This window comes from Brachybacterium sp. AOP3-A1-3, assembly GCF_052378285.1.
Classification (GTDB): Bacteria; Actinomycetota; Actinomycetes; order Actinomycetales; family Dermabacteraceae; genus Brachybacterium.
In genome coordinates, this window is sequence record NZ_JBQSXM010000001.1 from 513967 (window position 1) to 569656 (window position 55690).

Annotated in this window: 53 protein-coding genes (1 of these 53 cut by a window edge); 22 read left to right on the forward strand and 31 right to left on the reverse strand. The window is 70.8% G+C overall.

Annotated features, from left to right (window positions below; translation table 11 throughout):
• The first annotated feature begins 36 nt into the window (after window positions 1-36).
• Complete coding sequence (locus tag ACT3T5_RS02260; protein ID WP_444593485.1) at window positions 37-702, forward strand: helix-turn-helix transcriptional regulator; 666 nt, start codon at window positions 37-39, stop codon at window positions 700-702.
• A gap of 18 nt (window positions 703-720) precedes the next feature.
• On the opposite strand, the gene ACT3T5_RS02265 is transcribed toward ACT3T5_RS02260, so the two are convergent.
• Together ACT3T5_RS02265 and ACT3T5_RS02270 are read right to left on the reverse strand one after the other, a co-directional pair.
• On the reverse strand, window positions 721-1713 hold the full coding sequence (locus tag ACT3T5_RS02265) for a LacI family DNA-binding transcriptional regulator (protein ID WP_444593486.1): 993 nt from the start codon (window positions 1711-1713) through the stop codon (window positions 721-723).
• Between the two features lie 28 nt (window positions 1714-1741).
• A complete protein-coding gene (locus ACT3T5_RS02270) occupies window positions 1742-2875 on the reverse strand; it encodes a glycoside hydrolase family 172 protein (protein ID WP_444593487.1) in 1134 nt (377 codons plus the stop codon).
• Between the two features lie 352 nt (window positions 2876-3227).
• Between ACT3T5_RS02270 and ACT3T5_RS02275 the strand changes: the two genes are divergently transcribed.
• The 4 genes from ACT3T5_RS02275 to ACT3T5_RS02290 all read left to right on the forward strand — a co-directional run bounded on the left by ACT3T5_RS02275 (window position 3228) and on the right by ACT3T5_RS02290 (window position 8012).
• Window positions 3228-4577, forward strand: coding sequence for an ABC transporter substrate-binding protein (locus tag ACT3T5_RS02275; protein ID WP_444593488.1), 1350 nt, complete (start codon window positions 3228-3230; stop codon window positions 4575-4577).
• 3 nt (window positions 4578-4580) lie between these two features.
• On the forward strand, window positions 4581-5522 hold the full coding sequence (locus ACT3T5_RS02280; RefSeq protein WP_444593489.1) for a carbohydrate ABC transporter permease: 942 nt from the start codon (window positions 4581-4583) through the stop codon (window positions 5520-5522).
• A complete protein-coding gene (locus ACT3T5_RS02285) occupies window positions 5522-6424 on the forward strand; it encodes a carbohydrate ABC transporter permease (RefSeq protein ID WP_444593490.1) in 903 nt (300 codons plus the stop codon). Before ACT3T5_RS02280 ends, ACT3T5_RS02285 begins: the two co-directional genes overlap by 1 nt.
• Before the next feature lie 193 nt (window positions 6425-6617).
• Window positions 6618-8012, forward strand: coding sequence for an extracellular solute-binding protein (locus ACT3T5_RS02290; RefSeq protein WP_444578665.1), 1395 nt, complete (start codon window positions 6618-6620; stop codon window positions 8010-8012).
• Between the two features lie 23 nt (window positions 8013-8035).
• On the opposite strand, the gene ACT3T5_RS02295 is transcribed toward ACT3T5_RS02290, so the two are convergent.
• On the reverse strand, window positions 8036-8806 hold the full coding sequence (locus ACT3T5_RS02295) for an SDR family oxidoreductase (RefSeq protein ID WP_444593491.1): 771 nt from the start codon (window positions 8804-8806) through the stop codon (window positions 8036-8038).
• 87 nt (window positions 8807-8893) lie between these two features.
• Complete coding sequence (locus tag ACT3T5_RS02300) at window positions 8894-9817, reverse strand: phosphotransferase family protein (protein ID WP_444593492.1); 924 nt, start codon at window positions 9815-9817, stop codon at window positions 8894-8896.
• A gap of 62 nt (window positions 9818-9879) precedes the next feature.
• On the opposite strand from ACT3T5_RS02300, the gene ACT3T5_RS02305 reads away from it, so the two are divergent.
• On the forward strand, window positions 9880-10278 hold the full coding sequence (locus tag ACT3T5_RS02305; protein ID WP_444593493.1) for an NUDIX domain-containing protein: 399 nt from the start codon (window positions 9880-9882) through the stop codon (window positions 10276-10278).
• 70 nt (window positions 10279-10348) lie between these two features.
• Here the strand turns inward: ACT3T5_RS02305 and ACT3T5_RS02310 are convergent, their stop codons facing one another.
• Window positions 10349-11467: a mandelate racemase/muconate lactonizing enzyme family protein gene (locus ACT3T5_RS02310; RefSeq protein WP_444593494.1), complete on the reverse strand. Its 1119-nt coding sequence runs from the start codon at window positions 11465-11467 to the stop codon at window positions 10349-10351.
• A gap of 180 nt (window positions 11468-11647) precedes the next feature.
• On the opposite strand from ACT3T5_RS02310, the gene ACT3T5_RS02315 reads away from it, so the two are divergent.
• The gene (locus ACT3T5_RS02315; protein WP_444578660.1) at window positions 11648-12364 is read left to right on the forward strand and encodes a hypothetical protein; all 717 of its coding nucleotides are present in this window, start codon (window positions 11648-11650) and stop codon (window positions 12362-12364) included.
• A 50-nt stretch (window positions 12365-12414) separates the two neighbouring features.
• Here the strand turns inward: ACT3T5_RS02315 and ACT3T5_RS02320 are convergent, their stop codons facing one another.
• From ACT3T5_RS02320 to ACT3T5_RS02330, 3 genes are all read right to left on the reverse strand, one after another.
• Window positions 12415-12939, reverse strand: a complete 525-nt coding sequence (locus tag ACT3T5_RS02320) for an AAA family ATPase (RefSeq protein WP_444593495.1) — start codon at window positions 12937-12939, stop codon at window positions 12415-12417.
• 176 nt (window positions 12940-13115) lie between these two features.
• Window positions 13116-14003, reverse strand: a complete 888-nt coding sequence (locus ACT3T5_RS02325; protein ID WP_444578658.1) for a family 43 glycosylhydrolase — start codon at window positions 14001-14003, stop codon at window positions 13116-13118.
• 62 nt (window positions 14004-14065) lie between these two features.
• A complete protein-coding gene (locus ACT3T5_RS02330; protein WP_444578657.1) occupies window positions 14066-14629 on the reverse strand; it encodes a helix-turn-helix domain-containing protein in 564 nt (187 codons plus the stop codon).
• Between the two features lie 117 nt (window positions 14630-14746).
• Between ACT3T5_RS02330 and ACT3T5_RS02335 the strand changes: the two genes are divergently transcribed.
• Complete coding sequence (locus ACT3T5_RS02335; RefSeq protein ID WP_444593496.1) at window positions 14747-16036, forward strand: MFS transporter; 1290 nt, start codon at window positions 14747-14749, stop codon at window positions 16034-16036.
• 35 nt (window positions 16037-16071) lie between these two features.
• Here the strand turns inward: ACT3T5_RS02335 and ACT3T5_RS02340 are convergent, their stop codons facing one another.
• The 3 genes from ACT3T5_RS02340 to ACT3T5_RS02350 form a co-directional block, all read right to left on the reverse strand.
• On the reverse strand, window positions 16072-17877 hold the full coding sequence (locus ACT3T5_RS02340) for a glycoside hydrolase family 3 protein (protein WP_444593497.1): 1806 nt from the start codon (window positions 17875-17877) through the stop codon (window positions 16072-16074).
• A 14-nt stretch (window positions 17878-17891) separates the two neighbouring features.
• Window positions 17892-19271 carry an exo-beta-N-acetylmuramidase NamZ family protein gene (locus tag ACT3T5_RS02345; RefSeq protein WP_444593498.1) on the reverse strand — a complete coding sequence of 460 codons (1380 nt, stop codon included), beginning with the start codon at window positions 19269-19271 and terminating at the stop codon, window positions 17892-17894.
• A gap of 155 nt (window positions 19272-19426) precedes the next feature.
• Entirely contained in the window at window positions 19427-19849 is a 423-nt protein-coding gene (locus tag ACT3T5_RS02350) for an RbsD/FucU family protein (RefSeq protein WP_444578653.1), read from the reverse strand.
• A gap of 242 nt (window positions 19850-20091) precedes the next feature.
• Here ACT3T5_RS02350 and ACT3T5_RS02355 point away from each other — a divergent pair, with 242 nt between their 5' ends.
• Complete coding sequence (locus ACT3T5_RS02355) at window positions 20092-21036, forward strand: formylglycine-generating enzyme family protein (RefSeq protein ID WP_444593499.1); 945 nt, start codon at window positions 20092-20094, stop codon at window positions 21034-21036.
• Window positions 21037-21053: 17 nt separating this feature from the next.
• Here ACT3T5_RS02355 and ACT3T5_RS02360 read toward each other — a convergent pair whose 3' ends face one another.
• The 5 genes from ACT3T5_RS02360 to ACT3T5_RS02380 all read right to left on the reverse strand — a co-directional run bounded on the left by ACT3T5_RS02360 (window position 21054) and on the right by ACT3T5_RS02380 (window position 26707).
• Window positions 21054-21695 (reverse strand): TetR/AcrR family transcriptional regulator, encoded by a 642-nt coding sequence (locus ACT3T5_RS02360; protein WP_444593500.1) that lies wholly within the window; start codon window positions 21693-21695, stop codon window positions 21054-21056.
• Window positions 21696-21778: 83 nt separating this feature from the next.
• Entirely contained in the window at window positions 21779-23119 is a 1341-nt protein-coding gene (locus tag ACT3T5_RS02365; RefSeq protein ID WP_444578650.1) for an MFS transporter, read from the reverse strand.
• A 400-nt stretch (window positions 23120-23519) separates the two neighbouring features.
• A complete protein-coding gene (locus ACT3T5_RS02370; RefSeq protein WP_444593501.1) occupies window positions 23520-24806 on the reverse strand; it encodes an alpha/beta fold hydrolase in 1287 nt (428 codons plus the stop codon).
• Between the two features lie 5 nt (window positions 24807-24811).
• Window positions 24812-25858, reverse strand: coding sequence for a LacI family DNA-binding transcriptional regulator (locus ACT3T5_RS02375; RefSeq protein WP_444593502.1), 1047 nt, complete (start codon window positions 25856-25858; stop codon window positions 24812-24814).
• Between the two features lie 225 nt (window positions 25859-26083).
• Window positions 26084-26707 (reverse strand): TetR/AcrR family transcriptional regulator, encoded by a 624-nt coding sequence (locus ACT3T5_RS02380; protein ID WP_444578647.1) that lies wholly within the window; start codon window positions 26705-26707, stop codon window positions 26084-26086.
• 124 nt (window positions 26708-26831) lie between these two features.
• On the opposite strand from ACT3T5_RS02380, the gene ACT3T5_RS02385 reads away from it, so the two are divergent.
• Entirely contained in the window at window positions 26832-27473 is a 642-nt protein-coding gene (locus ACT3T5_RS02385) for a hypothetical protein (protein WP_444578646.1), read from the forward strand.
• Between the two features lie 41 nt (window positions 27474-27514).
• Here ACT3T5_RS02385 and ACT3T5_RS02390 read toward each other — a convergent pair whose 3' ends face one another.
• Entirely contained in the window at window positions 27515-28264 is a 750-nt protein-coding gene (locus ACT3T5_RS02390; RefSeq protein WP_444593503.1) for a GAP family protein, read from the reverse strand.
• A 102-nt stretch (window positions 28265-28366) separates the two neighbouring features.
• Between ACT3T5_RS02390 and ACT3T5_RS02395 the strand changes: the two genes are divergently transcribed.
• The 3 genes from ACT3T5_RS02395 (at window position 28367) to ACT3T5_RS02405 (ending at window position 32542) form a co-directional block, all read left to right on the forward strand.
• Window positions 28367-29713 (forward strand): sensor histidine kinase, encoded by a 1347-nt coding sequence (locus ACT3T5_RS02395; protein WP_444593504.1) that lies wholly within the window; start codon window positions 28367-28369, stop codon window positions 29711-29713.
• A complete protein-coding gene (locus ACT3T5_RS02400) occupies window positions 29710-30432 on the forward strand; it encodes a response regulator (RefSeq protein WP_444593505.1) in 723 nt (240 codons plus the stop codon). Before ACT3T5_RS02395 ends, ACT3T5_RS02400 begins: the two co-directional genes overlap by 4 nt.
• A 523-nt stretch (window positions 30433-30955) precedes the next feature.
• Window positions 30956-32542 carry an MDR family MFS transporter gene (locus tag ACT3T5_RS02405; RefSeq protein WP_444593506.1) on the forward strand — a complete coding sequence of 529 codons (1587 nt, stop codon included), beginning with the start codon at window positions 30956-30958 and terminating at the stop codon, window positions 32540-32542.
• Between the two features lie 123 nt (window positions 32543-32665).
• Here the strand turns inward: ACT3T5_RS02405 and ACT3T5_RS02410 are convergent, their stop codons facing one another.
• Window positions 32666-33034, reverse strand: a complete 369-nt coding sequence (locus tag ACT3T5_RS02410) for a VOC family protein (RefSeq protein ID WP_444593507.1) — start codon at window positions 33032-33034, stop codon at window positions 32666-32668.
• A 123-nt stretch (window positions 33035-33157) separates the two neighbouring features.
• Here ACT3T5_RS02410 and ACT3T5_RS02415 point away from each other — a divergent pair, with 123 nt between their 5' ends.
• The 4 genes from ACT3T5_RS02415 to ACT3T5_RS02430 all read left to right on the forward strand — a co-directional run bounded on the left by ACT3T5_RS02415 (window position 33158) and on the right by ACT3T5_RS02430 (window position 35567).
• Window positions 33158-33859 (forward strand): helix-turn-helix transcriptional regulator, encoded by a 702-nt coding sequence (locus ACT3T5_RS02415; RefSeq protein ID WP_444593508.1) that lies wholly within the window; start codon window positions 33158-33160, stop codon window positions 33857-33859.
• A gap of 25 nt (window positions 33860-33884) precedes the next feature.
• Window positions 33885-34352 carry an AAA family ATPase gene (locus tag ACT3T5_RS02420; RefSeq protein WP_444593509.1) on the forward strand — a complete coding sequence of 156 codons (468 nt, stop codon included), beginning with the start codon at window positions 33885-33887 and terminating at the stop codon, window positions 34350-34352.
• Between the two features lie 119 nt (window positions 34353-34471).
• Entirely contained in the window at window positions 34472-34663 is a 192-nt protein-coding gene (locus tag ACT3T5_RS02425; protein WP_444593510.1) for a hypothetical protein, read from the forward strand.
• Between the two features lie 136 nt (window positions 34664-34799).
• Window positions 34800-35567: an SDR family NAD(P)-dependent oxidoreductase gene (locus ACT3T5_RS02430; RefSeq protein WP_444593511.1), complete on the forward strand. Its 768-nt coding sequence runs from the start codon at window positions 34800-34802 to the stop codon at window positions 35565-35567.
• 64 nt (window positions 35568-35631) lie between these two features.
• Here ACT3T5_RS02430 and ACT3T5_RS02435 read toward each other — a convergent pair whose 3' ends face one another.
• From ACT3T5_RS02435 to ACT3T5_RS02445, 3 genes are all read right to left on the reverse strand, one after another.
• Window positions 35632-36525: a dihydrodipicolinate synthase family protein gene (locus ACT3T5_RS02435; RefSeq protein ID WP_444593512.1), complete on the reverse strand. Its 894-nt coding sequence runs from the start codon at window positions 36523-36525 to the stop codon at window positions 35632-35634.
• Window positions 36526-36625: 100 nt separating this feature from the next.
• Complete coding sequence (locus ACT3T5_RS02440) at window positions 36626-38092, reverse strand: DUF1990 domain-containing protein (RefSeq protein ID WP_444593513.1); 1467 nt, start codon at window positions 38090-38092, stop codon at window positions 36626-36628.
• 347 nt (window positions 38093-38439) lie between these two features.
• Complete coding sequence (locus tag ACT3T5_RS02445) at window positions 38440-39114, reverse strand: DUF5701 family protein (protein ID WP_444593514.1); 675 nt, start codon at window positions 39112-39114, stop codon at window positions 38440-38442.
• 358 nt (window positions 39115-39472) lie between these two features.
• Between ACT3T5_RS02445 and ACT3T5_RS02450 the strand changes: the two genes are divergently transcribed.
• Both ACT3T5_RS02450 and ACT3T5_RS02455 read left to right on the forward strand, forming a co-directional pair.
• Window positions 39473-40408: a phosphotransferase family protein gene (locus ACT3T5_RS02450; RefSeq protein ID WP_444593515.1), complete on the forward strand. Its 936-nt coding sequence runs from the start codon at window positions 39473-39475 to the stop codon at window positions 40406-40408.
• A gap of 146 nt (window positions 40409-40554) precedes the next feature.
• Window positions 40555-42498 carry an aconitate hydratase gene (locus ACT3T5_RS02455; RefSeq protein WP_444593516.1) on the forward strand — a complete coding sequence of 648 codons (1944 nt, stop codon included), beginning with the start codon at window positions 40555-40557 and terminating at the stop codon, window positions 42496-42498.
• Window positions 42499-42579: 81 nt separating this feature from the next.
• Here the strand turns inward: ACT3T5_RS02455 and ACT3T5_RS02460 are convergent, their stop codons facing one another.
• A complete protein-coding gene (locus ACT3T5_RS02460; RefSeq protein WP_444593517.1) occupies window positions 42580-43803 on the reverse strand; it encodes a 3-deoxy-7-phosphoheptulonate synthase in 1224 nt (407 codons plus the stop codon).
• Window positions 43804-44036: 233 nt separating this feature from the next.
• Window positions 44037-45164 carry a methyltransferase gene (locus ACT3T5_RS02465; RefSeq protein ID WP_443416072.1) on the reverse strand — a complete coding sequence of 376 codons (1128 nt, stop codon included), beginning with the start codon at window positions 45162-45164 and terminating at the stop codon, window positions 44037-44039.
• 274 nt (window positions 45165-45438) lie between these two features.
• Here ACT3T5_RS02465 and ACT3T5_RS02470 point away from each other — a divergent pair, with 274 nt between their 5' ends.
• On the forward strand, window positions 45439-45651 hold the full coding sequence (locus tag ACT3T5_RS02470) for a CsbD family protein (RefSeq protein ID WP_193116467.1): 213 nt from the start codon (window positions 45439-45441) through the stop codon (window positions 45649-45651).
• A 194-nt stretch (window positions 45652-45845) separates the two neighbouring features.
• Window positions 45846-46520, forward strand: a complete 675-nt coding sequence (locus ACT3T5_RS02475; protein WP_444578631.1) for a dihydrofolate reductase family protein — start codon at window positions 45846-45848, stop codon at window positions 46518-46520.
• Between the two features lie 72 nt (window positions 46521-46592).
• Here the strand turns inward: ACT3T5_RS02475 and ACT3T5_RS02480 are convergent, their stop codons facing one another.
• The 8 genes from ACT3T5_RS02480 to ACT3T5_RS02515 all read right to left on the reverse strand — a co-directional run bounded on the left by ACT3T5_RS02480 (window position 46593) and on the right by ACT3T5_RS02515 (window position 54934).
• Complete coding sequence (locus tag ACT3T5_RS02480; RefSeq protein ID WP_444578630.1) at window positions 46593-47696, reverse strand: ROK family protein; 1104 nt, start codon at window positions 47694-47696, stop codon at window positions 46593-46595.
• Between the two features lie 237 nt (window positions 47697-47933).
• Entirely contained in the window at window positions 47934-48887 is a 954-nt protein-coding gene (locus tag ACT3T5_RS02485) for a sugar-binding transcriptional regulator (protein ID WP_444578629.1), read from the reverse strand.
• Between the two features lie 142 nt (window positions 48888-49029).
• Window positions 49030-49773 (reverse strand): glycerophosphodiester phosphodiesterase, encoded by a 744-nt coding sequence (locus ACT3T5_RS02490; protein ID WP_444593518.1) that lies wholly within the window; start codon window positions 49771-49773, stop codon window positions 49030-49032.
• A gap of 8 nt (window positions 49774-49781) precedes the next feature.
• Window positions 49782-51161: an ABC transporter substrate-binding protein gene (locus ACT3T5_RS02495; RefSeq protein ID WP_444593519.1), complete on the reverse strand. Its 1380-nt coding sequence runs from the start codon at window positions 51159-51161 to the stop codon at window positions 49782-49784.
• A gap of 29 nt (window positions 51162-51190) precedes the next feature.
• Complete coding sequence (locus ACT3T5_RS02500) at window positions 51191-52126, reverse strand: carbohydrate ABC transporter permease (protein ID WP_444593520.1); 936 nt, start codon at window positions 52124-52126, stop codon at window positions 51191-51193.
• Window positions 52126-53100 (reverse strand): carbohydrate ABC transporter permease, encoded by a 975-nt coding sequence (locus ACT3T5_RS02505; RefSeq protein ID WP_444593521.1) that lies wholly within the window; start codon window positions 53098-53100, stop codon window positions 52126-52128. Before ACT3T5_RS02505 ends, ACT3T5_RS02500 begins: the two co-directional genes overlap by 1 nt.
• The gene (locus ACT3T5_RS02510; protein ID WP_444578625.1) at window positions 53097-54149 is read right to left on the reverse strand and encodes an NAD(P)-dependent alcohol dehydrogenase; all 1053 of its coding nucleotides are present in this window, start codon (window positions 54147-54149) and stop codon (window positions 53097-53099) included. The genes ACT3T5_RS02505 and ACT3T5_RS02510 overlap by 4 nt, the downstream gene beginning before the upstream one ends.
• A 191-nt stretch (window positions 54150-54340) precedes the next feature.
• Window positions 54341-54934, reverse strand: coding sequence for a hypothetical protein (locus tag ACT3T5_RS02515; RefSeq protein ID WP_444578624.1), 594 nt, complete (start codon window positions 54932-54934; stop codon window positions 54341-54343).
• Between the two features lie 214 nt (window positions 54935-55148).
• On the opposite strand from ACT3T5_RS02515, the gene ACT3T5_RS02520 reads away from it, so the two are divergent.
• Window positions 55149-55690 carry the 5' portion of an SDR family NAD(P)-dependent oxidoreductase gene (locus ACT3T5_RS02520; protein WP_444578623.1) on the forward strand. Its footprint extends 220 nt past the window's final position, so the window shows 542 of its 762 coding nt (coding positions 1-542); it begins with the start codon at window positions 55149-55151; its stop codon lies off the right edge, out of view.

A 55690-nucleotide genomic window follows, 5' to 3' on the forward strand; every position in this document is an offset into this window, starting at 1 on the left:
TATTTGTCAAGAGTCGTTGGTGTTAGAGTCGTGGGCATGGATCGCAGCCGACTTCCCACCCCGGAGGACCTCGACGGGCTCAGCGCCCTGACGGACCCGGTGCGTCGCCGCCTGTACCAGGCGGTCTCCGCCCATGACGACCCCGTCGCCCGCGAGGACGCCGCGAGCACCGTCGGCATCAGCCGCACCCTGGCCGCCTATCACCTCGACCGGCTCGTCGACGCCGGCCTGCTCGAGACCACCTACTCCCGCCCCGTCGGCGTCGGCGGCCCCGGGGCCGGTCGCCCCGCCAAGCGCTATGTGCGCACCCGGGGCGAGCGCACCGTCTCGGTCCCACCCCGGGACTACGAGCTGCTGGCGGATCTGATGGCGGCCGCCCTCGAGGCGGACGACGACGGCACCGTGCAGCGCGCGCTGCTGCGGGTCGCCGAGTCGGAGGGACAGACGGCCGGGGTCGCGCACGCGGAGCTGCTGGACGTGCTCCGGGCCCGCGGCTACGAGCCTACGCTCGAGCTGAACGGGGACATCGACCTGCGCAACTGCCCGTTCCACCGCCTCAGCCGCACCCATACGGACCTGGTGTGCGGGCTGAACCACGCGATGATCGGCGGGATGCTCGACGCCCGCGGCGAGAACCGCGACCGGGCGGAGCTGTGCCCGCGCAAGGGTCGCTGCTGCGTGGTCGTCCGCGCGGCAGGCTGACCTCGCACCCTCTGCCCGTCAGCGCCTGCGGGTCGACTCCCGCTCGATGATCCGGGAGCGCAGCAGGGTCGTCGAGGGCTCTTCCTCGGGATCGGTCACGCGCTGGCCGAGCATGCGCGCCGCAGCCCGGGCGGTCGCGCCCACCGGCTGGTGCACCACGGAGACCGTCGGGGTGACCAGGCGGGTCCACAGGTCGTCGTCGGTGGCGAGCAGGGCCGGAGGACCCTCCACGCCGCGCATCGACTCGAACGCCCCGGCGGACATCCGGTTGTTGGTCACGTAGACGCAATCGGCCTCGCCGGCCGCGAGGATCTGCGCCATCAGGTCGCGTCCCGACTCCAGATGCAGATCGCCCCGGGCGATCACGGAGTCCGGGGCCGGCACCCCGAGCTCCCGCCAGGCGGCGAGGTGGCCGACGACGCGCTCCTCGGTGGTGCGCAGGTCGGCGGGACCGGCGATCACGGCCGGCGCCCGGAAGCCGCGCTCGTGGAGGTGCAGGGCGGCCTGTCGGCCGGCATCGAGGTTGTCGGTCGCGACCAGGTCGGTCGACGCCCCCTCGATCCAGCGGTCCACCAGCACCACGGGGATCCCCGCCTCGGTGAGCGGCGAGAGGTCGGTGCGGGCTCCGTGCACCGGGACCAGCAGCACGCCGGCGACGTGGCGGCCCACCAGCTGGGCCAGGCACTCCCGCTCGAGGTCCAGATCGTCCTCGGTATGGGCGACCGTGACCGAGTAGTGGTCGGCGCGCACGATCCGCTCCACCTCGCTGATGATCTGCGTGAAGTACGGGTTCTCCGCATCGGGCGTCACCACGGCGATCTGTGCGGTCCCGCCGCGGCGCAGGGAGCGGCCCAGCGCATTGGGGACGTACCCGGTGGTGCGCACCGCGGCACGCACTCGTCGGGCGAGGTCCCGGTCGACGGAGGCGACGCCGTTGACGACCCGGGACACCGTCGCCGAGGACACGCCGGCGGCGGCGGCCACATCCATGATCGTGGGTCTCTGAGACACCGCGGTCCTCCCTGCTGCTGGGCGCCGATCAGGCGCGTGCGGGACCTGCGGGGCTGTGCGGGCCGGCGGCGGATCCGAGGTGGACCTCCATGCCGTCGAAGGTCGGCGGCTCGGGACGGGTGGTCACCGGGCGGTCGAGGTAGAAGATCGCGGTGGAGGCGATGTCATCGCGCAGCGGCAGGTACCGGCCGGCGCTCTTCCAGCCCAGGGCCTGGATGTCCACGCGGGGCAGACCGGTGGTGAAGTGGATCGGGTCGGCCACGTGCCAGCGGTACATGCCGAAGCGCTGCTGGGCGATGTAGAGCCCGTCGGGCCGGATCACCTGCGGCATGCCCAGGTACGGGGTGGAGAAGGCGGTGTAGCCCTCGCCGGGGACGTCGAAGTTCCAGGCACCGCCGAAGTAGTCCTCGGTGCCGGTTCCGGCGATGGTCGGGAAGCCGCCGTCGGGCTGGTCAGCGAGGTCATCGTCCAGGTAGAACTTGATCTCGCCCTCCCCCCACCAGCCGTTGGAGTGCACGCCCCAGGCGATGTAGGTGCCCACGTACTGGCCCTGGCCCTCGACGCCCTCGAGCAGCACGTGCTCGGTGGCCTCCGGGAGCGGATTCGAGCGGCGCCACTGCGCGTGGAAGTAGGCGTCCTCGCGGTGGTCGCCGCCGAGCTCGTAGGTCACCTGGTAGTAGACCCGGGCGTCCTGGTCAGAGGTGTTCTCCAGCGTGAGCCGAGCACCCTCCCGGAACGGCATCGGCCAGTAGGAGTTGAAGCCGCCGTGCGGGTTCGCAGCGACCACCTGCGAGTCGACCTGCGCGAACACGCCCCAGCCGTTGGCGAAGAAGTCGCCATAGGGCACCTCGACCGCGGGCTCCTCGGCGCCGTCCCAGTAGGCGCGCACCACCAGCTGGCGCCAGTGGTCGGTGTGGGTGGTGATCCAGATATGGGTGATCACCCCGGCGGAGTCGATGTCGGCGAGGGTGAAGGTCTCCCCCGCCTTCACGTCGACGCTCGGCGACACCTTCCAGCCCTGGCCGAGGTCGCGGGCCGCCTCGGCACCGGTGCCCTCGACGGCGCGACCGCCGCCGCCGACGGAGCCGTCGACGTTCTCGGGGCTGATCGAACGGGTCTGCACGGGTCGCAGCGCGGCGAGGTCTCGGGCGGGGTGGGTCACGGGGTACTCCCAGGAGATCGACGATGATCAGGAAACGTTTACCGGCACGATACGGAGCTGGGCGACCGGCGTCAACGGCTCGCCACCAGCCCTAGGTCGTTGACACCTCCCGCACCCCGGACTACGTTGGCGCGCAAACGATTACCGACCGAGGCGACGAGGCGTCGAGACGGGATCGATCGGCACGACGGGCACGCTCGACAACGTCGCTGAGCGGTGGTCCGGAATCCGGTCCGATGTGGTCCCGAGCCCAGCACCTCCCCACATCCAGCACTCCCAGCCAGCAACGGAGCTGACCTGCCCGACGCAGCTCCTCCCCCGAAATGGCAGCACCGACACAAGGAGCAGCACCATGAAACGACGCACCCTCCTCTCCGCAGCTGCGGTCTCCGGGGCCGCCGCCTCCCTCGCCGCCTGCGGCAGCGGCACGCCCGGCGAGTCCAAGGACGATGCCGACGCGGCCGACGGGCGCACCACGATCGAGTTCTGGCACCGCACGTTCACCCCGTTCGAGAACGAGTGGTACGCGGGGATCGTGTCCTCGTACAACGACGCCCAGGAGGAGTTCTTCGTCAAGGACGTCGAGGTCCCGGCGGACGCCTGGGACCAGCGGGTGAAGTCCGCTCAGGCGGCCGGCACGATGCCGGACGTCTACACCGACCCCTCCACGATGGACGAGGGCGCACGGCTGGGACAGTTCCTCGCCCTCGACGATCTGCTGGACGCCGAGCAGCTCGAGAACCTCACCGACCAGGCCAAGGAGCTCGTGACCGTCGACGGGAAGATCTACGGCTACCCGTTGCTGCTCGAGCCGCAGTCCGCACTGTTCTGGAACAAGGACATGTTCGAGGCGGCAGGGCTGGACCCCGAGAAGCCGCCGACGTCGTGGGACGAGCTCTACTCGACCTGCGAGTCGCTGCTGCCCACCCTGCCCGACGGGGCGTTCGCCCTGACCACGGCCGGCGACCAGGACACCTTCGCCTGGGCGACGGTCGGCCAGCAGTTCCAGGTGGCGGGTCACTTCCCGATCACCGACGACTGGTCGGAGGCCGACGCCGAGGATCCGAAGTACGAGGATCTGCTGGGCTTCTACAAGACGCTGCGGGAGAAGGGCTACATCCCCAAGCAGCCCCTCGGCGCCTATGTCGAGGCGAAGGCGTACGGCGAGCAGAAGTGCGCCATGATGACCTCCGGCTCCTGGGCGTTCAGCGAGATCGCCTCGGACTACGACGACCTCCTGGGCGTCACCGGCATCGCGCCCTTCCCCACGAGCGACGGCGACCTCTCGACCTCCGTGGCGACGCTGGGCAACTTCAAGTGGGTCATCGACGCGAAGACCGATCAGCCGGACGGCGCGGCGGATTTCCTGTCCTGGTGCCTCGCCGGGGACGTCGAGAACCTGGTGCCCTTCTTCGTGGGCACCCAGTTCACCAAGGCGCCGGCCCGACCCGACGTCGCCGAGGCCGTGCAGGCCGCTCCCGAAGCGGCTGACGCCCCGTGGTCCGCCGTGGTCAGCGAGGACATCGCGCCGGCGTCGGTCCCCTCCCCGTCCTATCCCTGGGACATCCTGCTCGCCATGGGCAAGGCTCTGGAGAAGGGCATGAACGGCGAGGACCCCGCGAAGGCGCTGAGCGGCGCGAACGGCGAGATCCAGAAGGTCATCGACCGCGAGGAGCTCGCGGGCAAGGCTCCCAAGGACTGACCGGTGGCGACGAGCTCCCCGACCACGCAGGGCTCCCCCGCGCCCCTGCACTCCCCCGTCCCGCTGCGCTCCCATCCGCCCCGCGACAATCGCATCGCCCTGCTGATGCTGGCACCGGTGCTGATCCTGCTGACGATCTTCGTCATCGTGCCCACGATCTCCGCGATCTACCTGAGCTTCTTCAACTGGAGCTTCTACCAGGCCTCGGAGTTCGTGGGACTGCGGAACTTCGTCAATGTCCTCACCGATCCGGAGTTCCGGGCGGCGATCCGGCGCGGCCTCCTCTTCGTGCTCATGACCCTTCCCGTCCAGCTGCTGCTGTCCTTCCTCATCGCGAGCTTCGTGACCGGGGTGGGGCGGCGCCTGGCCACGACCTTGAAGATCGCCGTCTACATCCCCACGATCATCTCCGCCGTGATCACCTCGATCACCTTCGCCCTGATCTACGAGTACTCCGGCGGACTGCTCAACGCGGTCGTCGGACTGGTGGGGATCGAGGACCAGGCGTGGATCGGCGACGTGCGGCTCGCGCTGCCGGCGATCGCGGTGCCGGCGATCTGGATGGGGCTGGGACTGATGACCCTGATCATGATCGCGGCGATGCTCGACGTGCCGGAGAGCTTCTACGAGGCCGCGCAGCTCGAGGGGGCGAACTGGTGGCAGCGCACCCGGTACATCACGATCCCCCAGATGAAGAACGTGCTGCTGTACCTGCTGATCACCGGCTTCGTGGCGGCGATCCAGCAGTACGAGCTGCCCCTGGTGATGACCGGTGGCGGGCCGCTGGACTCCACCACGCTGCCCAACCTCTTCATCTTCAACCACTTCCGCGGGGATGCCTATCAGGGCTATTCGATCGCGGCGGCCCTGCTGCTGTTCCTCGTGCTGGGAGCGGTCTCCGCCCTGATCTTCCGGGTGCTGAACTCCGAGAAGCTGGTGGACTGATGAATCTGCCCCTGGAGACCTCCCAGCGCCCCGCGCCGCCCTCATCGGCCTCTCCTGCGCAGCCACGACGCCGACCGCTGACCGCCCGCCGGGTGCTCACCGCGATCATCCGCACGGTCGTCGCGGTCATCATCGTCGCCGCCGCCCTCTTCCCGTTGGCGTGGATGGCCATCGCCGGCTTCAAGTCGAAGCAGGAGGTGGTGCGCACCCCGTTCCAGTTCTTCCCCGAGGTGTGGAGACTGGAGAACTACCAGCAGATCCTCGCCGACCCCGCCTTCGTGCGGACCCTGGCGATCACCGGTTTCGGCGCGGTGCTGTTCACCCTGCTGAGCCTCACGGTGAACTCCTTCGCCGCCTACGCCTTCGCCCGGCTCGACTTCGCCTTCAAGCGCACGCTGTGGGTGGTGGTCATCTCCACGATGTTCATCCCCGGCATGACGATCCTGCTGACCAGCTTCATCGTGGTCACGAAGCTGCACATGCTGGACACCCTCGCGGTGCTGATCCTGCCCGGCGCGGCCGCGGCGGCCCACGTGTTCTTCATCCGGCAGTTCTATCTGAACATCCCCCGCAGCCTCGAGGAGGCCGCGATGATCGACGGCTGCGGGAAGTTCGGGATATTCCTGCGACTGTTCGTGCCGCTGTCGAAACCGCCCTTCGTGGTCGTGGGCATCACGTCGTTCCTGGTGTTCTGGAACGCCTACGTGTGGCCGGTCATGACGATCACCAGCCCTGACCTCTACCAGGTCCAGCAGTACCTGGCGACCTTCCGCTCCGAACGCTCCAGCGAGCTGGCGCTGCTCATGGCAGGATCGACGCTCGCCGCAGCGCCCGTGATCATCCTGTTCCTGATCTTCCAGCGGCAGATCATCGCGAACATCAAGATGGCCGGGCTGAAGTAGCTCTCCGCACCGCGCGGCCCGCCATGAGGGCAGCGGCGTCCGTCGTGCGAACTCGCGAGTCCGCCTGCGGCCTTTCGAGCCCCGTTTCCTCTGGATACGGTGACGGACCGGGCCGCACCGTCGCCGCTCGGGGAAAGGTCGATGATGAGTGTCCTCCTCCCAGCCCGAACGACGACGTTCCTGGGGTGCCGCCATGATTGATCGCCGTGCGTTCCTGCACGCCCTCACCGCCGGGGGCACGGTCTCCGTGGCCGGCGGTGCCATCACGGGATGCACGAATCGCCCCACGGGATCCGATCGGGACCCGAACACGGTGACCCTGTGGGGCATCTGGGCGAGCGACGTGGACAAGGAAGCCGAGGTCATCGAGGCGTTCACCGAGCAGAATCCCGGCATCACCGTGGCCGTCTCGCAGGTGCCCAGCAGCTCGCAGGGCGATGCGTCCTCGGTGATCACGGCCGTCCGCGGACGCACGGGACCGGACGTCTATTTCATGGGACGGTTCAGCGGTGCCGAGATGGCGTCCCTGGGCCTGCTCGAACCGCTCGACGAGCTGATCCGCGAGTACGAAGGCGTCGAGCCCGAGGAGTTCATGGCGAACTGGGTGAAGTTCTCGACGGACGAGGTGCTCTACGACGGCCAGTGGTACGGGCTCCCCTTGGATACGGACACCCGGGCCATGTACTACAACAAGGACCTCACCGAGGAGGCAGGGGTCGATCCGACGCTGCTGGACCCGGCGAACGGCCCCATGACGCTGGACCAGATGTGGGAGATCAGCGACGCCTTCGACATCCAGGACGAGCAGGGCAACTACGAGCGGATCACCTGGATCCCGTGGGATGGCGAGGCCTCGCTGCTGATGTGGGCGATGGCCTCCGGCGTCACGTTCTTCGACAACAGCACCTGCAGCATGACGCTCGACTCCCCGGAGATGCTGGCCGTCGCGACGGAGTACGCGAGCTGGGTGGATCGGCTCGACTTCCCCCGCGTCGACGCCTTCAAGGCGACCTACCAGCCGCCGAACGCTCCGCCGACGCAGACCTCGTTCTTCTCCGAGCGGCAGATGTTCCAGATCTCCGGCCCCTGGGGAGTGCAGTCCCAGACCGACTACAGACCGGACATGCGCTACGGGGTGACGCACGTTCCGATCGCCGACGGGAGCGACGACCCCTTCACCTGGGCAGGCGGCTTCGGTCTGGCGATGCCGAAGGGGTCGAGCAGGTCCGAGGCGGCCTGGAAGCTCATGACGTTCTACGCCGGGTACGAGGGACAGCGGATCCTCATGCCGCAGATTTCCCGGATCCCGACGAGACTGGAGGCCGTCCAGGACCCCGAGGCCTGGGATCCGAGCATCGAGTTCTTCGTCGAGATCATGGAGTTCGCCCGCTCCCGCCCGCCGCTACCCGTCGGCACGAAGCTCTGGGACGCCATGATGATGATGCAGGACAGCCTCAACCAGAGATCACGCACCCCGGAGGAAGCGGTCCGGTTCGCCCAGGACTACGTGAACCCCACGATGCAGCAGTTCTGTCCGGTCAGGCTCCCGGAGGGGTTCGGGGAACCGGACCCCGACTTCAGCCTCTGAACCGTCGCCGGCTCCGGCTCCCGTCATTCGTGCCGTTCGTGCCGTTCGTGCTCGTCGAGCCACTGCTCGTAGGTCGGGCCGACGGTCGGCACCTCGGGGCCGGGCAGCATGCCGCCGCGGGACATCGACTCGCTGGCCGGAGCGCCTGTGACGGGGGTGGCGTCCCCGCGTGCGGCGAGCAGGCGCCGGGCCTGGTCCAGGGTGTTCTCGACCTGAGGTCCAGCGATCTGGAGGAGCGCGTCGGGCTGCTCGGCGAGCGCCGTGCGCAGCAGCAGGGCGGCGACCGCGCGGGTGTCGACGGGCTGCGAGGGGGCCTCCATGACCTGCAGACCTTCGCTGTCGCCGTCGCCGTCGCCGTCGCGCACGAGCATGTTCCCCACGAAGTCGTGGAACTGCGTGGCACGCACGATCACGGTGCCCGGGCAATGCTCGCGCGCGGCCTGCTCATGCGCGAGCTGAGCACGGTAGAAGCCGTAGTCCTGCATCCCGTCGATGCCCACGATCGAGGTGACGACCGTGCGCGTCACGCCGGCTCGGCGTGCCGCGTCACCGAGGCCGCTCATCGCCTCGTGGAACCACTCCGTCGCCTGCTCGGCCTCGAGGGTGGGCGGCTTGAAGCAGTCGATGACGAGCTGGACGCCGCGGAGCGCCTCGTCGAGGCCCTCACCCGTGACGATGTCGACGCCGCGCGAGCGGGCGATCTCCCGCACCTCGAGCCCCTCGGCGCGGGCCACTTCGACGACCGTCCGCCCGAGCGTGCCTGTCGCGCCGACGACGGCGATGACCTGGGACATCTCTGTCTCCTCCTTGCTGCTGGCTGTCGACTCGGTGCTGGCAGTCGACTGCCGGATGTCTCAGAGCGTACGCCCGGGTCCCGACCCTCACCAGCGCTCGCGCACCACGGCGAACAGGGAGTCACGCATTCGGCGCCGATGGTCGCCGATCAGCGGCAGGGACGGGGCGTGGGGCAGGCGGGCGGCGTCGACGAAGAAGGCGAGGATGCCGGTCAGCAGATCGGTGCCCACCTGCCGGGGCAGACCGTGCCGGTCCAGCACGGCGTCCACACGGTCGTTCACGCCCAGCGTGCCGTCGGGGTCCGGGACCGAGGCGAGCAGCTGGAGGGCGTCGGCGATGCGGCTGCCGCGCGAGGCCCAGGCCCAGTCGACGAGGCTCACCTCCCCCTCTGTGGTGAGCAGGATGTTGTCCGCGCGCACGTCGGAGTGGCACAGCGTGTCGCCGTCGAGCGCGTCGATGCCCCGTCGTGCCGCCTCCCGCAGCATGTCGAGCCGCTCGGCGATCCAGGGGTGCAGATCCGTCGGCAGGTCCTCGGCGACCCGGTCGAAACCGAGGAGGTCCGGGCCCAGGGTCTCCGCGACGCTCCGCAGGCCTGGAACGGGGCACGGGGTGGTCGCGGCCTGCAGCGCATCGAGGGCGGCGAGCACCTGGTCGAGCTGCTCGCCGGTCCAGGGTTCAGCCGGGAGTGCCCCGGGGGCCACCTCGGTGACCAGCACGAACCAGTCCTCGTGCGCGAAAGCGTCGACGAGTGGCTGGACCGGGGCGGAGGCCGGGATGGCCGCGAGAGCGGCGGCCTCGGCACGGTTCAAGGTCATCGAGCCGGGATTGTCACTCTCCCGCACCGCCTTGACGAAGAGACGGCGCCCGGCCTGCGAGCTCAGGATCTCGGCGCTGCTCGGCGAGAAGCCGCCGAGGCAGGACGTCGTGGACACCACGGTCCCGCCCAGGAGTCCTTCGAGGCGCTCGCGGAGCGGGTCGGGGAAGTCGGTCCAGGTCAACCGGTGCGTCATGTGCACACCTTTCCATGCACAGTTCCGGCAAGCACGGGCTTTTCCGCAGCTACGCTCGGCCCATGCGCATCCGAGCAGCCGCCGTCGTCGTCAGCGCCGGGTCGGTGCTGGTGATCGGCCGACGGAGGGCCGGACGGGACTATGCGGTGCTGCCGGGCGGCGGCGTCGAGCGGGGCGAGAGCGTCCAGGAGGCCTGCCTGCGAGAGCTGCAGGAGGAGACCGGTCTGATCGGGCGCGACCCGCAGGAGCTGGAGATCCGCTCCGATCCCGCGGCGAGGTACTTCGCGGTGACGGTCGCAGACGGTCCGCTGCGTCTCGGCGGGCCGGAGGTCGAGCGGTCATCGGACGAGAACGTCTACACGCCCCGCTGGGTGGAGATCGCCCAGCTCGCGGACATCGGGCTGGTTCCGGAGGGCGCGGTCGTCGCCGTGACGGCGGCCCTCCGGTGCCACGGCGCCTGATACCGGACGGCTGATCCCGAGGGCGGGCGCGACGGATCGGCGCCGAGTCCGCGGGGACCGTCGGCCGGCGTCAGCCGCCCAGATGCAGGCCGAAGCCAGGATCGCTCGGCAGCGTGATGGCCCCGTCGCGCAGCGTGTAGCCGGTCGCGTCGACACCCTCGGTGAGGCCCGGAACCGCTTCGACGACGGGGATGGTCCCGAGCCCAGCGGCGAGCTGCGCGGCGTAGAGGGTCTTCAGCGGATGGCCCCAGGCATGGGGCGAGGCGAGCACGCCGATCTCGCGGACCCGCGGCATGATCCGTCGCCACGCGGTGACACCGAAGGACAGCACGTCCATGAGCAGCACGTCCAGCAGGCCCGCCTCGGCGAGGTCGAGCACCCGCTCCACATCGGGGTCGGACTCCCCGTCGGCCACCAGGACCCGCGAACCGGTGCGGGTCAGGTGCTCGCGCACGAGGGTCAGTCCCTCGACGTCCTCGGCGAAGGGCTCCTCGATCCAGTAGAGGTCGCAGTCCTGGATCGCGTCGAGGAAGCGGAGCGTCTGCTCGGGGCTGTAGCCGTCGTTCATGTCCACGAGCAGTCGCGCATCGGGGTAGGCGTCGCGCACCGCGCGCACCACGTCCAGGTCCCGGGCGAAGCCCTCGTCGGCCGGCATCCACAGGTTGCCCCGGCCGATCTTGAGCTTGAAGGCGCGGTAGCCGGCGTCCCAGTCGGCCGCGCAGGCCGTGAGCACGCCGTCGAGGCCGCGCGGGCTCTCCTCGGGGTCGAGGTCGTCGAAGTAGATCGCCCCGGAGTAGCAGGCCACGGGCGCGGTGCCGTGCCCGCCGAGCATCTCGTGCACCGGCACGCCCAGGATCCGCGCGGCGAGGTCGTGGAGGGCGATGTCCAGGGGCAGGGCAGCCGAGTCGATCACCCCGAGAGCGGGGTCGAAGAGCTCCTCGAGGGGTCGGCCGACGCAGCCGGCGAGGTCGGGCTCCGGCCCCTCGTACAGGCCCCAGCCGCTGGCGCCGGCGTCGGTGCGCACGGTGATCGCGAGGACGTCGGGCCCGTCGCCGTGCGCCCCGAGCCGGGCGTTGCGGCCGATCGTGCGGGGGTGCCTGCTGCGCACGCGGGTGGAGTCGACGGCCGTGATCCGGTGCCCGGCGAGAGCGCCGGTTCCGGGGAGGTCGGGGGTCGGTTCTGCAGGCACGGGGGCTCCTCGTCGAGCGGTCCGGTCGGAACCGGAGAACGCTCGCCCGCCCGGTCGAGCCTAGTGCGAAGCAGCGCCTACGTATATGGCCCTGCACGCAGTCCTCCACGTGGCCGCGAGGTGTCGGCGCCTCACCCTAGAGTGGGACCCGTCCCACCGTCGACGTCTCGAGGATCCGCGTTGAACTCCCACTGGACATCTCCGCGCTCCGGGGCCACCTACGACACCTCCCGTACGGACTGGCTCGGCAACTGGGTGGTCGTCTCCGCCGGACCGTCGCTGATGTCGGTCGCCGGAGGCGCAGCGCTGGTGATCGGCTCGATCGGCCTCGTGACCGCGTACATCGTCGCCGTCGTCGCGATCCTCCCTGTGCTCATCGCTCTGTACTTCGCACGATATCCGCTGCTGCCACCCGTACTGCTGATCGTGGCACTGCTGCTGTTCGTACTGCCCGAGGGACGCCGCCGCTGGCCCGAGACGAGCAGTGCCGCGGCACTGTCGTTCGTGATGCTCCCCGCGACCTTCTTCGCAACCTGGTCCCTGAGCAACCAGGGCGACACGCTCTACTCGTGGATCGCGAGCATGCCGTGGATGACGCTCCTCGCCCTGGGCATCACGGTCTGGGCTGCGGTGAAGCGGCTCTGGCCGCTCGTGGTGCTGTTCGGCGCGCTCTTCGCCATCTCCGGACTGGTCACGGGGATCTCCTGGTTGGCCGTGGTGACCCAGCCCGAGGAGCTGCGCATGCCACCCGCGTCGCAGATGGGGTTCGACAACGTCATGGCGGTGATGGCGACGCTGATCATCGCGCTCCTCGCCCGGGTGATCGGCTCCCAGATCACGGTCTCGATGGACCGGCGACGGGCGACGGCTATGCAGCGCATACCCGGACAGCTCTGATCCCTTCGGGCTTTCCAGCTGGTCGCCGGAGTGGCGCGGACGCCGTGGACCTATCGAGTCCCCAGCATCCTGAGCTTCCGCACGATCATGTCCACCTGCTCAGGGTCGTCCGTGCCTCTCGCGTCGACGACGAGCGCGCCCTCGTCCTCGGGATCGTCGAAGCTCGCTCCATGATCTCGGAGCACCTCATCGGTGACGTCGGCACGTACAGGGCGGACTCTGTTCGCGAGAACGCGTTCGCGTTGCAGCTCCTTGGAGATCTGCACCCAGATCACCACAAAGGACGCACCCGCGGCTTCCGCCGTGACCCGCCATGCATCTCGGATGAATCTCGGCGATCCGGTGTCGTCGATGACGACATGACACCCGCGCCGAAGGTGCTCCTCGGCACGATCGTGGGCGATGCGGTTCGTCGTCGACCATTCCTCCACCGGGATTCCCTGACCGCCCGCAAGTCCTCGTTCCGCGTTGATGTGATCGAGGCTGATCAGCTGAGACGGCAGATCGTGCGCGATGCGCGCCGCCAACGTGCTCTTGCCAGAGAACGAAAGACCGCACATCAGTGTCAGCACCATGTCCTGAATCTATGGTCCAGCCGCCGCGCGGACCACATATTTTCAGGGCGCCACGTGTGCTGGCCCTTCGACGAGGCTGCGTCGCATTCCGCACGCTAAGGGATGAGTGACAGCCGATCGCGTCGGCGCGACGCCGTCCCCTCGCCAGCCAATCTGCAGCACGCCCAGCGGACTCATCAGGTCCACACCTCCAGAGGCCGAATCGTCAGCCCGCCCCTCCCCCAGCCGCCGCCGGTGATCCAGGTGCGCGGGCCGTCCGCGACGATCTCCGCGCAGTGCTCGTCGAAGTCGACGTCGAGAGCGCCGGAGTCCTCGAAGTGCAGCGGGTCGGTGGAGTAGTAGGCGAGGGTCCTGTCGTAGGCGGTGGACTCGCAGACGAACAGCACCCAGCCCTCGCCGGCACGGATCACGAAGGGGGATTCGGTGGGTCCGCCCACGGTCCCCGACTGCGTGGAGCGGTAGGCGACGGCAGGATCGGACCAGGTCAGGAGGTCCTCGGAGGTGCGCACGGCGACCTCGTGGAAGCCACCGTCGGGTGCGGAGGTGCGCGTGTAGTACAGCAGCCAGCGCACGCCGTCGTGGATCACCATGGGATCTCGGGCGTCGAAGCCGTCGGTGAACAGCGGCGGCTCGTGGCGGGTCCAGCTGAACAGGTCCTCGCTGGTCGCGAGCGTCATCCGATAGGAGGTGTGGTCGGCGGTGCCTCCGGCGTAGAACATCCAGTAGCGACCCTCATGCTCGATCACGTGCGGGGCCCAGACGTGGGTCTCGCCGAGATCCGGCCGTGCGGGGAGGACAGAGTCGTGGACCGTCCAGGGGGCGCCCTCCAGGTCTGCTGCGGTGGCGTGGAGGAAGCGGTCCTCGTGCAGCGGGTCGGCGGGCTCGGGGTGCCAGATCCCGAAGGCGTGCCAGGTGCCGTCGGCCGCACGGATCAGGGTGTGGTCGTTGACGTACCAGGGCTCCCCGGCGTGCGGGGAGGCGTCGAGCAGGCGCCGCTTCTCCCCGGGGATCAGACGGACAGGCGCTGCGGGCTCAGGGGTCGTCGAGACGGATGCTGCGGGCACAGGGGCTCCTCGTCGAGCGGGTGCGATCGCGGCGGGAACAGCAGCTCCTGCCTCCGCCGACCCTAACCGGCGCGGGACTGCAGCGCGACCGAGGTGAACACGGCGCCCTGGGCGTCGCGGGCGCGGTACACGTACTCCTGGTCGGTGATCACACGACCGGAGCCGCCGGCCTCGATGACCTGCACGTCCTCGCCGCACACGATCTCCAGGGCGCCGTCGATCACGTGGATCATGACGCCCGGCGAGGGCACGCCGGAGCCGTTGGGTCGCTGGTCCTCGCCCACCAGCTTCCACTTCCAGGTCTCGACGGAGAGGCCCTCGGTGTCGATCGCATCGAGCAGCACGGACCAGCTGCCGGCCTCGGTGGACCACACCTCGACCCCGTCGGGCGGGGCGTCGGCACCCACTCCCATGAGCGCGGCGAAGGTGGTCCCCAGCCCGGCGGCCACGCGGTCCAGGGTCGAGACGGAGGGGTTGGCCTGGCCCAGTTCGATCTGGGTGAGCATGCGGCGGCTGACGTCGCTGCGCTCGGCCAGGGCGGCGACGCTGAGGTCGAGCTCCTGGCGGGCCGCACGGATGCGGTCGCCGAGCTGCTCGACGACGGCGGGGCGCATTCCTCCGGTCATGGCGACGAGCTTAGCGGGAGTGATGGGAACTATATTGCGCATCCTGGGCGATGAGCACTATGTTGCTCATAGCGAGCGCGCTCGCACCGTCCCGTCCCGCCTCGAAGGAGGTCACCCATGCGTCGCCCCACCACCGATGTGCGCCTGCTGCGCTGGTTCGCCTCCTCCGGGCTCTTCGCCGTGCCGCAGGCCGCCGCCCCGATCGCCTTCGCGCTCATCGCGCTGCCGCTGACCGGGGATGCCGCCAGCGGCGCCGCGATGATGCTCGCGATGACCCTCGCCCAGGTGATCGGCGCCGTGCCGATCACCCGCTTCGGCCGACGCTTCTCCCCGCTCCCCTTCGTGCGCACGCTCATCGGCCTGCGCGCCCTCGCCCTCGTGGGGATCGCGGTGCTCGCCGCGACCGATGCCCCCTTCGCCCTCGTGGTCGGCGGTGCGGCCGCGGCCGGCCTGGTCAACGGCGCGGCCTTCGGGACCCTGCGTGCCGTGCTCAACCACCTCGTGCCCGTCTCGCGCCTGCCGCGCGCCCTCGGCGTCGCCGCCACCCTGAACGAGGTGACCTTCGTGGCCTCGCCCGTGCTCGCTGCGGCGCTGGGCGGGATCTCTCCGCAGGCCGCGGTCTGGGCGATGGTGCTGCTGGGCGTCGGGCCCCTGTTCCTGCTGCCCCGCGTCGCGAGCGCCACCGCACCCGGCCCGGAGCACCGACGCAGCCGCCTGCGCCTCACGCCGATCATCGCCCTGTGGCTGGCATGCGCGGCGGCAAGCGCGGCCGCGATCTCCGCGATCGAGATCGGCGCGGTCTCGATGGCGGTCTCCTTCGGCCTGCCGGCCGCCTGGGGCGTCGTGTTCCCCGTGGCCCTGTGCGTGACGTCCATCTGCGGCGGGGTCTGGGTGAGCGTGCGCAACCGCGTGCCGCGCCGGCGCACCGTGCTGGCCTGGCTCGCCGTGACCGGTCTCGGCGTCGCCTCGGTGGGGCTGGGTCATTCGGTGACCGCCACCGTCGTGGGCGCCCTGCTCGTGGGCTCCGTGCTCGCGCCGCTGGCGACCTACTACTCGCTGGTCCTGGATCGCCTGGTCGAGCCCGAGCACCGCGCCGAGGTGTTCGCGCAGCTGCGCACCGCGAGCGCGCTGGGCATCATCCTCTCCAGCGGCCTGATCTCCCTGGTCTCGCTCGAGGCCACGTTCACCGTGGTCATCGCCCTGATGGGTGCGGTGCTGCTGCTGGCCGGCGGCGTGTTCACCCGGGCCTGGGTGCAGGGGCGCCGGCGCCGCCTCGCCCGGGAGGCCGACGCCGCACGCGAGGCCGACGGAGCGCGCGGGGCCGACGACACGCTCGAGGCCGACGCGCTCCACGAGCTCGTCGACCCCGAGCGACCTGCCCAGGAGCACGCCGACGCCTCCCCGTGAGCGGCGACCCCGGCGCGATCCGGCGGCAGGATCCCTCAGCGCAGGCCGTGCCCGAGCGGGAACGCCTCCCCCGTGCCGTCGGCCGTGGGGATCGCGACCGGGAGCTTCCCGCGGAGGTTCACGGCGCCCGCGACCACGCCGGCCACGGCCCGGAGGTTGCAGTCGGAGTTGCCGTAGGCGGCCATCGACGCCGCGACCTCGCCGACGTGCACCACGTCGTAGGGGTTGCGCAGCGAGGCGTGCAGCACCGGGACGTCGCCGGCGGCGAGCTTCTCGATCGTCGCGACCTGCGAGGCAGGGGTGGTGAATCCCGAGGACGAGGTGAACGCCAGCACCGCGTCGACGCCGCGGGCGGCCGCTTCGGCCTCTGCGTCGGCCCCGGCCGTCATCGTGCGACCGTCGCTCAGCATGACCAGGGAGTTCGCCTCCAGCCCGTGCTCACGCAGGGCGGCGACGGCCACGTTGAGCTTCGCGGCGGTGCCCACCCCGGTGACCAGCACCTTCGAGCCGGCGGCGAGGGGCAGGGTGCCTGCGTCGTCCGCGATCAGGGTGACCGCGTCGTCGGCGACCGCCTGGGCGCTGCCCACCGAGCGCTTCGTGCCGATCGACGAGGCGGCCGTCGCGGCATCCACCTGGACCTCGTCGAACAGCCCGCGACGCAGCTTCTGGGCGAGGATCCGGCGCACCGACTCCTCCACGCGCTCCTCGGTGATCTCCCCGGAGGCGACCGCCTCGCGCACCCCGTCGATCGCGACCACGAGATCCGGCGGCATGAGCATCTGATCCGCGCCGGCGAGGATCGCCTCGACGGGCACCCGGTCGTCGCCGAACAGGGTGCGCACGCCCTCCATGGCGAGCGAGTCGGTGACGATCACGCCCTCGAAGCCGAGCTCCTCGCGCAGCAGTCCGGTGAGGATCGGGTGCGAGAGCGTCGCGGGGCGCTCCGAGTCGTCGAGCGCAGGGACCATGATGTGGGCGGTCATGATGACGTCCACGCCCTCGTCGATCGCCGCCAGGAAGGGCGGCAGGTCGATCGCGTCGAGCTCCTCGCGCGTGTGATCGATGACCGGCAGTCCCAGATGGGAGTCCGTGGCGGTGTCGCCGTGGCCGGGGAAGTGCTTCGCGGCGGCGGAGCAGTTCGCCCCCTGCAGGCCCTTGATCTGCGCGGTCGCCAGGCGAGCGACGGCCGCCGGGTCCGCGCCGAGCGAGCGCACGCCGATCACCGGGTTCTGCGCCTCGATGTTCACGTCGACGTCGGGCGCGAAGGCCTGGTGGAGGCCGGCGGCACGCAGCTCGGAGCCCACGATGTCTCCCGCCCTGCGGGCATGGGCCCGTGAGCCGGTCGCGCCCAGGGCCATCTCGCCGGGCAGCGGGGTGGCCGGGGCCGGCAGACGGTAGACGACGCCCCGCTCCTCGTCGGCGCTGATGATCAGCGGGATGCCGCCGGAGTCCAGGGCGGCGGCCTGGGCATCGTTGGACAGGGTCGCGATCTGTTCGATGTCCTGGAGGTTGTCGCTCCAGGTGAAGTAGATCAGCCCGCCGACGTGGTGGGTGCGCACGATGTCCGCGATGGTGTCGACGCCGGTCGTGGAGGTGTTCGAGTCGTGGGGCTCGTCGGCCGCGGAGCCGTAGCCGACGGCGACGAAGAGCTGGCCGATCTTCTGGTCCAGGCTCATGCCGGCCATCAGCTCGTCGATTCGTGCGGTCTCGGCGCCACGCCCGGCGGGAGCGGCGTGGGCGGCGGCCGGGAGGGCCACGGCACCGCCGGCCAGCGCCGCGGCGAAGGCACGACGGGACAGGACAGAGCGATCCGTGGGGGAATCCGGGTGCATGGGGGTCATGGGAGCTCTCCTGCTCAGTAGCGGCGGTAGCGCTTGGTGATGACCTCGAAGCGACGGGACTCCCGCCGCCACGCCGTGACGATGGCCTGTGCGCCGTCACCTGCCTCGAGCATCGCGCGGGTGCGCTTGGTGCCGGAGAGCTTGTCGATCCAGCAGACGTCGTCCTCCGTGCGGCAGTCCTCTCCTTCGCGCCAGTCGACCTCGTCGACGTTCGCGAACAGGGCGGCGAGCACGTGGATGCCGGTGCGCACCGGTTCGTAGGCCGCGGCATCGGTGAGGTGCAGCTGCAGGCCGCCGCAGAACTCTCCGGCGTGCTTGGAGGCCGTGGGCGTGGCGAACATGGGGCGGTAGAGCACGCCGGGCAGCTCCGCGGCCTGCAGGTCCGCGATGATCGCGTCGACCTGGGCCTCGGTGATGAAGGGAGCGCCGAACCACAGGAACGGCGTGGTGGTGCCACGGCCCTCGGAGATGTTGATCGACTCGATCAGGCCGGTGCCCGCATAGACCACCGCCGTCTCCGGGGTGGGGATGTTCGGGGAGGGCAGCACCCAGGGCAGATCGGCCGACGGCGGGGCCTCGGGGTCGTAGCCGCTCATCTCGATCACCTCGAGGTCCACGGCCTTGCCCAGGAACTCGCCGTTGAACAGGGAGGCGAGCTCGCCGACGGTCAGGCCGTGGGTCTGCGGGATCTCCTTCAGGCCCACGAAGCTGGACAGCTCCGGGTCGAGGAGGAAGCCCTCGATGTCGGTGCCCAGCGGGTTGGGGCGGTCCAGCACCACGAAGCGCTTGTCGTTCTCGCCCGCCGCCTCCATCGCGTAGAAGAGGGTCCAGATGTAGGTGTAGAAGCGGGCGCCGATGTCCTGGATGTCGAAGACCAGCACATCCACGTCGGCCAGCATCTCCGGGGTGGGCTTCTGCGTGGCGCCGTAGAGCGAGCGGACCGGCAGCCCGGTCTTCTCGTCGACGTAGTCGCCGACGGAGCCTCCGGCCGGCTCCGCACCGCGCACCCCGTGCTCGGGCCCGAACAGCGCGCTCATCGTGAAACCGCCCTCCGTCTGCGCCTCGACCAGGAGGTCGATCGTGGAGCGCAGCTGCTGGTCAGCGCCGGTGGGATTGGTGATCAGGCCGACGCGCGCGTCGCGCAGCATCTCCAGCGTCTCCGGGACGAGGAGGTTCTCGACCCCGAGGGCGAAGTCCCCCGAGCCGGAGCCCTTCGTCGTGCCCTTGCCCCGGCCGGCCGGGGCGGCCTGGGCGGCTCCGGCCGTGGCGAGCACCGCGCCGGCGGGGAGGGCGCCGAGGGAGGCGAGGACCCGGCGGCGGCCCGGCCTCTTCCCCTCCTGCCCGGTGCGGTCGTGCATGGTCTGAGCGCTGGGCTGAGGGGCAGGGTGCGTCACGGCGCGGTCCTCCGTCATCGTCGTCGGATGTGGTCCCGTGCAGGGCGGCGGCGGCCGCACCACGTCGTGCGGCAGCCATCAAAACGATTTTCGGCGCTCTGCCCGGAGCCCCGACGCTAACAATGAAGCGACCCGGTGACAACCGTCACACGCGCTCAGCCCTCGTCGTCCCCCACCACGCCCTTGCGCAGCATGACGCAGCCGTACTTGCGGGTCTCCAGGGTGCGCAGCACCGCGAACACGCCACGGCCCCGCTCGTAGAAGTCGAAACGGTCGATCCATTCGAGGCGGTCCGCCCGGATCGCCGCGGACTCCTGCAGCTGGGCCTGCACCTCCTCGCCGGTGCCCGGTTCCGGGGTCATGAGCGTGACCGAGGGGCCCGCGTAGACATCCACGGGCAGCACGGTGCGCACGGCCCGCACCGCCTCCGGGGAGCTGACGGCCAGGTCGATCACGGGCGCCCCCATCGCATGGGAGGGATAGTGCGCATCGGTGATCAGCAGGGTGTCGTTGTGCCCCATGTGGTCGAGGATCCGCAGCAGGTCTCCGGTGAGCAGGGGGTCGATGCCGGTGAGCATGGGTGGGTGCCTTTCGGGAGGGTGGGGCGGGCGGACACCGAGTTCGCGGCGACCTCGCCGTCGGTCCTGGTCCCGGCCCGCGCCACAGCAGGTCCGGATACCGTATGAACTGGCTTGACGGCGTGTCAACGACGCCGCCGGAGGACCACCCTGACAGAGAGAGACCTGGCATGAACGATATCGAGCACCCAGCCCCTGCGACTCCGGCCGCGTGCTGCAGCGCCGGCCGGAGCGCAGTCGAGATGCCGTCGGCCGTTCCCTCGGACCTCGGAGACCCCGCCGATCAGGGGCCGCACCAGTGGGCGGCACCCGTCGCCGAGGTGCGTTCCCGCGCCGATCGCGCCGTCGTGATCTCCGCCGGGGCGTTCCGGATGGGCTCGGAGGACCGCGACCGCAACCCCTCCGACGGCGAGTCCCCGGTGCGCACGGTCGACGTCCCGGCCTTCCGGATCGACCCGGCCTGCGTGACCAACGCGGAGTTCGCGGCCTTCGTCGACGAGACCGGATATGTCACCGAGGCGGAGGAGTTCGGCTGGTCGTTCGTGTTCGCCCCGCTGCTCGAGAAGGACCTGCGCCGAGCGAGCCGCAAGCCGCCCGGCACCCCGTGGTGGCGAGCGGTCGACGGGGCCCGCTGGGACCAGCCCGAGGGCCCGGGGTCCGACGTGGGAGCGTCTGACGTGGGAGAGTCCGGCGCTGGAGGCCGCGCCGATCATCCCGTCGTGCACGTCTCGCTGCGGGACGCGGAGGCCTTCGCGACCTGGTGCGGGATGCGTCTGCCCCGGGAGGCGGAATGGGAGAAGGCAGCCCGCGGTGGCCTGGACCAGGCGCGATTCGCCTGGGGCGATGAGCTCACGCCGGACGGCGAGCACCGCTGCAACATCTGGCAGGGCGCCTTCCCCGTGCGGAACACGCAGGAGGACGGCTTTGTCGCGACGGCGCCCGTGCGGTCCTTCCCACCCAACGGGTTCGGGCTGTACGAGGTGGCGGGGAACGTGTGGGAGTGGTGCAGCGACAACTGGTCCACCGGTGATGCGCTCTCGCTCGACGGTGACGTGCGGGTGATGCGCGGCGGCTCGTACCTGTGCCACGACTCGTACTGCAACCGCTACCGGGTCGCGGCCCGGAGCTCGACGGCCGCGGAGGACGCGAGCGGCAACAAGGGATTCCGCCTCGCGGCCGACGCCTGAGAGAAGCCTGCCGCCGGTCAGGCGGGGTCTGTGCCCCACCGCCGCTTGAGCTCGGCGACATAGTCGCCCAGGGCTGCCTCCATGTCGATCTCCGGATCCAGCAGCCACTGGACCTGGAGGCCGTCCATCAGCGCCACCGTGGAGCGCGCGATGCGATCCGCTGGGGCCTCGGGCCGCATATGGCCGTCGCGCTGCGCGGCTCGGACCGCGTCGGCAAGCGTCCCGACGACGGCTGCGTAGTGGCTCTTCAGCCACTCGTGCGCGGGGTGCTCGGAGGTCGCAGCCTCCCCCATCATCGTCGTGTAGAGAAGGACGAGCTGGCGCCGCTCCATGTTCAGCCCGGCCACATGCACCAGGTGGTCGAAATCGGCCCAGGGGCCATCCCCGAACGCCTCCCGGGGGAAGCTGTCCACCGTGTCGCGATATTCGAGGACCGCGCCGAGCAGGGCCTTCTTCGAGGGAAAGTGATGGACGAGCCCTGAGGGCGAGATCCCCGCGGCGGCCGCGACCTGCGCCATCGAGGTCGCCGCGAAGCCCTGCCTCGCGATGAGGTCGATCGCCGCCCGCATCGCGCCCTCGCGCACCACGGCGGAGTCCTGCCCACGGGGCCGTCCGGGCCGACGGCGGGCGGGGTGGGCATCCTGGCCGGTGGCGCTCATCGGTCGCGTGGTCTCCTTCGAGTGATGGAAGCAGGACGGCCGGAACAGATCGCTCCGTCCCGGCCGTCGATGTCAGGCAAACTCTATTTCACGCCGCGGATGAACATCGTGATGATCGCACCGAGCACCGCGGAGATCGCGGCCGCGACGAGCAGCGCCGTGAAGTCGGTGCCTCCGCCGAGCTTCGCGAGCAGGAATCCTCCGACGCTGGGGGCCAGGGACTGGGGCAGAGCGTTGGCCATGTTGAACACGCCCAGATGCTTGCCGGTGTTCTCCCGATCCGGGAGCACCTCGAACACGAGGGCGAGATCGACGGCGAGGTACATGCCGTAGGCGATTCCCATGATGGCTTCGCAGACGTAGAAGCCGGTCACGGTGTCCGCGTGGAGGAGCCCGTAGGTGCCGATCGCGAAGACGAGGATCGAGACGGCGACCATGACCTTGCGCCGCCCGAGCTTGTCCGAGATCCACCCGGCCAGCAGGCCCGCGACCATCGAGGCCACCGTGTAGATCGTGACTCCGACGGCGACCGCGGCCGCTGCGGCGCCGGCGGCGAGACCGAGGTGGTTGGTCATGTAGAACAACCGGAAGGTGACGAAGAGGTAGGAGGCCAGGATGATCAGGAAGCGGCCCCACCAGGCCAGGCCGAAGTCCGGGTACTTCACGGGGTTCGTCCAGAAGGTCGCGATCAGCTCCCTCAGGTTGAACGGGTAGCGGTTCTCCTTGAGCACCGGCTCGGGGAGCATCAGTGCGTACGCCACCACCAGGACCAGTCCGAGCACCGCCGGGACCATGAAGAGCAGGAGCATGTTGGTGGAGAACGCCGCGCTCAGCCAAGTCGCGACCATGATGGCCGAGTTCTGGGCGATACCGATCAGGCCGGAGGTCTTGCCGTACTGCTCGGAGGGCAGCTGGTCCGCGACGGACGCGAGGTACGCGGCGAAGCCAAGGTTCGCGCAGGCCTGGGCGAGGAACCACCCGATCGCCATCATCAGCGGGCCGGTGGCGAGCGCGATGAGCAGGAGCGAGAGCGTCAGGCCCAGGACTCCGAGGACGATCCACGGTCGACGCCTGCCCAGACCGGAGGTGGTGCGATCCGAGATCCGCCCGCCGACCGCGTTGAAGATGACCGCCGCGAGCGCGCCGGGGGCGATGACCATCGCTGTCATCGCGACCTGCTCGGCAGGATCCGTGGTCAGGGTCTGTGCCTTCATCTGGATCGACACGGTGGCCGGGCCGAGCAGCGCGACGAAGATTCCGAACTGCGCCAGGACGAGGCCCGCGATGAACCAGATGGGCCTCTTGGCCTCGGGCTTGATGCCGAGGTGAGGGATCGGGAGCTTCGGTCCGATCAGGTTCGGGCTGCCCTGGAGGTCGATGGTCGGATCCGGGGCGAAACCGGTCCCGCCTGAGGGTGTCGTCACGGGTGGACTCCTTCGTCATGTGCCGCATGTGCGTCATTGCCGGCCGCTCGACGCAGCCACGATGAGCATTATTAGTTCCAACGCACTAATAAGTCGAGCCGATACCGACCACTGGTCACCAATGCATGTCGCGTTGAGCCTGCAGCCAGGCACGTCGACGAGGAGCTGTGTGGCGGATCACAGCATCGCCGGCAGCCCGGGACGGCAGACAGCCCGAGCAAGCGGGCACCCCGGGCTGGCGGGCAGTCCGGGCTGGAAGGCAGTCCGGGCTGGAAGGCAGTCCGGGCTGGCGGGCGGCCCGAGTCAGCAGACGGCGCAGGCCGACGGCTGCTGAGACGACGATCTCTGCTCTCAGGCGGCTCTGAGGTCAGACGGCTCAGTCGCTCAGGCGGTCAGGTCGTCAGGCGGCGCGGCGGCCGGTCGCGAGATCGAGGAGGTGGTCGATGACCCCGTCGCCGCTGGCGCGCAGACCGTTGTGCTCGTACTCGCTGGTGACCCAGGGCGTCACGCCGCTGAGCAGCTCCGCCGTGGCCAGGGAGTACTGGCGCGGCACGTAGGCGTCGTCGTAGTAGACGGCGGCCGCGCCGGGAACGTCGGCGGCGCGCAGGGCGTCCTCGTCGTAGAGGCGGGGCCACTCGTGCTCGGCGAGCAGATCGGCGGCCTCGGCCCAGGGCGCGAACTCCGGGTCCTCCGCGAACAGGTCGCGATGGATGTGCTCGCCGCCCAGCAGCGTCGGGTCCTGGCGCACCGCCTCGGGCATCATGCGGTCGGCGGTCCAGCGGGTGGCCACGCCGTCGGCCCAGCAGCTCTCGTGGATCACGGCGTACAGCGGGTTGCGACCGCTGAAGGGCAGGGCGGCCGCGAGGTCGTGGAGGAAGGCGGGCGATGTCGGCTCGAGATCCAGCAGGTAGTGCAGGCGCTCCTGGCCGCCGGAGGCTCCGAGCAGATGGCCGAGGCGGCGCAGGCGCTCCACTCCCACGTTCTGCCCGTCGGCCAGTCGCAGCTGCCCGGCCCCGGCGAGATCCGAGAGCCGGCGCATGCGGTCACGATCGTCGGGGAAGCGTGCCCAGTAGCGCTCGCTGCGGGCGATCATGCCGTCCCAGGTGGTGGCGTAGACGGTGTCCATGTCGGGGCCGAGCGTCGGCAATCCGCCCGTGAACAGCGCCTTGTCGACGCTGCCGGCGTGGGCGCTGAGGTAGCGCAGGGTGGTGAAGCCGCCGAAGGACTGCCCCAGCAGCGACCAGCTCGACGCCCCGAGATGCTCGCGCAGCAGCTCCGCGTCGTGCGCGATCGCGTCGGCCCGGAAGTGGGTCAGATAGGCCGCCTGCTGCGCAGGGCTCGCCGCGCGCAGAGTGTCGGCACCGTCGATCGCGCCCTCGGGCAGGGGCGCATCCAGACCGACGGGCGTGGAGCGGCCGGTGCCGCGCTGGTCGAGCATGACCACGCGGTGATCGCGCAGAGCGCGGGCGAGCCACGGCGGGGACCCTGCCTCGAGAGGCCGCGGTGCCTCGGATCCCGGCCCGCCCTGGAGGTAGACGAGGAAGGGTCGGTCCTGGCCGTCGGGCTCCGCGACGATGCGGGCGAACAGCTCCAGGGCCGGCGAGGCGGGGTCGGCATGGTCCAGCGGGACGGGCAGGGTGACGTCGCGCAGGTGCAGGCCGGGCAGGGTCCAGGTGGTGGAGGGCATCGGGCTCATTCGTCGAGGTGGGTGGTGGCGCCGGGGAAGAACTCCCAGTCGAAGGAGTGCTTCTCGCCGGCTCGTTCGCCGCGCCGACGGGCGGCGTCGATCACCACGGCGGAGATGCGGGCGAACACGTCGTCCACCCCGTAGTAGCTGATCGGGCCGAAGTACTCGGATTCTGCGGGCACGTCGCCGATGGCGATGATCTCGAGGTCGTCGGGGATGTTCAGGCCGAGCCGCTCGGCGGCGAGCTGGAGGGCCACGGCCTGGTAGCCGGTGAAGCAGATGACGGCGCGGGGGCGATCGGGGGCCACCAGCCACTCCAGGCTTGCCAGATAGGTGTCGCGACCGCTCGCCTGGGTGAGGCGGAGCAGCCGCTCGGGCGCCTCGTCCCCGTGCTCGTGCGCCGCGTCGAGGAAGGCGAGGGTGCGGGGGTGGTTGATCGTGCCGGGGATCCGGCCCGCCAGATCCGGGGCCAGCAGGTGCACGGTCTCGTGGCGGGCTCGCAGCCGGGCGTAGGCCTTGGCGATCGCGCAGTAGGGCGTCGAGGAGATGACGTCGAACCCCTCGGGCTCCATCTTCGCGGTGAAGGCGACGATCCCGGTCTGGACGGCCGCGGCCAGTCGCCGCACCTTCTCGGGACCGTCCTCCTGGAAGTCGACGCTGGTGATGAAGCCGGCGTCGGCCGAAGCCCCGGAGAGGTACTCGCTCCAGCGCTCATCGGCCAGGACCAGGGTGGACAGCTCGTGCTCGAGCGCATCCTCCCTCACCTGCGTGGCCAGCTGCACGCCCCACGGGTCATCGAGGGTGCCGAGCGCGAGCACGATGCCGCCGCCGCGGCCGGTGCGCATCGCCTGAGCGTTGCGGTTGGGCACGTACCCGAGCTCCTCCGCGGCCGCGCGCACCTTCGCCTTGGTGGCGGGCGAGCCGGCCGAGCGGCTGCCGTCGCGGCCGCTGAGCACGAACGAGGCGGTCGCGATGGAGACTCCCGCCGCGCGGGCGACGTCCGAGAGGGTCACCGCCGTGCGGTGGGTGGAGCCGGTGACGCCGTTGCTCATGACTGAGGGACCTCCTGGTCGACGGGGCCCGGACCGACGGTGCGGGCGTGACGGGCGAGATCGCCGGAACACTGTGGGGATGCCATCACCCTGCCCCCTCATCGGTCCGTCGCACCCGACAGCCCCGGTGTCGGAGCCGTCGTCCTCGAATGCTACCGCGCAGGCACCAGGTCACGGCGGGGAACCCACCCGGGTGCCGGGCCGTCCGGGCGCGCTCGGGCCCGCTCAGAGGCTCGTGGGCTCCAGAATGTCGTCGAGATGGCGCACGAGCACGTCCCGAGCGCGCTGGGGGGACAGCTCCTCGGGGTCCAGTCCGCGCAGCGCCAGGCCGTCCAGCAGTGCCGCCAGGCGATCGATCTCGACCTCCACCTGGACCCCTTCGCGCAGCGCCTGCGCCTGCTCGAGCCCGGCGAGGATCCGTGCGACGACCATCACCATCCCCCGACGGAGCCGGGCGACCTGCGGGCCGACGCTCGGATCCGTGCGCGCCGCGACGGTGAACTCCAGCGACACCGCCATCTCCGATCGGCGCCGCTCGTCCAGCGGCAGCAGCTCCTCAAGCGCGCGCTGCGCCAGCGCCCGACGGGACAGAGCCCCGGCCTGCACGGCGGGCAGATCCGCGAGGTGCGCGCGGAACCTGTCCTCGAATCCCGTGGACAAGGCCTCGACGGCCAGCTCCCGGATCTCCTGCTGACTGCCGCAGTAGTGGCGCACGGAGCCGATGGCGAGGCCGGCCTCGGCGGCGATGCTGCGCAGGGAGGCGCGTGCGAGGCCGTCGCGGGCGACGACCACGAACACGGCCTCGACGATGGCGCGTCGACGCTCCTCGGGGTTCACGATCTTGGGCATGCCTTTTTATAGCACGCCCTTGCCAGAACCGGCGATCGACTCTACTATTTTAGCACGCGTGTGCCATAACCGGAGAGCACGCCGATCCCGTCGGCCGCGCACTGCCCCCGAAGGAGCCCTGTCCATGATCCGCATCCTCGAACTCGTCGGTCTGCTCGCACCCCTGGCAGGACTGGCGCTCCTGATCGTCTATCGGCGCACCACGCCCCGCGCCTCCCTGGTCCTCGCGCTCAGCGGGTGCGCGCTCGCGATGCTCGGCGTGCTGATCGGGTTCCTCGGCCATCGCGCACTCCCCCTCGGCTCGCTGCACGGCGAAGGGTTCGCCGGGATGGCGGACCTGATGAGCCAGGTGTCCCTGCTCCGGCTGGCCCTGCTCGGCGTCGCGGCTGCGCTCCTCGCGGTCGCAGCGCTGCAGGGTCGCTCTGGCCGTGCTGGGCGCTCCGGTCGGGCCCCGGCCCTCCCCTGGCTGGCCGCAGGCGCCGTCCTGCTCGGGATCGGCCTCGTGGTGACGGTCCCCGTGACCGGGCTCGAGCATGAGCTGACCGGGCGAGACCATGAGGGGCTCGCCCTCCTGGCCGGGTTGATCGGGGAGACCGTCGAGTTCGCGACGCTCGGCCTGGGAATCTTCGCGCTGACGGTCGCGGTCACCACGGGCCGTCGGGGCGAGGACGCGGGCACCGGGTGCCGCTCGAGCAGAGACCCCGCGGTCGTCGTCGTGGACTCCGCCCGCTCGGCGTGGGCGACGTACCGGACGCTGAGGCGCTGAGGCGCTGAGGCGCTGAGGCGCTGAGCATACGGGGCCGGATCTCAGGCGCCCTGACCGCCGGTCAGCAGGGACAGGGCAGGACCGATCGTGTTGAGCAGGAGGATCACGCCGATGATGCCCACCACCCAGGAGAAGGCGCTGGTCACGTTCTTCACCGCCCACTCGTGGACGCGGTCCAGGAGGGCATCGGCCCGCGCACCCAGAGCGGCGCGCACGCCGCACAGCACCGCCCCCGGCACGATCATCACTGCGCAGTAGCCCCCCAGCACGAGGGCTCCGCCGCCCAACCCGATCCCCAGGTCGGCGATGATCCCCATCGCCGCGAGGTACGGGATCATCGAGGCCGCCTCGATCACCCCGGCCAGCAGCGCCAGGGAGATCAGCAGGCCGGGCCGCCCGGAGGCCCGTCGGGCGCGATCGGTCCAGCGCCGGGCGGACGCCTCCGGATCCCCGCCGCGCTTACGCACCGACTTCGGGTCCAGACGGAAGGACCAGACCACCAGCAGCACCCCGGCCACGGCGAGCGCGAGCATCACCGCCGGTGAGGCGAGCAGGTACCCGAACGACTCGATCAGCGGCAGCAGCCCGGCCAGCAGCGCGATCCCCAGCAGCAGGTAGAAAAGGCCGATCACCGCGAGGTAGAGCAGGGTGCGCCCGGCGATGCGCAGCGCCCCGCCCTGGCCCACCACGAGCAGGATCACAGGAATCACCAGCGTGCCCATCGAGGTGGAGTCCACGAGGGCGAGCAGGACCAGGCCCAGCGGGCCGACGGCGTCGGGGAGCGATTCCATGCCCTCCATCGTGACGACGGCATCCTCCGCGGTCCTCCTCCCAAGGTGCCGAATGCGCTGAAGGAGGAGGCGACGTGCACGGCCTCCGCGTAGCCTCGGACCATGTCTCCAGACCCGTTCGGGACTCCCGAGCGCCCTCGGCTCACGCGGCACGACGCGCTCGCGGCGGCCGGCTATGCGGGGGCGGTCGTGCTGCTCGCGGCGACCGGAGCCAGCAACTCCGGGTTCGTCGGCGGCGCGCTGCGGTGGCCGACGTGGGTCTCGGTGGTGATGCTGCTGATCGCCTGCGTCAGCCTGCTGTGGCGTCGCAGCCGACCCGTGATCCCGCTCGCCGTGGCCGGGCCCCTCGCGATCGCGGAGATCGTGGTCGGCGGCCAGGTCTCCGCCTACCTGCTGCTGTTCGAGGCGATCTTCGACCCGGTCCTGCACGGCAGCATCCGGCTGGCCCGCGTCACCACGATCCTCTCGATCGGCGCCGGGGCGATCGCCGTCCTCGCCGCGCTGCTGCTCGGCGCCCCCGGCCCCATCCTCCTGGTGGTGCTGCTGGTCGCCGCGCTCGTGCTGTCGACTCCGCTGCTGTGGGGCTGGGAGGTGCGCCGCCATCGCGACGCACGGCTGAGCGCGGAGTCCCTCGCCGATCTCGAGCACGAGCTCGCCTCCGCCCGCGCCGCCCAGGCCGTGGAGACCGAGCGCCTCACGATCGCCCACGACCTGCACGACGTGATCGCCGGCCATCTCAGCGCGGTCTCCCTCCACACCAACCTCGCCGCCTCCCTCGAACAGCCCGAGGCGCGGGACCGTTCTCTGGTCACCGCCAGGGAGTCGGCGCATGCGGCGCTGCGGGACCTGCGCTCGATGATCGGGGTGCTCTCCACCGCGGAGTCCGGCACCCAGCCCACCGTCACTCTGGACTGGCCCTCGCTGACCGCGCGCCTGCGGGGGCGCGACCCGCAGGCCCAGGTGGTCATCGACCCGGCAGCGACGGATCCTTCACAGGTGGAGCCCTCCGTGCAGGCGGCCCTGCTGCGGATCGCGGCCGAGGCCTCGACCAACGCCGTGCGCCACGGGCTGGCACCGATCTCGCTGAGCGTCCGCGTCGACGCCGACGCTGATGCCGACGCCGACGCCGATGCCGATGCCGATGCCGATGCCGATGCCGATGCGGGCACGGTCACGCTCGAGCTGCGGAACCGCCGCGCCCAGCGCTCCGTCCCCGGCACCGGTGTGGGGCGTGGCGCCCTCGCCTACCGGGCGACGGCCGTGGGCGGGAGCGCCACCTCCGGCCCCGGCCCCGGCGCGGAGGCCGGCACCTGGCGGGTGCTCGCGCAGCTGCCTGCCCGGGCCACGAGGTCGATGGAACCGGCGACGGAGACCCCGACGATCCCGACGACTGCCCCGGAGCGCGAGCCGCGCGCCTCCTCCCCCACCGCCCTGGAGGCCACACCGTGATCGATGCGTCCTCGCACGACAGCTCCCCCAGCCTGCCGATCCGCGTCCTGGTGGCGGATGACCACCCGGCAGTGCGCTCCGGACTGGTCGCCCTGCTCGACTCCGCGGCGGACATCACCGTCGTCGCCGAGGCGGCCGACGGGGACTCCGCCGTCGCCGCCGCCCGGGAGCACCGGCCCGACGTGGTCCTGACCGACGTGCGGATGCCCGGCGCGACCGGCATCGAGATCACTCCGCGCCTGCGCGAGACCGGGGCGAACGTGCTGGTGATCTCTGGATTCGACCTCGACGACTATGTGCTCGGCGCGCTCGCCGCCGGGGCCGACGGCTACCTCGTGAAGTCCGAGGACCCGCAGCGGATCCTCTCCGCCGTGCGGGACGTGCACCGGGGCGACGCGGTGCTCTCCGCCGCCGCGACCCGCGCCGTGGTGGGGGCGCTGCGGGATCGGTCGGTGGCCGTCGACCGGGATCGTGAACCGGCGACGAGCTCGGTTCCCGACCGTCGGCCGCACCTCGGCGATAGCCCCGAACCCCCGTTCACCCGCCGGGAGGAGGACGTGCTCGCCCTGGTCGCGCAGGGGCTCTCCAACCAGCAGATCGCCTCCCAGCTCTTCGTCGAGATCACCACGGTGAAGTCCCATCTCTCCCACGCGCTCATGAAGCTGCAGCTCGACTCCCGCGTGCAGGCTGCGCTGTGGTGGCGTCAGCACCGCGGCTGAACCACCCACGCGTGCTCGACCCGCCGCTCCCCCGTCGCGCTCCCCTCGTCGCGCTCCCGGCTATCCAGCCCGATCCAGTGAGGCCTTCTCCCCTCGAGACTGCTGTACGTGTCGTTGAGGGCGCTCTCACCGACACATAACGCAGGCTCGACGGCGGCCGATCCCGAGTGCGCAGGAGTGCGCAGGAGCAGACCGAGAGGCGGCGAGCCCACGGGCCAGGGCCTCGAGGTCTCGGGGACTCGGGGACTCTGCGCAGTGGGACCGTCGCGCCCGTGTGACGCACCACCTGAGAATCGCGAGCACGAAGTGCGCTGGCCGGGAATGCAGGAGCCCGGCCCGACGTTGGTGGATGCGTAGCGCACATTCCCTACGGGGGAGGCGCGCTGTCCTGAAAGACTTGTCGGGCCGCGGGCGTTGCCCGTGGGCCCCACCGGATGGTGATCTGACTGATCCGCCCCGCAGCGCGCGCGGGCAGGCAGGTCCCGGCCCTCCGGTCCCTCCATGCAGAAAGCACGCCACCCTTATGACGTCCACCCGTCAGCCCACGGGCGAGTTCCCCGCCGTCGACGCACCCGGAATCATCTCCGGCGGCTCCGCCTCAGCCGACGCCGAGCACGCCACCCGTGACGGAGCCGACAACCCCGGCACCACCGTGCAGGACGGCCGCGCGCCGGCCTCCTACAAGGTCGCCCCGATCATCGCGGTCCTGGTCGTCTCCGCGTTCGTGATGATCCTCAACGAGACCCTGCTCTCCGTCGCGCTGCCCACGCTGATGGCGGACCTGTCGATCACCGCGGTCACCGCCCAGTGGCTCTCCACCGGCTTCATGCTCACGATGGCCGTCGTCATCCCCACCACCGGCTTCCTCATGAAACGGCTGTCGGTGCGCACCGTGTTCATCACCGCGATGCTGCTGTTCCTGGTCGGCACCGCGATCGCCGTTGTCGCCCCGAGCTTCCCCGTGCTGCTCGGAGCCCGCGTGGTCCAGGCCGCCGGCACCGCGATGGTGCTGCCGCTGCTGATGACCACGATCCTCGCGCTCGTACCGATCACGGCCCGCGGCCTGGTGATGGGTCTGGTCGGCGTGGTCATCTCGGCCGCCCCGGCGCTCGGCCCGTCGATCTCCGGGTTCATCCTGGAGCACTGGTCCTGGCACTACCTGTTCGTGATGATGCTGCCGATCATCGTGGTCGCCCTGGTCATCGGCCTGATCTTCATGCGCAACTACACCGAGCCGGAAAAGGTCCGACTGGACGTCACCTCCGTGATCCTCTCCGCCATCGGCTTCGGCGGCGTCATCTACGCGCTGGCCTCGATCAGCCAGATCGTGGAGGGCGAGGCCCGCCTGGTGCCGCTGCTCGTCGCCGGCGTCGGCGTGCTCTCCCTCGCGGTGTTCGCCAATCGCCAGGTGCGCATGCACTCCCGTGGCAAGGAGCCCCTGCTGGACCTGCGCCCGCTGAAGGTGCGCACCTTCTCGGTGTCCGTGCTGGTCATCCTGCTGGGCTTCGCGACCATGCTCGGCACCGTCGTGGCGCTGCCGCTGTACATGACCGGCTCGCTGGGCATGTCCACCCTCGAGGTGGGCCTGACCATGCTTCCCGGCGCGGCCGCCTCCGGCGTGCTCGGCCCATTCGTCGGCGCCCTGTACGACCGGGTGGGCCCGCGGCCGATCGTCGTTCCCGGCGCCGCACTGATGGCAATCGTGAGCTGGCTCGAGGTGCTCCTGTTCGATGCGGACACCACCCAGGGGCTGATCGTCGCGCTGAACATCCCGTTGGGCATCGGCATGGCCATGGTCATGACCCCGCTCATGGCGCTGTCCCTCGGCGCGCTGCCGCGGTCTCTCTACGGCCACGGCTCGGCGATCCTCAACACCCTGCAGCAGCTGGCCGGCGCGCTCGGCACCGCGGTGTTCATCGCGCTGCTGACGCTGGGCTCGGTCCTCGCGGTCGAGTCCGGTGCCTCGGCGCAGGCTGCCCAGGCCAGCGGCGCCACCTGGGCCTTCGCCTTCGGCGGCATCATGACCACCCTCGCCGTGGTGCTCGCCGCGACGCTTCGGAGCAACCCCGCAGAGGTCGAGCAGGCCGAGCAGGTCGAGCAGGCTTCCTGACCCGGCTGGTAGTGCCGTATGAACTTTCGGTCCCCAGCGTTGCCTCACCGCCCATACCGCGGTGAGGCAACGCTGGGGACCGAATGTTTGCGCGTGACTGCCGCAGCTGCACCGTCATCCCGCTCAGTCCACCGGCGCCACGCGGATCCGGTTCCCGTCGGGGTCGGCGATCACGAAGGTGCGCCCGAAGACGGCATCATGCGGTTCCTCCAGCACGGCGACGCCGAGCGCCCGCCAGCTCCGGTGCTGCTCCTCGATCGTCTCTGGTCCCCCCGACAGGCACAGGGTGACCTCGCTGGTGCGCACGGGGCCGCCGGCCAGGGCGTCGGCATGCCCGCTCCACAGGGCGAGTTCCGTGCCTCCGGCGAGCGTGAACGACGCGAAGCCGGGGCTGGGGAACGCCGAGGGCTCGATGTCGAAGAGCTGTCGGTGGAAGTCGACGGTGCGGGCCACGTCGCTGACGTAGACGATGAACATGTTCGGGCTGGTCATCTCGGGGATGTCCTCTCTTCGGGGAGTTCGTGAACCCAGCGTCCTCGATGCCCACGACAGCTGGGTGTCGGTGTTTCCACGGGAGTTCCGCCGGCTGTCGGCGGGTCTGCCTACTCTGGGACGATGCGACGCAGCGAACGGCACCACGCCCTTCTCGACGTGCTCAGGGCCAATGCCGAACGGCCGGTCCCGGTGCCGCGGCTGGCCGAGCGCTTCGCGGTGAGCACCCGGACCATCGAGCGGGACCTGGCAGCTCTGCAGGCCTCCGGTGTGCCGATCTATGCAGAGCCGGGCCGACGAGGCGGGTACGCGATCCGTCGCGACTACTCCCTGCCTCCGCTGGCGTTCACCCTGGCCGAGGCGACCGCGGTCACCGCCGGGCTGAGCGTCATGATGGGATCCCCCTTCGCCGGGGACGCGCAGCGGGCGATGGACAAGGTGCTGGGTGCGATGCCTCCCGAGCGTCGGCAGCGGGCGCGGGCGCTCGCCGGCAGGGTCGCCGCGCAGGCCCCCGAACAGCCGACGGCAGACGCCATCTCGCAGGTGGTGCGGGACGTGGTCGAGGACCGTCGAGTGGTCGAGATCGAGTACCTCTCGTCCGGAACCGAGAAGCCGATTCATCGGATGGTCGAGCCGCTGGGGCTCATCACAGTGCGCGGTGGATGGATCCTGGTGGGCTGGTGCCGTCTGCGCGACGGGGTCCGCGGATTCCGCACCGACCGGATCCACTCGATCAGAGCGACCTCGGAGATCCCGCCCGAACGCTCCCCCGACCCGCTCGCCGCGGACCTCTCCCGCTGGGACTTCCGCGGCGTCGACCGCTGAGTCCGGGTTCCCCTACGCTGGCGCGATGAGTAGGGTGATCTTCATGTGCGGGCCGGCGGGCTCCGGGAAGTCGACCATCGCGCGCCGCTATGAGGCCGACGGGATGGTGCGGCTGTCCGTGGACACCGAGGCCTGGGCCCGCGGCCACCGCTCGATGCCGCTTCCCGAGGCGGTGGGCGCCGAGATCATCGCCGTGATCGAGGAGCGCCTGCTGTCGTGCGTGGAGCAGGGGCAGGATGTGGTGCTGGATCTGTCCTTCTGGTCCCGGGGGATGCGGGATCACTGGCGGGCGCTGCTGCTCCCGTCGGGCGTGGTGCCGGAGATCGTGCAGGTCGTCGCGTCCAGATCCACGGTGCTTGCCCGGCTCGAGGCACGGGCCCAGGAGCACGGTGACGACTTCCGCCTGCCGCGCGCGCTCGCCGAGATCTACGTCGACCACTTCGAGCCGCCGACGGACGACGAGGGCCCCGTCACCGTGATCCGCACCGACTGACGTCGTGGGCGGGCAGCAGCTGTGGACCGACTGAAGTAGCTGGCGGAGAGGTGCAGCGGCCGGTAGCGTCGCCGGACGCACAGCACCCGGACCACCTGCAGCTCGATACAGGAGGAACCATGGCCGACCGCGCGAAGTACATGACCCTCGTGCTCGCTCTCTACGCCGTAGCGATCGCGGTGATCATCGCGGCAGTCTCGACCATCCTGGACCGGTCCTTCCTGGACTCGGTGGTGAACCTGGCGCCCGCGATCATCTTCGGCCTGATCGGCATGATCGCCCACGGTGCGCGGCACGACCTGGATTCCTGAGCAGGAGCACGATCATCCCCGCGAGAGTCCTGCTGCACACGGGGGTGCCCACGGGTGAGTCCCCGGCCATCCGAGGTGGTCCCAACCAGCGTGGTCCTAGCCGACGCATCATGGGCCCTGTCGTTATGCTTCGGCGATGAGCTCCTCCCCCACCCTCGAGTCCCTGTTCGGCCTGCACGGACGCACGGCCCTGGTCACCGGCGGCAGCTCCGGGATCGGCCGTGGGATCGCAGGCGCCCTGGCGGGAGCAGGGGCCCGCGTGCTGATCGCGGCCCGCACGCAGAGCGCGATCGACGAGGCCGTCGCGGAGATCCGGGCCGACGGCGGCACCGCCGAGGGCCTCCGCGCAGATCTTTCCACCCGTGCCGGCGCCCACGCCCTGGCCGACGCCGCCGGGGAAGTCGACGTGCTGGTGAGCTGCGCGGGCATCAACCTGCGCCCGCCGATGCCGGAGCTGGACGAGCCGACGTGGGACGCGACCATGGCGGTGAACCTCGATGCCCCGTTCGTGCTCGGCCAGCGGCTCGCCCCCGGGATGGCGGAGCGCGGCTACGGCCGTCTGATCCACATCAGCTCGCAGCAGGCGCATCGGCCGTTCGGGAACAGCGGCGCCTACGGGGTCTCGAAGGCCGCGGTGGAAGGACTCGCCCGGGTGCAGGCGGAGGCCTGGTCCTCGCAGGGGGTCACCGCGAACGTGCTGATCCCGGGCTTCGTGCGCACGCCCCTGAATCGCGAGACGATCGCCGATCCGGCAGTGATCGAGGCCCTCGCCGCTCGGACCGTCGTCGGCCGGAACGGTCTGCCCGAGGACTTCGCCGGGGCCGCGGTGTTCCTCGCCGGACCGGGCTCGGCCTATGTCACCGGGCAGTCGCTCGCCGTGGACGGCGGCTTCTCGGTGCACTGAGCACGGTCCTCGCCGCCGTCGCAGCGATCGTCGGCGCGGCAGTCGCTTCCCCCGGCTCAGGCTGTCAGCTGACCAGACCCAGCTGGTCGGCGACGGCGCGGACCCGTTCCCTGTCGGTGCCGCGCAGCCCGCGCAGCGGGCGCGGCAGGCAGGGCGCGGCGACCAGACCGAGGTGCTCGGCGAGCGCCGCGGAGACGCGCAGGCTGCCGAGCTCCGCGACCAGATCCCACAACGGGGCGAGATGCGCCGACGCCGCGAGGGCGTCCTCCGCCCTCCCGTCGAGAGCGGGTCGCGCGATGGCCGACATCGCCTGCGGGATCGTGCCGCCGACGGCGGTGAACCAGGCATCGCAGCCGGCCAGCAGCCCGGTCGCCGCGTAGCCGTCACCGGAGATGCCGATCCCCACGTGCTCGGGGATCACGGCGCGGATCGCCTGCACCCGCTCGCGGGCCGCGTCCGCTCCGCCGATGATCGGCGGGATCTTGATCGCGCCGACGTGCGGGAGGTGGGCGATATGCGCGTAGAGATCGAGGGAGAAGGTGACGTGCGTGGTCCCGGGGTTGTCGTAGAGCACCAGCGGCACCGAGAGCTCGGCGGTGACGTCCTCGTAGAGCCCGACCACGTCGTCGTCGGTGAGGGCCTGGTAGCTGACCGGCGCGAGCAGCACGGCGTCCGCTCCGGCCGCCTGCGCGTCGGCGGCGAGCGCGAGCACCTGCGAGGTGCGCAGCGCCCCGATCCCGGCGATCACCGGGGTGCCGTCCGCGTGCTCCACGGTCGCCTCGACGACGGCGCGTCGCTCGGCACGGTCGAGGTAGGCGTAGGAGCCTGTCGAGCCGAGGGCCCCGATCGAGTCGACACGGGCCGCGACGAGCCGGTCGATCAGACGGCCGTACGCCGCACGATCGAGCTGGTCATCGCGGAGCGGGGTGAGCGGGAAGGCGCTGAGGCCGGTGAACATGCGGGGCTCCTGACGGGGCTGACGGGCTCGGATCAATGACCAGACGTGCGGGCCGCGGCTGCGGGCAGATGCCCCACTGCGCGGCTCGGCGGCGCGACGCTCACGATCGCGCGGGCAGGCTGAGCGCTCGGAGATAGCGACGGGTGACGAGCTCCTGAAGGAGCCGGGAGAACGGCGCGCCGAGCCGTGCGTACCAGGCGGCGGGCCGGGAGACGGCATCGAGGTGGAAGCGCACCACGCCCGTCGCGGTGCGGGTCACGGTGAACTCCTCGATGCCGGTTTCGGGGTGCCCGGGCAGGGTGCCGTAGGCGAAACCGGCACGATCCGGCTCGTCGATCACCCACAGCACGCGGCAGGGAGCGGTGATCCGCAGCGGTCCGATACCAAGGCGCAGGTGCACCTCGACTCCCGGCTCGGCCGGGGTGTGCGACGCCGAGACCTGCAGTCCCGCCCGTCGGTGCACCACCCAGCAGCGCACGGCGGAGCTGGCCTGCTCGAAGTCCATGCCGGTCACCAGGGCGCTGCGGTGCAGACGGCGGTACCCGTCGGGCGGGTTCTCCAGCGCATCGAGCGGAGCAGTGACCTCCTGCTCCACTGCCGGTTCGTAGGCATAGGCGACCGCCGTCCCCGAACGGCCGGGCCGGAGACGGTTGATCCGCGTCTCGAGGGGCACCGGCAGCACGGCGAGTGCGGTGTCGAGCAGACGCGTCGACCACGGTTCACGCAGCATCTCGTCGGCCCATGCGGAGTCCAGCGGATCGATCGGAGGGCACAGCGGCCGGGGTGTCCAGCCGTCGGCCCACGGGCCGGCGGTCACCGTCCTCGCGACCGTCGCCCGATCGTCGCCGCCGCTGGACGCGCCGAACGAGGTGCGATCGCTGGTCCCGTGCGGGCCGAGCACGACCTCGCTCGACCCGTCGACGATCGAGAGGATCGCCTGGTCGAGCTGCTCGAGCAGGTCGCGGGAGCCGGAGTCGCAGGCGTCGCACAGGCAGTCCGGCTCGAGGACCGCGACCACCGGTTCCCCGAACCCGACGACGAGGTCCAGGCTCACGGCGTCACCACCGGCGAGGTTCGTGCTGCCCACGGCGTCCTCCGGTGCGGTGCGGGCGAGCACGAGCGGCTGCGCTCCGGCCCGACGGGGGCGCAGCACGGTGGTGCGATACAGGTCGGCGCGAGGGGCGACGGCCCAGCTGATCTGCGCGCCGTCCCCGGCTGCGTTCTCGGTCGCGTCCTCGACCTCATCGGCCCAGCCTCGGGCTGTGAGGACCTGCACCCAGGCCTCGGCCCGCGTCCACAGGATCCGGTACTTGCCGGGGTCCAGGCAGCGGCTGTACTCCTCGTCGCGGCTGTCACGTCGCTCGCCGTCGGCCGAGGGGTCGAGGTGCGGGTCCTCCCAGCCGGGGGTCTCCGCGCCGGTCACCGCGAAGGCGGCCTCGACCTCGTCCAGCAGCGCGAGGACGTCGGCGGAGAGGGGCGGATCGTCGAACGAGGGATCCTCGGCGGCGGCGCGGAGCGCGAAAGCCTGCCGGTCCTCCCACCAGGTCGGAGCGGGAGCGGAGGTCATGCCCGAAACCTACCGCGAAGCGTTCTCGGACTGCGACCTCATTGTCGGTATCTCCCCGTGGAGGCGCCTGCGTGGGTACTGGGGCGCCTCGCCACGCGACCACCCCGTCAGATCACGCGTCCACCCCGTCGAAACACGCGTCCACCCCGTCAGAGCACGCGTCCACCCCGCCAGAAGAGGCGGAATGGATGTCTCTCAACGCCTACTACGACGGGGAGGCCGGGGCCTGCGGAGCTCGCGTCCTGCCGCACGCCGGCGATCGACACCGCGTTGTGTGTCGGTGAGGAGGCGCTCACCGACACAGATCGCGGGTTCGGCGGGCGATTCCCTCCGACGCCGACCCGCGATCAGGCGGTGGTGCGCCGGGCTGTGGTGCGGCGGTCGGCGGAGGCGAAGCCGAGCCAGGTGTGGCGGTTGCCCCACCAGCACCAGCCGAGCTTCGGGGCATCCTTACGCTCCTTCCCATCCCGACCGGTGCCGTTGGAGATCCACAGCGCAGGGGTGCGCGAGTCGAGCTTTCCGTTGGGCTTGGTCAGGCGCGAGCCGATCGTCATGAAGCAGTGGCCCCGCTCGAGGACCTCGCCCTGCTGGAGCACCCAGTGGATGCCCTCGCTGAGCAGCAGCGGAGTGCGCTCGCGGCCGGTGATCGCCGGCAGTGCCTCCTCGGCGGACCAGTTCGCGAACTCGTCCCCGCGCTCCAGGCCCTCGACCAGGTAGATCGCCTCGCCGACCGGCTCGATCCCGGTGGGCGCGAACCGGTCCACGTCGATCATGTCCTCAACCACGAAGCCGGGCTTCACTCCGCGCCGCAGCAGCGGGGTGAGGGCCGACGGCGGCGCGAGCGCCGGGTCGATCACGAGGAGGGCATCGGTGCGCTCGCTCCCCCACTGCACCACGGCAGAGTGAAGCTGCTCCTCGCTGAGCCCGGCCAGGGTGTGCACCCCGAGGGCGATGAGTCGCTCGGCCTGGTCTGCGAGCGAGGGGAGGTCCGCGAGGGTGGGGAGAGCGGTCGCAGGGGGCATAGGGGGCTCCTTCGAGGCGGGGCGGGCGTCGGTGGGAGACGACTGGGCAATCGGCGCAGAGGCAGACGGCGCCGCAACCGACGGAGCAGCGGCGGTGGACTGGATGGCTGACGGCAGGGCGACGGCGGGCAGGGCGACAGAAGGCTGCGAGATGGTCTCTCCTGGGGTGGGGTCGCGCGGGAGGGCCCGCGCGGAACAGGAGTCAACGCGACCGGCCGACGGCGTATTCCCCTGGGCCCTGTCGGTGCCGCTGGTCCCGTCAGCCCACCAGTCCACCAGCCCGTCGACCAATCGACCAATCGACCAATCGAGGGAAAGTCCATTGAGCACCACCGGTCCGTCTGGCAGGGTCGACTCCATGCCGCCACGCGAGGATCACGATCCCGGCCAGGACTCCGATCCGACACAGGTTCCGGTGCTCGATCCCCTCCTGCGTTCCTGGCTCGCCCCGGTGGTCGGCGAGGTCGCGGTGGTGCGCTCGATGGTCGGCGGGATCACCGGTCAGATGCTGCAGCTGCGTCGCGCCGACGGCGGGGCCGACGTCGTGGTGCGGCGATGGCCCGCGACACATGGCCGGGGACCCGGTATGGTTCGTCGCGAGGTCGAGGGGCTCCACGCGCTGGCCGACGTCGACCTCCCGACCCCAACCCTCCTCGCCGCGGATCCGGATGGCGAGGCCTCCGGCGGTCCGACGACGGTGACGACGTTCCTGCCCGGCCGGGTGGAGCTCGCGCCGTCCGACCTGCGCGCCTGGGTGCGAGGCCTCGCCGAGATGCTGGCGCGGATCCATGCGGTGCCGCCGCCGACGCTGCCCGCCTGCGAGCTCTGGATCTCGAGTGATCTGCACTGGCTCGAGACCCTCGACGTCGGGCTCGCCGGGATCGCGCGCGAAGCCCGGGCGCTCGCGGCCCGCCCGGCCGATCCTGCGGTCGCCGTGCTCAGTCATGGCGACTACCAGCACTTCAACGTGCTGTGGCAGGGCGGGTGGATCTCGGCGGTGGTCGACTGGCCCACCGTCGGCCTCGCCGATCGCGGCCTGGACGTGGGGCATTGCCGGCTGAACCTCGCCGTGCTGTTCTCGGCCGATGCCGCGATGTGGTTCCTCGAGGACTACGAGCAGGCCGCCGGGACGCGGGTCGACCCGGCCACCGACCTCCAGCGCCTGCTGAACTTCGGATCGAACTGGCCCGAGTTCATCCCGCTCCAGGTGGCCGGGCGCGCCTCGGTCGACGGACCGGGGATGGCCGGACGGGTGCGCGAGACGATCGAGCGCACGCTCCGTCGGGCCGGGTGAGTTCGCCGCAGTTCCCCGCCGCAGCCCCGCCCCGGGCACCCGCCCTGGACCCCACCCTGGGCACCTGCGCAGATCCGGCCTACCCTGGCAGGGAGGTCCACCGTCGGACCGACGACGGCGGGCCGCTACCCCTGGAGGACTGCGCTGTGGCACAGAACGTCGCTCAGAAACTTCTCGCCTCTCACCTCGTCGACGGTGAGCTCACGCCCGGATCCGAGGTGGGGCTGCGCGTGGACCAGACCCTCACCCAGGACGCCACCGGCACCATGGTGATGCTGGAGCTGGAGGCCATGGGCCTGGACCGGATCCGCACCGAGCTGTCGGTGCAGTACGTCGACCACAACCTGCTCCAGACCGACGAGAAGAACCCCGAGGACCACCTCTTCCTGCAATCTGCCGCCGCGCGGTTCGGGCTGTGGTTCTCCCAGGCGGGCAACGGAGTCTCCCATCCGGTGCACCAGGCCCACTTCGGCCGCCCCGGCGCGCTCCTGATCGGGTCCGACTCCCACACGTGCGCGGCGGGCGCCCTGGGCATGCTCGCCGTCGGCGTGGGCGGCCTCGAGATCGCGATGGCGATGGCCGGGCAGCCGATGTACGTCACGACGCCCGAGGTGTGGGGCGTGGAGCTGACGGGCACCCTGCCGGACTGGGTCTCCGCGAAGGACGTGGTGCTGGAGATGCTGCGTCGTCATGGCGTCAGCGGCGGCGTGGGCCGCATCATCGAGTACCACGGCGAGGGTCTGGCGCAGCTGACGGCGATGGACCGGCACGTCATCGCGAACATGGGCGCAGAGCTGGGGGCGACCGCGACGGTCTTCCCGGCCGACGATGTGGCCCGCGACTACCTCAGGGCCGTCGGCCGCGAGGACGCCTTCGAGCGCTGGGAGGCCGACGACGGTGCGACCTACGACCTCACCGAGCAGATCGACCTCTCGACCCTGGAGCCGCTGATCGCGCGCCCCTCCTCCCCCGGCAACGTGGTGACGGTCGCCGAGGCGGCCGGCGAGGACGTGTTCCAGGTGGTGGTCGGCTCCTCCGCCAACCCGGGGCTGCGGGACTTCGCCGTCGTCGCCGAGATCCTTGCCGGGCAGCAGAGTCATCCCCAGGTGTCGGTCGACATCAACCCCACCTCCCGCGAGGTGCTGGCGGATCTGATCACCGGTGGCTGGCTGACCTCGCTGGTCGCGGCCGGCGCCCGCATCCACCAGTCCGGCTGCATGGGCTGCATCGGCATGGGCCAGGCTCCCGCCGCAGGCCGCAACTCGCTGCGCACCATGCCGCGGAACTTCCCGGGCCGCTCCGGCACGGAGGAGGACGCGGTGTGGCTGTGCTCCCCCGAGACCGCCGCGGCGGCCGCCCTGACCGGGACAATCACCGATCCGCGCACCCTCGCCGACTCCCACGGTCTGACCTACCCGCGCCCGACCATGCCCGAGCGGTACGCACATCTGCCCTCGATGCTGGCCGCTCCCCTGCCCCCGGAGGAGGCGACGGAGGTCGAGCTGGTGAAGGGCTCGAACATCTCCTCGCTGCCGGACTTCGCCCCGGTCGAGGACCGTCTGGACGTGCCCGCGATCCTGGTGATGGGCGACGACGTCTCCACCGACGAGATCCTGCCCGCCGGGTCCCGCGTACTGCCCTTCCGCAGCAACATCCCCAAGATCGCCGAGTTCGCCTTCACCCGGATCGACCCCGACTATCCGACGAACGCGCGGGCCGCCGAGGGCGGGCACGTGGTCGTGGCCGGGAAGAACTACGGCCAGGGCTCCTCCCGCGAGCATGCGGTGATCGCGCCGCGCTACCTCGGGCTGAAGGCCGTGATCGCCGTGGGCTTCGCGCGGATCCACTGGCAGAACCTCGCGAACTTCGGGATCCTCGCCCTCGAGTTCGACGACCCCGCGGACCTCGCCCGCATCGGGAAGGACGACCAGGTGGTGATCGACGGCGTGCACGAGGCGCTCCACAGCGGCACCTCGGTCACGGCGCAGATCGGAGGCCGTGAGGTGGGCCTGCATCATCGGCTCTCGGAGCGTCAGGTGCAGATGGTCCTCGCGGGTGGTCGGATCCCGCTGGCCGCCCAGGAGGTCTGAGCTCGGCCGGCCAGCCCGGCCAGCCCGGCCAGCCCGGTCAGGCCGGTCAGCCCGTTCTCGCGGACAGCCCGGTCTGCCCGGTCAGCCCGCGAGAAGGGTGTGACCCCCTCGCCGCCTGCGCACCCCGCCGGCGAGCGCACGCAGCACGTCGGCGGTGGTGTCCCAGTCCATGCACGCATCGGTCACGGACTGCCCGCGCACGAGACCGGCCGGACCGGCGTCGACGTCGAGCTTCTGCGCGCCGGCGACGAGGTTGCTCTCGAGCATGATCCCGGCGATCGCCCCGCCGCCGGCCGCCCTGCCGTCTGCCACGCGGCCGTCTGCTACGCGGCCGTCCACAGCGATCTGGTCGGCGAGCATCGTGGCGACCTCGGCCTGGCGCACGTGGTCCTTGCCGGAGTTGCCGTGACTCGCATCGATCACCAGGCGGGGCGGAAGGCCCTGCCCGGCAAGACGTTCGGCGGCGGTGCGCACGGGGCCCGGCCCCCAGTTCGGGCCGTCGGCCCCGCCGCGCAGGATCAGGTGCACGTCGGGGTTGCCGGTGGTCGAGACCAGGCTCGCCCGCCCGTCGGCCCCGATCCCGAGGAAGGACTGCGGGGACGACGCCGCCGCGACCGCGTCCAGCGCCACCTGGATGCCGCCGTCGGTGCCGTTCTTGAACCCGATCGGCATGGACAGTCCGGAGGCGAGCTGGCGGTGGATCTGCGATTCGGTGGTGCGGGCCCCGATCGCGCCCCAGCTGATGAGGTCCGCGATGTACTGCGGGCTGATCGGCTCGAGGAACTCCGTGGCGCAGGGCAGGCCCAGCCCGGTGACGTCGAGCAGGAAGTCGCGGGCCCGCCGCAGACCGGTCGCGATGTCGTGGCTGCCGTTGAGATGCGGGTCGTTGATCAGGCCCTTCCAGCCGACGGTGGTGCGCGGCTTCTCGAAGTAGGTGCGCATCACCAGCAGCAGGTCATCGCCCAGCTCCTCCTGGATCCCGGCGAGCAGGCAGGCGTATTCGAGCCCGGCCTCCGGGTCATGGATCGAGCAGGGGCCCACCACGACGAGCAGGCGGTCATCGGTGCCCTCGAGCACTGCGCGCACCTGGTCGCGGGCACTGCTCACGAGATCGGCGAGATCAGGGCGCAGCGGCAGCTCGGCGAGGAGCTCGGCCGGGGTGGGCAGCGGGGTGAGGCTCGCGATGTGGCGATCGGGGGTGACTGCCGAAGCCGAAGTGGCAGAAGAAGCAGAGGAGGCTGTGGTCGCCGAAGAGGCTGTGGTCGCCGGGCTTGTGCTGGCTGGGGCTGTATCGAGAACTGTCATGGGTCCTGTCCTGAGGGAGAGCGGACCCGATGCAGAGCCCGCCGGGAATGGCGAAGGGCAGAGCGAATGCTCTGCCCCGGCGGCTCTGAAGGGATGGTGACGCTATGGCATCGCCGGCCCCTCCAGGGCCGACTTCGCATAGGTAAACCATCGGTTCGTCATGCCAGGAGAGTACAGGCCGCGGCGCACGACGCAAGCCCGGTCCGCCCGATGGCCGGCCGACGGGATCAGGGTCAGGCGGCCTTGGCGCGGAGGCGCCACAGGGTCGTGACCTCCTGGCGACGGGCGGCGTGGAGAAGGTCCAGGGCGTCGGCCGCGCGGCCGTGGCGGGGCGTGGTCGAGTCCTCGCCGGCCACCTCCAGCCCGGCCCGGCGGATCAGGCGCAGCAGCTCGTCGCGGCTGCGCAGCTCGAGGTGCTCGGCGAGGTCGGACAGCACCAGCCAGCCCTCTCCTCCGGGGGTGAGGTGATCGGCGAGGCCCGTGAGGAAGCCGCGCAGCATGGTGGAGCCGTCGTCGTAGATGCCCAGCTCGAGCGCGGAGGTGGGGGTCCCCGGCAGCCACGGCGGGTTGCACACCACGAGGTCGGCGCGCCCCGGCGGGAAGAGATCCGTCTCGATCACGGTGACCGCCGACGTCAGCTCGAGTCGCTCGATGTTCTCCCGGGCGCTCTCGACGGCGCGGGGGTTCACATCGGTGGCGACCACGTTGACCACACCCCGTCGGGCGAGGACCGCCGCCAGCACCCCGGTGCCGGTGCCGATGTCGAAGGCCGTGAGCTGCTCCCTCGTGGTGGGCAGCGGCACCCGGGCCACGAGGTCCACGTATTCGGAGCGCGAGGGCGAGAAGACGCTGTGACGAGGGTGGATGCGGGCACCGAGCGCCGGGACCGGGACCCCCTGCTCATGCCATTGGTAGGCGCTCAGGACGCCCTGCAGCTCGGTGAGCGAGACCAGCGTGGGCTCTTCCAGCTCGCCGTACGCCTCACGGCAGGCGTCCGCGATGTCCGGGGCGCGGCGCAGCGCGAGACGACCCCCGGGCTCGAGGAGCACGATGATGCCGCCGAGCACCTGGGAGCGTTCTGCCCGCTCCGCGCGATGCGCACGGAACAGGGCCGAGATGCCCAGCTTGCGGGAGATCGTTCCGTGATCGATGCGCCGGGAGACGGCCTTGAGGAGCTGGCGGGCGTTGTGGAAGTCTCCGCGCCACAGCAGCGAGCTGCCGGAGCGCAGGTGGCGCAGAGCGGCGTTCGCGGTGAGCGTGTCATCGGCGATCTCGACAGCGGCGGGCGGTGGGGCACCGTTCTCGGAGCTCCACCGCGCCGTCTGCACAGCGTCGTTCTCGGTCCAGCTGACCAGGGGCATCGGTGTCTCCCAGGACGTCGACGAACGAGGATCCGGCGCCGCATCCGGGTCGGCGCGCAGAAGGGGTCCTCGCGACGAGTCCTTCTCGTCCGGTCCGAAGATTGTCTCACCTGCGCTGTGATCGCGGGCTCGACGTCACGGAGGTCCAGGTGGCGGGGGATGCCGGGCGGCTGGGAAGGCCGGGCCTGACCGGGGGGTCAGTGGGTTCCCGGCCGAGTTTCTTATACTCCGGACTGTAGGCATCCTGTGTTCGCTACGACGAAGGAGGCACCTCATGAGTGCAGACGAGAAGTTCGAGAACGCGACCGACAAGATGGGCGGCCAGGCCAAGGAAGGCTTCGGCAAGCTCACCGGAGACAAGGAGACCCAGGCAGAGGGCCAGGCCCAGCAGGGCAAGGCTGATGCCAAGGACAAGCTCCAGGACGCCCGCGACACCGTGAAGGGCGCGGTCGGCGGGATGTTCGGCAAGAAGGACAAGACCGACTGATCTGCGGGGACGGCATCGGCCCAGCGCCGACGTCGACCTGATCCGAGGGCGGCTCCACCTGGTGGGGCCGCCCTCGACGCGTCCGGGGTCGCGACGCCCAGCTCCCACAGGGACGGGACGGAACGGGACGGGACGGGACGGAGTAGCGTGACCGGCCAGCGGCACGCCGCCGCTGCCTCGACAGGAAGTGTGCGATGACGCCACGAGAACAGCCCCAGCGGGTCAGGATCCAGAACTTCACCATCTCCGGCGACGGTTTCGGTGCCGGGGAGGACCAGGACCTCGAGCATCCTTTCGGGACCGTGGGCACCGGTCCCGTGAATCCCGGGGAGCTGATGGCCTGGGCCTTCGAGACCGCGAACTTCCCCGGTCGCTCCGATGGCGGCGGTTCGCGGGGCCTCGAGGATCGCCTGACCCGCGACTTCTCCCGGAACATCGGTGCCGAGATCATGGGTCGCAACAAGTTCGGTCCCGTCCGCGGCCCGTGGCCGGACGAGGAGTGGACCGGCTGGTGGGGCGAGGAGCCGCCGTTCCACACTCCCGTGTTCGTGATGACCCATCACCCGCGCGCGTCGTTCAACCTCTCGGACACCACCTTCCACTTCGTCGGCGGGACCCCGCACGAGGTGCTCGCGCAGGCCTTCGAGGCGGCCGACGGGAAGGATGTGCGCATCGGCGGCGGGGTCTCCACCGTCCGCCAGTTCCTCGAGGCGGACCTTGTCGATGAGATGCACGTGGCGATCGCGCCGCTCGAGTACGGCAGAGGTCTGCGCCTGTGGGACTCCCCGGCGGAGCTCACGGACCGCTTCCATCTGGAGCAGGTCGAGGCACCCAGCGGCGTCATCCACTGCTTCTTCTGGCGGCGCTGAGCGCTCCGGTCCTGCACGCTCGGGTCCGGCGTGGCTCTGTCCAGCGTGCGTCGGCCGGGTCGGTCCGGCCTGCTAGGACGCGGCGCTCTCCGCGTACGCCGCGCGGGTGAACGGCCGCAGCCCCGTCGTCGGATCGGCGAGGGAGGACAGGATGTCGCGGGTGGCGAGCAGCGCGGCCCCGTGGGCGCTCGCGAACTGATCGAGCTGCGAGATGCCCATCGCCGGAGCGATCTGGACGTGGCTCTCGAGATAGCTGCGCAGGTCGTCCTCGAAGTACGCGGCGAGCGGGGTCAGGGCGCCGCCGATCACGACCAGGGACGGATCCACGAGGGTGGCGGCCAGGGCGAGCGCCCGCGCGATCTGGAGCACGTAGTCCCGCGCCCCGTCCTGCACAGCTTCGTCGCCGGCGAGCGCGGCGCGCACCGCCTCTCGCAGGGGGTCGCGCGCGGCCTGGAAGTCATCCAGCCAGTCCAGGGAGTCCTCAGCGGGGATCAACGTGCTCATGGACAGGTCCCCGGCGATGAAGTGGACGCCCCGATGGGGAGCGCCGCCCATCAGCATGGCCATGGAGGGTCGCCGCCCGAGCTGGATCTGCACCACGTCGCCGTGGCCACGGGCCACTCCCGCCTCGTGCTCCGCCCACAGCGCAGCGATCACGTCGTTGCTGGTCATCGCGTGTCCACGGATCTGCGCCTGCAGAATATCTCCGGGCCTGCGCCCCTCCCAGGCGGGGAACGACATCGAACGGGTCAGCTGCCCGCCATCGTCGACCGTGCCGGGCACCGCCAGGGACGTCACCCACACGTCGTCGACCCCCTTCGTGCACTCGGCCACGACGTCCGCGACGACCTCGTGCGCCGGGGAGGAGTCCCGGCCGACGGGCCCCGTGGGCACGGCGCGCTCGATATGCATCAGGGGGGCCCCGGCCAGATCGGAGAGGACGCCGCGCACGGTGTGGATGCCGACGTCGATCCCCAGCACGTGCCCGCTCGGGATGCGCGCGCTGAACACCTGCGACGGCCTGCCCGGCCCGCTGGCCCGGGCGGCACCGACCTCGGCCCAGCCCTTGGCGGCGACACCCCGCATCACTTCGGCGAGCGTCGCCTGGGAGAGGCCGGTGGAGCTGACCAGCTGGGTGATCCGCTGCGGTCCACGGGTCCGGAGGGACTGGACCACGGCATATTCGTTCCAGCGGCGTACCGAGCTGGGATCCGCTCGAGTGCTCCGCCTGTCCATGACACCCCCTTGCCCGTCCATGACACTCCCTTCTCGTCGATGTGACCACGATCACAAGCACGCTCTTCCAGTATGGCACCACCTGACCCGACTGGCGTTTTCCCCCGAGCGCCGTACCTTCCGAGGGCTGCCCGACGGGCGGCGAGCCGCCGATCCGCACCGGCCAGGAGGCAGGCCTCACACAGGCTTGTCGGGAACATCCGCCGCGGCGAGAGCGAGCTCGGCCGAGCGCACGTCGGTGATGATCACGTGGGCGAGCCCGGAGCGGAGCGTCGCAAGCACTCCGCGCTCTTTCCACTCCCCACCACCGATCGCCACCCGCAGCGGCACCCGGCGCAGCTCCGCCTCGGGGATGCCGATGAAGCGGCCTTCGAGGCCGCTCACGCTCCGGCCCTCGATGTCCAGCAGCGTGGTGCCGAACTCGGCCACCACTCCCCTCTCCTCGAAGGCCTCCCGTTCCCCGTTCTCGGCCAGGATCTGCGCCAGCAGCGAGGAATCCGGCCAGCCGCCGATGGTGAGGAAGGCCTTGCGGACGTGCCGGAACCTGGCCATCGTCTCCTGGATCGCCGGATGGCGGAGGATCGGCGTCGCTTCAGGGTCGATGAGGATCGGCACGTACAACGGCGAGGTCGCTCCCCCGGCCGCGCGGCCGATGTTGGAGATGACCTCGACGCCGTCCTCGAGCCGCGGCCAGCCGATGCCGGTCAGCTGGACGACGTCCGCACTGGGCAGCACCTCGATCTGGCGGGAGGCGAGCACGAGGGTGCGGCCCGGCGCGAAGCCGAGCACGTCGTCCTCCTGCACGGTCTCGCGGATGAAGCGGGCGGTGACCGCGGCGATCGCCTCGCGCACCTCGGTGTCCTGCGCCGATCGGGTGGCGACCACGAGCGCGGACTGCAGGCCGTAGCGCTGGGCGAGCCGCGCCGAGAGGTCCACGTCGATCGGGACCGCCACGGCCGGGCGCACCTCGATCAGCCCGAGGTCCCGAGCCCGCCGCACCATGCGTGCGGTGACGAAGCGCGACTTGCCGATCTCCTCGGCGATGTCGTTGACGGTGCGACCATGGGCGAGATTCTGCATGGCGACGTACACATGCAGGATCTGCTGGTCCAGGGGCATCTGCGCGCTCATCAGTGCATAGTAGTGCCGCATCTGTGCGGAGATCGGGGACGACGACTGACCCATCTGTGGCCTCGTTCCTCGTGATCCGGCAGGCCCTCGCTCCGGGCCGCACGCCCCTCACACCCGGCCGCACGCTGCTCGCGGAGACTGCTCAGGCGGAGGTCGCCTCGGACTCGACCTGGCGGAGCCAGTCCATGGCGAGCGCGGGGTCGTCGGCCGTGGTGCCGTCGGCCCCCAGGCGCACCGCCTCGCGCATGTTCTCGATCGAGCGCATCGGCCACAGGTGCAGCTCGAGGCCGCGGTCCCGGAACGCCTGGACGTGGTCCGCGGTGAGACCCTCGAAGCCGATGCAGATCCGGCTCGCGCCGGTGTGCTCCACCAGGGCCTGCCAGCCGCCCTCGAACTCCTCCGCCGTGGCGATGTTGTGGCGGATGATGCCGCGCGGCACATCGGGGAACAGCTCCCTGGCCTCGCGCAACGGCTCCTCCTTGAAGCTGGTGAGCTGGGTGCGCGCCGCATGGTCGGGGTGGTCCGCAAAGTATCTCGCGAGGTATGGGACCGTATCCGGTGCCTTGATCTCGAGCTGGATGACGGTGCTGGTCGCCTCGTACATCTCCCCCAGCGTCACGACCCCCGTGCCGGAGTCCAGCACCACCGAGCGCAGCTGCGCGAGGGTCATCTCCCCCGCCGGACCGAGGTCGCGGGCGGAGTCCTCGCCGGCGGTGCGGTCCAGCGTCGCGTCGTGCAGGAGGAACAGCTCCTCGTCGGCGCTGAGCCGCACGTCGAGCTCGATCTCGTCGACCCCGATCTCCTCGGCCAGCGCGTAGCCCTCCAGGCTGTTCTCGGGGGCGTGCGCCATCGCTCCGCGGTGCCCCACGATCAGCATCTTTCCCATCGTGCCTCTCACTCTCCCACTCTCTGTTCGTACTTCTCCCGGACCCGGTCGATCGCGGGCTCCAGCTCCTTCTCCATCCTGGTCAGCACCTTCTCGGCGTCCTCTCCGGCCGAGTAGACGGACTGGATGGCGTTCTTGGCCTCGACGATCGTCTCGGGCACATAGCGCCGGGCCACGTCGGGCCCCTGCGCGACCTCGAGCTGGTCGATGCCGACCTGATAGCGGGGGTCCCCGGCGGAGCGCGCCGCGATCTCGTCGGACTCCATCGCGTCCTTCGTGGTGGGCACGTAGCCGCTGCCCAGGGTCCAGTCGATCGAGGCCTGCCCGGTGCTGAGGAACTTGATGACCTCCCAGGCGGCCTGCTTCCGCTGCGCGGAGGCGTACTTCATGATCGACAGCCCGCCGCCGCCGGTGGGCACACCCGTGGTGACCTCCTGGGGCAGGAACCCGCAGCCGAAGTCGAAGGTCGCGGCCTCCTTGATGCCGGACAGACTGCCCGTGGACTGCAGGGCGGTGGCGCAGGCACCGGAGGAGAAGTCGCCGGTCGCGTCGGCCGCGAGATAGCCCGAGCCGTCGTCGTGGATGAACTTCCGGTCGTACTCGAGAGCGGCGATCGACTCGTCCGTGGTCAGCGTCATGTCCAGGCCGTCGGAGTAGGCGCCGCCGAAGGCCCAGAGCGAGCCCGAGAAGTACCAGTCGTCGCCCCCGATGTAGGCGCGCATGGCGACCTTGTTGCCGTGGTACTCGTAGCCGGTGACCTCGCGGCCCCATTCCGCGTACTCGGTGTAGGTCTCCGGCGCGCGGTCCGGGAGTCCCACGGCGTCGAAGATCTCGCGGTTGTAATAGAACAGCGGCGTCGAGCGGCCGAAGGGGAGCCACCAGATGTCGTCCTTGACGGTGCCCTCGGCGAGGAACCGCTCGTGGTAGCTGTCGGTGCCGAACGAGTCGTCGAAATATCCCTTGAGCGGCTCGAGCACCTCCGCGAGATAGAAGCGGTTCCACACCACATCGCTGAACACGACGATGTCGGGCACCTGACGGGCCTGCAGGCTCGCGGAGAGCTTGGACTCCACGCCGTCATAGCTGTCGAAGATCTGCACCTCGACGTAGATGTCGCTCTGCGCCTCGTGGAAGGCGTCGATGTTCGCCTGGATCACCTCGGCGTTGTGCGCGGTGTAGGCGCTCCAGATGACCACGCGCTGGCGGTCCGCGAACTCGGCGGGGGTCTCGCCGCCGGGCTGCTCGAGCACGAGCCCCTCGGTGTCGCCGAGGCCGAAGCAGCCGCCCAGCAGCGGCGTCCCGGCGGCGAGCAGGCCGGCGCCCAGCATTTGCCGGCGCGAGGGGGTGCGGGGGCGGGCGGAGCGCCCGCGGGAACGGGTGGGAGGCATGGCTCTCCTTGCAGGTCGGGGCACGACGTTCAGCGGCCGTTGCCGGCGGCGGCGCCGGTGAGCCCGGTGACGATGTAGCGCTGGGCGCACAGGAAGACGAACAGCATCGGGAGCACGACGATGAGCGTGCCGGACATCAGCACGCCCCAGTTGGTCAGGCCGTCGTTGGACTTCAGATACATCAGCCCGATGGGCAGGGTGCGCATGTTCACCGAGTTGGTGATGATCAACGGCCACACGAAGTTGTTCCACTCGTCGATGACGGCGACCAGGGCCACGGTGGCCACGGCCGGGATCGACATCGGCAGCGTGAAGGAGACCAGCCGGCGCAGGTGACCGCAGCCGTCCACCTCGGCGGCCTCGAACACCTCGGCGGGCAGCGACATGAAGTGCTGGCGCAGCAGGAAGGTGCCGAAGGCGGAGGCCACCCCCGGCAGGATCAGGCCCGCGTAGGTGTTGATCAGGCCCATGTTGCCCATGGTGATGTAGTTGACCAGCAGCGTGACGTGACCGGGGACCATGAGCGCGCCGAGCATCACCACGAACAGCCACTTCTTGCCCGGGAAGGGCAGGAACGCGAAGGCGTAGGCCGCGAAGACGGCGAGCACCACCTTGAGCGTCGCGCCGATGACCGTGACGATCACCGAGTTCTTGATGAACGCCCCGAACGGCGCGATCCGCCAGGCCTCGCGCATGTTGTCGAAGGTCAGCTCGCTGGGCAGCCACTTCATGGGCCAGGAGTAGATGTCCCCGTTGGTCTTGAACGACGTGGACAGCAGCATGTACAGCGGGATGAGGAAGACCAGGCCCACGGCGATCAGCAGCAGGTATCCCCACCAGGTGCGCTTCAGGGAGCTCGGGCGACGGCGACGGGCGGGCCCGGCGCTGCCGGAGGAGCTGTCGACGCTCTCATCGGCCCGCTGGGCCCCGTCGGCCGCCGTGCGGGTGGTCGTGGGATTCGCCATCAGTAGTGCACCTTCTTCTCGACGAATCGAAACTGCAGGGCCGTGATGACCATGAGGATCACGAACATGACGGTGCCGGCGGCGGCGGAGAGGCCGACGTTGGAACGAAGGAACGCCTGCTCGTAGATGAACCAGCTCAGCGTGGTGGTGGACGAGGCGGGTCCGCCGTTGGTCATCACCGCGATCACGTCGAACGCCTGGAAGGCACCGATGGTCTGGGTGATGACCAGGAAGAACGTGGTGGGCGAGAGCAGCGGCAGGATCACCCGGGTGAAGGTCTGGAAGGAGCTGGCACCGTCGAGCTCGGCGGCTTCGAGGACGTCGGTGGGCAGGCCCTGGATGCCCGCGAGATACACGATCGAGACGAAGCCGACGCCTTTCCAGATCGAGACGATCAGCAGCGCGGGCAGGGCCCAGTCCGCGTCCGTGGTCCAGCTCGGCGAATCCGCCCCGAAGAGGTTGAAGACCACGCGGGCCAGGCCGTAGTTGGGGTCGAAGATGAACAGCCACACCACCGCGAGCGCGGCGCCGGAGACGACGTGCGGGGTGAACACGATGCCCGTGGCGACCGAGGTGCCGGGCAGCTTCTTGGAGAACAGCGCCGCCAGCAGCACCCCGAGCACGAGGCTGATGCCGACCACGACGACCACCCATACCAGGGACACCCACAGCACCTTGTGGAAGGACGGTGAGACGAGCATCGAGGTGTAGTTCGTCAGCCCCACGAAGAGCGGCTCCGGGGAGATGAAGTCCCAGCTGGTGAGGCTCAGGTAGAGGTTCGCCACGATCGGCCAGTACGCGAAGACGGCGATGAGCGCGAGGTTGGGGAAGGCGAACAGGGCGAACAGGCCGTAGCCGCGGCGCAGGCGCTGACGGCGGGCGGCGAGGCGCTGCGCCGACAGGGGCGGCAGCGTCGACGCCGAGGTCGGGGCGTCCTCCCGCGCCGTGGCCAGGGCCGTGGTGCTGGTGCTCATCGGACCTCCCGTGGGTGCTCGGCATCGGGGAGGCCGCCGGGGTAGATGACGGCCTTCATCGAGTCGGGGACCCGCTGGGCGAGGGTGATCGCGGCCTCGGTGTCCGCGAGGTCGAAGCGGTGGGTGATGATCGATTCGACGTCGATGCGGCCGCTGGAGACCAGCGCGATGGCGGTGGGCCAGGTGTGCGCATAACGGTTGACCAGGCCGATCGAGATCTCCTTGACGTTGAGCCGCGACAGCGGAAGGGAGACGTCCTGCTTGGGCATGCCCACCATCGCAGCCCGGCCGTTGGTGCGCAGCCGCCACAGACCCTCGGCGAGCGCTGTGGGCGCCCCGGAGCATTCGAGGAGCACGTCGGCGTCCTCGTGGCCGCGCTCGGCCGGGACGGCTCCGGCGAGCTCGGTGCGGAAGCCGAGGCTGCGGGCCAGCTCGAGGCGGAACTCGGAGATGTCGGAGACGACGACGTCGGCGGCGCCCTCGGCGCGGGCGACCTGCGCGGCGAGGATCCCGACCGGTCCGGCGCCGGTGACGCGCACGTGGTCGCCGGGCTGGAGGTTCGCGCGGCGGCAGGCCCAGAGGCCGACGGAGAGGGGTTCGCACATCGCGCCCGCCTCGAAGGACATCGAGTCCGGGAGCGGGAACAGCTGGCGCGAGTCGATCGCGAGCTGCTCGACGAGGGCGCCGTCGTAGGGCGGGGTGGCGAGGAAGATGAAGTCCGGGCACAGGTGGTACCGACCGGCCATGCACTCGTGGCACTGGCGGCACGGGGTGCCGGGTTCGATCGCGACCCGATCCCCCACCTGCACGGTCGTCACCTCGTCGCCGACGGCGATCACGGTGCCTGCGGCCTCGTGCCCGAGAATCAGCGGGCCGTCGACCACCCAGTCGCCGATGTAGCCGACCTGGAAGTAGGCGGTGTCGGAGCCGCAGACCCCGACGGCTTCGATGCGCACCAGCGCCTGGAGCGGGGTGGGGGTGGGGGCGGGGACATCGCGGATCTCGAGGGTCCCGATCTCCGGCATCACCGCGGCACGGTTCGACGTCATGGTGGTCCTTCCGGGAGCGGCCTGGCTCCTGCCTGCTGTGGCCCACCGTCCGCAGTGGGCCCGGTCACGTCGGGATCCACCGTAACGCCGTCGCTCCGTTGTGCTCGACGCGTGCTCTTATGTGCACTGGCGAATTGGTGCGACGTTCATCCGGAGTTTCCGGTACGGGTCCCGCGGCGACGGACGCGCGATCACTTCCCGAAGAGGCCCGCGCTGTGTATGGCGATGGGGCGGCCGTGGCGCCGGCACCACTGCGCGTAGTGGTCCAGGACGAGCGCGGTGTCGGGATGGGGGTGGAACGCCCGGTCCGGACCCCGGCGGGGATTGAGCTTGAGGCGCCCGATCCCCACCCAGCGCCCGGAGGTCAGCGCGACCATGAAGGCCGCATACCGGGTCGGGTACCGGGGGTGGATGATCTCGGCCACCTCTGCCCAGGAGATCACGAGGGTCCCGGAGAACGGCTGCCGAGCCACCATCCCGTGCTCATGGATCGCAAGGGAGGACTGCAGGGTGCGCAGGGCGAAGAAGCAGAGCCCGCCGATACCTGGCAGAGCGATGACCGCCACCACCCCGCCGACGAGTGCAGACGACGGTTCACCGTAGACGATGGCGTGCACCACCAGGATCCCGACGGCGATGAGCACTCCCAGCCCCAGCAGCACCAGCATCGCGAGAAGAACGCTCAGCCCTCGGCCCGTGCTGGTTCTCCCCAGGGGGCCGAGGTCCACCAGCTCGGGTCCCAGCAGGTGTGGCCCAAGACCCGGCCGGGCCATATCGTTCGTCATCGCTCGCACGCTACCGCAGCTGTCGTCCCTCCCCGGAGGGGCGCCCGCCGACCACGGCGCAGAGCCCCAAGCACCAAGCGTAGGGCACAGGGCGCAGAACGCAGAACGCAGAACGATGGCGTCCGTGGTCGCCGGTGCGCCGCGCTCGTCGGCCCCGCGCTGTCCGGCATGGTGGAGGGACGACGGGCCGACGAGCCGACGGAGAGGAACCACGATGAGATGTGCACTGGTCACGGGAGCATCCCGCGGGATCGGCCGGGCCACGGCGATCGCGCTGAGCGCACGCGGCGAGAAGGTGGCGGTGCACTACGGGTCGAACGCCGCGGCCGCAGAGGAGACGCTGGGCCTGCTGCACGGCGAGGGTCATGTGCTCGTGGCCGGTGACCTCTCCGATCCGGAGATCGCCCGGTCCGTCATCGAGGAGGCCGAGCGGGGCCTGGGGCAGCTCGACATCCTGGTCAACAACGCCGGGATCGCGCCCGGTCCGGGCACCGACCACCGGGTGGACGGCACCGACTACGCCGCCTGGCAGCAGCGCTTCACGCGGATGCTCGACGTGGACCTCACGGCGCCAGCGAACCTCACCTACCTGATGGCGCGCGGCCTGATCGCCCGGAAGGCGCCCGGGGTGATCGTGAACGTCGGCTCCCGCGGCGCATTCCGCGGTGAGCCCGACGCCCCTGCCTACGGGGCGGCGAAGGCGGGCCTGCATGCCTTCGGCCAGTCGATGGCACTCGCGCTGGCCCCGCACGGCAT

Bases quoted from the DNA above. Each gene is read 5' to 3' on its own strand.
- ACT3T5_RS02385 (WP_444578646.1), top strand. From the start codon at position 26,832: ATGATCCGCATCCTCGAACTCGTCGGTCTGCTCGCACCCCTGGCAGGA.
- ACT3T5_RS02360 (WP_444593500.1), bottom strand. From the start codon at position 21,695: ATGAGCGCCACCGGCCAGGATGCCCACCCCGCCCGCCGTCGGCCCGGA.
- ACT3T5_RS02435 (WP_444593512.1), bottom strand. From the start codon at position 36,525: ATGTTCACCGGCCTCAGCGCCTTCCCGCTCACCCCGCTCCGCGATGAC.
- ACT3T5_RS02510 (WP_444578625.1), bottom strand. From the start codon at position 54,149: ATGACGTCGAACCGTGCCGCGGTGATGCCGGAGATCGGGACCCTCGAG.
- ACT3T5_RS02340 (WP_444593497.1), bottom strand. From the start codon at position 17,877: ATGACCCCCATGCACCCGGATTCCCCCACGGATCGCTCTGTCCTGTCC.
- ACT3T5_RS02465 (WP_443416072.1), bottom strand. From the start codon at position 45,164: ATGCCCCTGGTCAGCTGGACCGAGAACGACGCTGTGCAGACGGCGCGG.
- ACT3T5_RS02320 (WP_444593495.1), bottom strand. From the start codon at position 12,939: ATGGTGCTGACACTGATGTGCGGTCTTTCGTTCTCTGGCAAGAGCACG.
- ACT3T5_RS02440 (WP_444593513.1), bottom strand. From the start codon at position 38,092: ATGACCTCCGCTCCCGCTCCGACCTGGTGGGAGGACCGGCAGGCTTTC.
- ACT3T5_RS02330 (WP_444578657.1), bottom strand. From the start codon at position 14,629: ATGACCGGAGGAATGCGCCCCGCCGTCGTCGAGCAGCTCGGCGACCGC.
- ACT3T5_RS02355 (WP_444593499.1), top strand. From the start codon at position 20,092: ATGCCGTCGGCCGTTCCCTCGGACCTCGGAGACCCCGCCGATCAGGGG.
- ACT3T5_RS02350 (WP_444578653.1), bottom strand. From the start codon at position 19,849: ATGCTCACCGGCATCGACCCCCTGCTCACCGGAGACCTGCTGCGGATC.
- ACT3T5_RS02275 (WP_444593488.1), top strand. From the start codon at position 3,228: ATGAAACGACGCACCCTCCTCTCCGCAGCTGCGGTCTCCGGGGCCGCC.
- ACT3T5_RS02285 (WP_444593490.1), top strand. From the start codon at position 5,522: ATGAATCTGCCCCTGGAGACCTCCCAGCGCCCCGCGCCGCCCTCATCG.
- ACT3T5_RS02450 (WP_444593515.1), top strand. From the start codon at position 39,473: ATGCCGCCACGCGAGGATCACGATCCCGGCCAGGACTCCGATCCGACA.
- ACT3T5_RS02375 (WP_444593502.1), bottom strand. From the start codon at position 25,858: ATGAGCAACGGCGTCACCGGCTCCACCCACCGCACGGCGGTGACCCTC.
- ACT3T5_RS02405 (WP_444593506.1), top strand. From the start codon at position 30,956: ATGACGTCCACCCGTCAGCCCACGGGCGAGTTCCCCGCCGTCGACGCA.
- ACT3T5_RS02260 (WP_444593485.1), top strand. From the start codon at position 37: ATGGATCGCAGCCGACTTCCCACCCCGGAGGACCTCGACGGGCTCAGC.
- ACT3T5_RS02485 (WP_444578629.1), bottom strand. From the start codon at position 48,887: ATGAGCGCGCAGATGCCCCTGGACCAGCAGATCCTGCATGTGTACGTC.
- ACT3T5_RS02335 (WP_444593496.1), top strand. From the start codon at position 14,747: ATGCGTCGCCCCACCACCGATGTGCGCCTGCTGCGCTGGTTCGCCTCC.
- ACT3T5_RS02305 (WP_444593493.1), top strand. From the start codon at position 9,880: ATGCGCATCCGAGCAGCCGCCGTCGTCGTCAGCGCCGGGTCGGTGCTG.
- ACT3T5_RS02475 (WP_444578631.1), top strand. From the start codon at position 45,846: ATGACGCCACGAGAACAGCCCCAGCGGGTCAGGATCCAGAACTTCACC.
- ACT3T5_RS02395 (WP_444593504.1), top strand. From the start codon at position 28,367: ATGTCTCCAGACCCGTTCGGGACTCCCGAGCGCCCTCGGCTCACGCGG.
- ACT3T5_RS02500 (WP_444593520.1), bottom strand. From the start codon at position 52,126: ATGGCGAATCCCACGACCACCCGCACGGCGGCCGACGGGGCCCAGCGG.
- ACT3T5_RS02460 (WP_444593517.1), bottom strand. From the start codon at position 43,803: ATGACAGTTCTCGATACAGCCCCAGCCAGCACAAGCCCGGCGACCACA.
- ACT3T5_RS02445 (WP_444593514.1), bottom strand. From the start codon at position 39,114: ATGCCCCCTGCGACCGCTCTCCCCACCCTCGCGGACCTCCCCTCGCTC.
- ACT3T5_RS02370 (WP_444593501.1), bottom strand. From the start codon at position 24,806: ATGCCCTCCACCACCTGGACCCTGCCCGGCCTGCACCTGCGCGACGTC.
- ACT3T5_RS02295 (WP_444593491.1), bottom strand. From the start codon at position 8,806: ATGTCCCAGGTCATCGCCGTCGTCGGCGCGACAGGCACGCTCGGGCGG.
- ACT3T5_RS02470 (WP_193116467.1), top strand. From the start codon at position 45,439: ATGAGTGCAGACGAGAAGTTCGAGAACGCGACCGACAAGATGGGCGGC.
- ACT3T5_RS02300 (WP_444593492.1), bottom strand. From the start codon at position 9,817: ATGACGCACCGGTTGACCTGGACCGACTTCCCCGACCCGCTCCGCGAG.
- ACT3T5_RS02495 (WP_444593519.1), bottom strand. From the start codon at position 51,161: ATGCCTCCCACCCGTTCCCGCGGGCGCTCCGCCCGCCCCCGCACCCCC.
- ACT3T5_RS02515 (WP_444578624.1), bottom strand. From the start codon at position 54,934: ATGACGAACGATATGGCCCGGCCGGGTCTTGGGCCACACCTGCTGGGA.
- ACT3T5_RS02410 (WP_444593507.1), bottom strand. From the start codon at position 33,034: ATGACCAGCCCGAACATGTTCATCGTCTACGTCAGCGACGTGGCCCGC.
- ACT3T5_RS02505 (WP_444593521.1), bottom strand. From the start codon at position 53,100: ATGAGCACCAGCACCACGGCCCTGGCCACGGCGCGGGAGGACGCCCCG.
- ACT3T5_RS02380 (WP_444578647.1), bottom strand. From the start codon at position 26,707: ATGCCCAAGATCGTGAACCCCGAGGAGCGTCGACGCGCCATCGTCGAG.
- ACT3T5_RS02420 (WP_444593509.1), top strand. From the start codon at position 33,885: ATGAGTAGGGTGATCTTCATGTGCGGGCCGGCGGGCTCCGGGAAGTCG.
- ACT3T5_RS02430 (WP_444593511.1), top strand. From the start codon at position 34,800: ATGAGCTCCTCCCCCACCCTCGAGTCCCTGTTCGGCCTGCACGGACGC.
- ACT3T5_RS02290 (WP_444578665.1), top strand. From the start codon at position 6,618: ATGATTGATCGCCGTGCGTTCCTGCACGCCCTCACCGCCGGGGGCACG.
- ACT3T5_RS02490 (WP_444593518.1), bottom strand. From the start codon at position 49,773: ATGGGAAAGATGCTGATCGTGGGGCACCGCGGAGCGATGGCGCACGCC.
- ACT3T5_RS02425 (WP_444593510.1), top strand. From the start codon at position 34,472: ATGGCCGACCGCGCGAAGTACATGACCCTCGTGCTCGCTCTCTACGCC.
- ACT3T5_RS02390 (WP_444593503.1), bottom strand. From the start codon at position 28,264: ATGGAATCGCTCCCCGACGCCGTCGGCCCGCTGGGCCTGGTCCTGCTC.
- ACT3T5_RS02415 (WP_444593508.1), top strand. From the start codon at position 33,158: ATGCGACGCAGCGAACGGCACCACGCCCTTCTCGACGTGCTCAGGGCC.